Consider the following 57,671-nt stretch of genomic DNA (forward strand, 5'->3'; position numbering starts at 1 on the left):
CGACGAGGTGATCCGGGCCGCCGCCCGCCGTCACCCCGGCCTGATCGCCCCGCTCGCCGAGCTGGAGGCGCGGACCGGGCGGTGGAGCGACCCCGAGCGCTACCGGCTCGCCCTGGCCAACACCCTCGCCGTCGTCGACGCCCTCTCGCACCACAGCGTGGCGGGCGGCCTGGAAGCGATCGTCACCACCGGTCTGCGGATCCCCCTCACCGGCACCGGCCGCTTCGGCCGCTCGCACCGCTACCTGTGGATCGACGGCCGTCTCACCGACCGCCGCTACGAAGGCACCCAGAACGACCTGATCCTGCGCGGCGGTTCCCCCGGCACCGAGCGCCTCGACGGCTCGCAGAGCGTCAGCCGCACCCTGGAGACCGGCTTCGACGCAGGCCTCGCACTGCGCGACAAGGGCCGCGACGGGCTCGGCGCCCCGAAGAACCTCGGCAACCTCACGGCCGGACCCCGCTGGGCGTGGCAGAAGGGCCGCAAGACCGGCTACGGCTCCACGGCGTCGTACGAAGGGCTCGCGGTCAGCGCGTCCCCCTCCCATCTGCACAGCTACCAGCTGGAGTTGACGGCGAAGAGCGGCGGCCACTGGCGGCCGCGCACCCTGTGGCGCGGGCTGCCCTCCTTCGGGCTGCTCGGCACCGGGCTGTTCGTGCGCGGGGAGGCGGAGACCGACCTGGTCGGCGGCGGGGCGGGCGCGGCGGTGCGGGGGCGGGTGCTGCTGTCGGTGCCGGACGAGCACACCCCGGTGTCCGGCACCCCGGCCCCGCGGACCGCCCCGGACATCGAGGAGTTGACGGCGTCGGAGGCCGCCGAGCTCGCCGCCGGGAGCGCGCCGCACGAGGATCCGTTCGGGGACCAGCCGTACCAGACGGTGAGCGTCGGCGGGCACAGGAGGCTGGGTGCGCTCGCCGAGGAGGTCATGGGCGCCGCGTCCGGCGGCTCCTGGCACTTCGCCCGCCCCGGCGCCCCCGCGCACGACGCGATGCTGCGGCCCTTCCAACCCCAGTACCTGACAGCCGAGTTCGACCAGACCTCGGGCCCCGGCGGCTCCCTCACCGGCGGGCTGTTCGGCAAGGGCCCCTACCTCAACCGGCTCGGCGACCTCGTGCACCGCACCCGCGTGGTCCGCCCGGTCGTCGTGTCCAAGCCGGTCAAGGTGGAGACCGAACAGACCCTGGGCAGCGACACCCAGTCCTCCGGGGCGGTCACCACGAGCACGTCCTTCACCGTCACGGGCAGCGGCGGTTACGGCACCACCCACCCCGCCGGTCCGTCCCTCGCCGGGTCCTACGGCCTCCTCGGCCGCTGGGGCCGCTCACGGGGCACCACGCACACCGTCACCCGGACCGTGACCTCCGAACTCGACCGGGACGACGAGAACTTCAAGGTGCTGGTGTCCGGCGACACCCGGCACGAGATCCTCGCCTCCTCCCGCGCCGACGGCGTGCTCTCCCCGGCCCACGACCTCGCGACCCGCTTCCGGAGCGCCTGGACCGGAAAGCGCGTCACGTTCGCCGCGGACTGGCTGGGCCACCTGCCCGAGAAGGCCGCCCACCGGCTGGGTCTGCTCAGGGACAAGCTGGGCGAGGTCCCCCGGTACACCGCGCGGAGGTGGTCGAGGCCCAACTGGCTGCGCGACAACCCGTTCGGCTCCTACCCGGTCAACGCCCTCGACACCACGGCCGTGCTGACCGACTTCGACACCCAGTTGCTCGCGCTGAACGCCGACGACGCGAGCCGCGCCCGGGTGCGCTCCCTGCTCACCCCGCGGGCCGTCCGTGCGCTGCGGGACCGTATGGCATCCCCCTCGGGGGCCGCCGCACCGGCCCGGATCGGCCGCCTCAACCTGGGCAAGGTGCACTTCGGCGGGCGCACCGGCGCGCTCAGGGTCGAACTGATCCAGGGCGACGAGGAGTTCGACGGACTCGACCACAGCACGACCCTCCAGGACACCCGGGTCGCCGCGGAGACCGTGGAGCACGGCACGGTGTCGGGGCGCGGCTGGGGCGCTGGGCTGGCGGTCGGCGAGGGCATCCGCACCGGGGCGGGCGGGGCACCCGCGTCCGGACCGGCGCTCACCACGTCGGGCGCGGTGGACCGGACGGCGGGCACCGCGCGGTCGACGACGCGCTGGAAGTCGTACGTCTTCTACCCGAACGAGCCGCACGCGGAGTTCGTGACGCCCTACCGGATGCGGCTCACGCTGACGTTCGACGACGGGCGGGTGGCGGAGAGCACGAAGGAGGTCGGACGGCTGCGGGAGCAGGTGCCGTTGAGTCTGACGGTCCCGGTGCGGACGGCCGGCCCGGCGGACACCGGGGCGCCGGCCTCCGATCCCCTCGCGCCCCCGGACCTGTCCCCCGGCACCCCGGAGGTCACCGTCTGGCGCTCCGGCGCGGTGACACCCGAGGCGGTCGACGCGTGGCGGGCCGCCGGGCCGGGGTTCTCGCTGCCCTCCAACGGCTTCCAGGTGCGCCGGCTGGTCGGCCGGGACACCGTGCACGCCGTCGCGGAGATGGCGGTGGCGAAGGCGTACGGCACGGAGGGCGCCGTCGGCTCCGGGCGGCTGTCCGGCGACGGCCTGACCGACGCCCGTACGGCCGCCCGCCGCACCCCGCTGACCCGCCCCGGCAGCGCCTCCGCCCTGGCCCTGGACGGCGGCACCGCGGACGCCTCCCTGGCCGCGTTCTTCGGCGACGCGCTCACCCCGGACGGGCACCAGGTCGCCGGGCTCGTGGACCCGTCGCTCGCCGGAGCGCACGGCGAGTTCCGGCTGTACGCCCGGCCCGACTTCACCGGGGCGACGCTGCTGACGGTGGCGCCCGAGAGCACGATGGAGAGCGCCGAGCGGGAGACCGACGCCTCCGACGTGTCGGCGGGCCGCACCGAGGTCCACGACTCGGCTTTGAGCGGGCAGGCCGTGGTGACCGCGGGCGCCGCGGGAGGCGTGATCCCCGGTGCCACGGGGACGCTGGGCAACGCGGCGGACACCGACACGGCGAAGGCCGCGGGCGCCGACGGCGTCCAGTCCAACGTCAAGCCGAGGACGGGGCGTTCGTTCCTGTTCGCGATCCCGACGGACTGGCTCGGGGTAGCCGAGGTCGAGCACGACATGAAGGACAGCGCCGTGGGGACGCTGGTGGGCCGGGCACTGGGTCCCTTCGGGCGGGTCCGGCCGGGGCCGCGGGCCGTCGAGACCCGGGGCCAGGTGCTCGCCTGGGTGCGCGAGGACGTGGCCCGGCAACTCGGCCTGATCACCGACGACACCTTCCCGGAGAAGGTCTCCGACGCCTGGTCCCGGGTCGCCGCCGCCGGAACCGCCTGGGCCGACGCCGACAAGGCGTACTGGACGACCCGGCGGACGCTGGGGGAGGTCCGGGAACGGCATGCGGCCGCGCGGGCGCGGTTCAGGTCCGCCCGGCGGGCGTTGGCGGAGGCACGCGCCGGGGAGGGGCGTTCCCTGGAGCCGCTGCGGGACGACGTGCGGCGGGCGCGGGCCGAACTGCGGGCGGCCGTCCAGGAGATGCGTGTGCTGTGGGCCGACCTGGCGCCGCGGCGGGCGGCGGCCGAGGAGGCCGCGGCGGCCTTCCACGGGGTGCGGGCGGCCACGGATCGGCTGACGCGGTGGCATCGGCTGCCCGTGGAGGGGGCCGTCGACTCTACGGAACCGGGCGGCAGTGGAGCCGAGTTGCGGGGTGGGGTCGCGGAACCCGCCGCACCTGTCCTCGACCCGCCCGCGGCCGAGACGAAGGCCGGACCCGACCGCTACACCGAGGCCGAGGACGGCACGCTCACCTCCCCCTCCGGCACCCCGTACACCCTCCTCGACGTACCGGAGGACGGCGACGGCTTCTACCACGCGCTCGCCGAGGGCCTGCACCGCACGGACGCCGGTCTGCCCGGTCGTCTCCCCCTGACCGATCGCGCCGGCCTCGTCACCGCGCTGCGCGAGGATCTCGCCGGTGCCCTGGAGTCCGGTGCCCACCCGGAGCTGGCCGCGCTCACCGTTCCCGACCGGCAGGACACCTTCACCGACGCCGAACTCGCCTCCGCCGGGGTCGACTTCGGGTCGGACACACCCGAGTCCCGTGAACTGGCCGACACCCAGGGACGGCTGCCCCTGCACGGGACCCTGTCCGAGGCCGGGCGCCTCGCCCTCGCCGCCGCGCAGATCCGCCGTCCCGGCACGCCCGAGTCCGCCACCGGGTGGGACCACGGCGCCGCCGACCTCCTCCCGGCCCTGGCCGCACGGCACTTCGGGGTCACGGTCACGGTCGTGCGGGAGGACGGGGAGTTCCAGGACTTCCCGCCGACGCCGGGAGAGACGGACGGCGCCGACCGTGTCGTACTGCACCTGAGGGACCGTCACTACCGGGTGGCCGTCGCGGAGTCCGGCGCCGACCGGACTCCGTTGCCCGCTCCGGAAGCCGCCCCGCACCGCCGTACGGCCCCCGAGGAGACGTCCCGCACGAACGCCCGCCCCGCGCACACCACCGCACCCTGGACCGCGCGTCCCGGGTCCACCGGCTGGCGCCGCGATCCGGCCGCCGGTCCCGGTACGCTCACCGCCCCCGACGGCACGGTCCACGACCTCGTGGAGCCGACCGGTGACGGCAACAACTTCTGGGCCGCGCTGACCGCCGAGGACCCGCGCGCCGCCGGCGCGTGGGCCCGCCCGCTGCCGTCCGGCGCGGCCCTCGACCGCACGGCGCCCTTCACCGCGGCCGAACTCTCCGACGCCGGGGAGAGCCTGGGCCACGACGGGCGGCCGGTGGTCCGGTTCCACGCCACGGCGGGCCGGATCCCGGACGACGTCCCGCTCACCCCGGAGCAGGAGAGCGAGTTGATCCGCACCCAGGTGCGCACCGCCCGCCGCTGGAACACCGCGACCACGGGCACCGCCGCCCGGATGGCGGCCGACGCCACCGGGGCCACGGTGCGGATCGTCGCCGAGGACGGTTCGACCCGTTCCTTCCCGCCGGCCGGGCGCCCGTCCGGCGACCGCACGGTCACCCTCCATCAACGCGGCGGGGACTTCCTCCTGGCCCGCCCCCGGCCGCCCGCGCCCCCTGTCGGGATCGGCCCGGAAGACCCGGACTTCCAGTCGCTCGAAGTCACCCCCGAGGACACGAAGGGGCTGGCGGTGGGCGGCGCGGCCACCACGACCTGGGCCCTGACCCCGGACACCCCGCTCCCGGTCCGCGAACTGGGCCTCGCCCAGGAGGACTTGGGCAGGCTGTTCCAGCGGGTCGGGCACCGACTCAGCCGTGAACGACACCGCGCGCCCGGTCCATTGCACCCCCGCGCCGGACTCCATGACGACCCATCACCCAGCAGGAACAGCAGGAGCAGTACGTGATCAGCAACGAGGAAGAGCGGGCCTCCCAACTCCCGCCGAACGCACCGCCGTTGCCGGACGACGTCCGGGAGGCTGCCCGGCTCGCCCCCGACCACTGGCTCGGCGTCGTCGACCCCGGCTGGCGGGGCGAGGGGCCGCCGCCGCACTGGGCGGTGGTCGGCGAGTGGCGGTCCGGGCTCTCGGGCGAGGTCGAGGAGTGGCAGCCGAACGAGGAGTACCGCCCCTCCCCCGCCTCGCTCGGCTGGCCCGAGCCCACGGACCCGGTGGACGCGGCCGTCCAGGCGGCGGTCACGGGGTACGGCCCGCTCGTGGAGGCCGTGCGCGCCCTGGCCGGTGCGGAGATCAGCTTCCTCCGCACCCGGGACGGCGTACCCCAGCAGCTCACCTCCCCCGACGGCACGCCGACCGTCCCGGTGTTCACGTCCGCCGCACACCAGCCCTTCGCCCTCTCCCTGACGCACGCCACCCTGCCCGCCACCGCGCTGGCCACCCACGGCGTGACCCTCACGGTGAATCCGGCGGGGCCGGCGTGTTTGGTGGTCACGGCGGAGGAGGTGCTGGAAGCGGCAGCCACGGCTGAGGCGGCTTCTGGCTCAGGCTCGGCATACGGCTCCGCCGTGGGAGGTGCCGAATGACGGAGTCGTTCCCCGAAGCCGCCGCCGAGACCGCGGCGGAGTCCGCCACCATCCCGTCGCTCCCGCGCCGTCAGCGGGGGCCGTCGGCGATCGCCGAAGCCTCCGCCGCCGTTGCGCGCACCCAGGCCGAGGAGTCGTCCGGCGCCTCCGAGACGCATGCCGACACGGCCGAGACCGCACCCTCGCTCTCGCCGGCTGCTGCCGAGTTCGCGGCGCTCACCGCCGCGGACCCGACGCCGGAACCGGCACAGGCCGCCGCTCGGAACACACGCACGAGCGCCTGGTCCGCCACCACGACCACCACCGCCCCGCAGACCACCCCACGCACCCCCGGCCGCCCCCGCAAGGCCCTCCTCGCCGGCGCCGCCCTCCTCGGGGCGCTGCTGATCGCCGTACCGTTCCTGGTGACCGGTGACGACGGCGACGAGAGCTCCACCCGGGTCGACAGCACCGGCGACACAGCCCTGGGCGACCACTGGACCGGCGACGGCACCGGCACCTTCGGCACCGCCAGTCCCTCCGGTGGCTCCCCCACCCCGCACTCCACGACGAACCAGGCCACCGGTCAGGTCGTGGAGACCGGGAAGCCGGACAAGGGCGCCGCGACGGCCACCGGTACGACGAGCAGCGCGCCCGGACAGCAGACGGCTCCCTCCGCGTCGGCCTCGAAGCCCGCCGCCGGCGTCCGCATCCGCGGCAGTGCGTCCGGCCGCTGCGTCGACGTCACCGACGGCAGCACCGCCGAGCGCACCCCGCTCCAGATCTGGGACTGCTCGGGCGCCGCCCGGCAGAGCTGGCGGTTCGCCTCCGACGGCACCGTCCGCGCGCTGGGCAAGTGCATGGACGTCGACGGCGGCTCACGCGACGACGGCGCCGCCGTCCAGCTGGTCACCTGCAACGGCACCGGCGCCCAGCGGTTCCGTCTCAACGCGGCCCACGACCTGGTCAACGTCCAGGCCGACAAGTGCGTCGACGTCAAGGACGTGGCCACCGGCAACGGGGCCCGGCTCCAGCTGTGGTCGTGCAACGGCGGCGGCAACCAGAAGTGGAGCACCGCATGACCACCGATCCGACCCGGAGGGACCCGATGACGGCCGCTTCTCCCGAGCCGACGGCCACCGCTACCGCTGCCGCGAACGCCGCCGAGCCGGACGTGGTGGTCGTGGCGGAGCCGACGCCTGAACCGCCGGTCGGCGCGCTCACCGAACCCGACAACTCCGAGTCCGCATCCGAGACGCAGACGGACCCGGATACGGAAACCTCGCCCGACACCGACTCGTCCGCCGACACCTCCACCTCCACCGACACGGACGTCGACACCCACCCCGACGAGGAGGAACGCCCCGACACCGCCACCGAAACCGACCCCGCCCGCCCCCGCAAAGCGCTCCTCGCCGGTGCCGCCATGGCAGGTGCGCTGCTGATCGCCGCGCCCTTCCTCGTGAGCACCGACGGCGGGGAGGAGCACCGCGCCGGCCGGGCCGACACCCTCGCCGACACGGTCCTCGGCGGTCCCGGAGACCAGGAGATCCCGGGCGTCTTCGGCACCGCCAGCCCCTCCCCCGGCGGGCACGCGTCGGCGGGCGTGAAGGACAACGGCGTGCAGAGCAAGGGGGGTTCGAAGGGTGCGGCGAACCCCGGCGCGGGCGCGGCCCCGGCGGCCGGACAGGCCGGGGCGGCGACCGGTTCCGGCGGCGGAACGTCCACCGGAAAGAAGCCGCCGTCCTCCCCACACAAGTCCAGCTCCTCCTCCACCGGTTCGGGCAGCAAGTCGAACTCCGGCTCCTCAGGCACGACTACGGGCAAGGGCGGGGGCGGCACGTCCACGGCCACCGTCACCGCCGTGGCAATCCGCGGCTACGCCTCCGGCCGCTGCATCGACGTCACCGGCGGCTCCGGCAAGGACGGCACCCCCTTGCAGATCTGGGACTGCACGGGTGCGTCCTGGCAGCAGTGGAAGTTCATGCCGGACGGCACGGTCCGTTCCATGGGCAAGTGCATGGACGTGTCGTGGGGTTCGACGGCGAACGGGGCGGCGATCCAGCTGGCGAACTGCAGCGGCAACCAGGCGCAGCAGTTCCGCCTCAACGCGGCTCACGACCTGGTGAGCGTCAAGGCCGACAAGTGCGTGGACGTCAAGGACCAGCTGACGGCGAACGGTTCCGCTCTCCAGCTCTGGTCGTGCGGGGGCACCTCCAACCAGAAGTGGGGCAAGGCGTGACCCGCTGACTGCCGCCGGAGGACAGGCTCCCGTCCTACCGGTTCCGCTCCTCACGCGCGGCGGCGGCCCAGTGCTTCGCGCCCCACCGCCGCGCGACCGTCTCCGCCCGTTCGAAGGAGCGCACGGCCGCCTCCTCGTCGCCGGTCAGCCGGTGCAGCAGGCCGAGGTAGTGCGCCACCGGGCGCATCGCGAACACGGTGTAGGCGGCGCCGGACAACTGGTCGCGCACGGGGTGGAGTTGGCGGATCAGTTCGGGTGCCTCGGCCCGCAGCCCGAGCAGCGCGGCCAGCTCCGCCCGGATGCCGGTGTTGCGGGTGTGGTGGTGGTCGTGGCGCAGGGGGGCTCGCCGGATCGCACGGGCCTCGGCGACCCGGCCCTGCCGGGCCAGCACCAGCGCGTAGGTGTCCCCGTCGATGGGTCCGTTGCGTTCGTAGCGCTCGCGGGCCAGCTCCGCGGCCTCCGCGCCCGGTTCCAGGCCGGGCCCCCTGCCCAACCCCACGGTGATCAGGCCGAGTTCGTGGAAGTTCTGGGCGTGCATCATGCCGTGCCGGTGCATCAGGGCGCCGACCTCGTCGTAGCCGCGTACGGCCTCGTCGAAGTCGCCGCGGACGTGCGCCAGCATGGCGAGGCTGGCCTGGTGCACGGCCTCCGGCTCGACGAGCCGGTAGCGGCGGGCGAGGTCGAGGCCGGCCTCGGCGTGCCGCCGCAGCGCGTGGGGGTCGCCCAGCGCGCCCGCGACGCTGCCGTCGATGAATTCGCACACCCACCGGTAGACCGGCAGGTCGAGCCGCTCGGCGAGGGGGCGCAGCTCGGCGGAGGTGCGGGCCCGGAAGGCGACGGCCCGTTCGTAGGAGCGGCATTTGGCCGCCGAGGCCAGTGCCAGGGCAAGGAGCGCCGGGTCGTCGGACCGCCGGGCCACGGCGACCAGTTCCCGGGCGGCCGTCACCACCCGCCTGGCGTCGTCCTCTCCGGCCAGTTCGGCGACGAGGGTGTCGAGGAGGAGGCAGCGGGTGCCCGGGGCGGCGCGGTCGGCGGCGAGGAGCCGCTCCAGGGCGGTGACGAGGGGCCGGTCGACGAAGCCGTAGGGGCGTGTCTGCCAGGGGGTGGGCACCTGCCATCCGGTGAGCGCTGCGGTCAACAGGTCCTCCCGCCCGGCCTGTTCGGCGATCTCGATCGCCTGTCCCCTGGTCCGCCGCGCGGCGAGGGTGGTGCCCGCCCGCACCTGCGCCCGCAGCAGTTTCCCGAGCAGCTCGACCCGCCGGGCGTCCCGGTCGCCGCCGGGTGCGGGTATCCGCTCGTAGGACTCGACGACCTGCTCCAGCATCCGTACGGCGGCGTCGTGGGCGTAGCGCCGCTCGGCCAACTCGGCGGCGCGCAGTCCGTGTTCGACGGCGAGGGGGGCCAGGGCTGCCGTACCGGAGCGGGCGCAGTGGTGGGCGAGGGCGGTGGACCCGGCGGGGCGCAGCTCGCCCAGGGCCTCGGCGATCCGGGCGTGGGTGCGTCCGCGCCGGAGCCGGGTCAGATCGGTGTAGAGGGTGTCCCGGACGAGCGCGTGCGCGAACCGGACCCGGCCCGGCCCGGGTTCGACGAGCAGCCCGGCCGCGACCGCTTCCTCCAGTCCTTCCAGGACGGCCTCCTCGCCGGCCTCGGAGGCGCGCACCAGCACCTCCACCTCGGCCTCCCGGCCCACCACGGCGGTCAGCCGCAGCACCTCGAAGGCGTACGCGGGCAGGCGCGCCAGGCGCCGGCGCAGCACGTCCCGGACGCCCTGCGGCACCTCGGACAGCGCCACCAGGGAACCCTCGCTGGCCAGCAGCCGGGCGCTTTCGCGGACGTAGAAGGGGTTGCCGCCGGTGCGCTCGGTGAGCGCGGCGAGTGTGTGCCGGTCGACGGGTGCGGCGCAGACGGCGGCCACCAGGGCCCGTACGTCGTCGTCGGCGAGGCCCCCGAGGGCGATGCGGTGCGGTGACCGGGCGGCGAGCTGGGCGAGTGTGCCGGTGAGCCGCCGGGCGGCCTCGGTCGGGCGGTGGGCCGTGAGCACCAGCAGGGGCGGCCCGTCGGCCGCGGTGAGGTGTTCCAGCAGGGCGAGGGTCTCGGCGTCGGCGCGGTGGAGGTCGTCGAGGACGACGGCCAGGGGGCCCGCCTCGGTGACGGCCCGTGCCGTCCAGGCCGCCACGGCCCGGTGCAGCGAGAACCGTCCGGCCACGGCGTCGGCAGGGCCACCCGGACCGTCCGCTCCCTCGCCGACGAGCGCGGCCACCGCCTCCGGGTCGTGCGGCGGCACCCGCCGGGCCAGGTCCCGCAGCGCCTCGACCCAGGCCCAGGCGGGCGGGGCCCCGTCGAACTCGGGGCAGCGGCCCACGACGACCTGCCATCCCTCGCTCCGCAGCCACTGGACCGCCCGTCCGAGCAGCCGGGTCTTGCCGACGCCGGGCTCGCCCGTGATCTGCACGACGCCTCCGGTCAGGCGCCCTTCCCGGGCGGCGCGTTCGATCGTCCTCAGCTCGTCGTCCCGGCCCACGAAGAGCTCGTCGGCGCGGGGCGCCGGGTGATCCGTGAGGGACGGGGCGGGCAGGGCGTCGGCATCGCGTGCCGCCCGAGGGGCCGGGCCGGAGGGGTGGCGGGTGCCGTCCGTGCCCGGGGCGGGCGCGCCGGTGGGCTGCTTCCTCTCCGGGGCGGGTCCCGGCTGCTTCCACGCCGACGCAGGCCCCGGCGGTTTCCTCGCGTGGACCGGCGCCGGAGACGTGTCCCGCCGTGCCGTCCGGTCGTCGGGCCGGGGTGTCCGCTGCGCCGGGCGGTCCCCCCGCCGCCCGAGGGGACGGTCATCCCGCTGCCCGAGGCGACGGCCCTCCGGCCGCCCGAGAGGATGGTCCTCCGGCCGCCCGAGGATCGCCCGCTCCAGTTCGGCCAGGGCGGGTCCGGGTGCCAGGCGGAGTTCCTCGTGCAGTATGCGGCGACTGCGCCGGAGCGCGTCCAGCGCGTCGCCCCGCCGCCCCGCGCCCCACAGCGCCGTGGCCAGCAGCCGCCAGCCCTCCTCGCGCAGCGGGTACTCCCGGGTCAGCACCTCGGCGGACGCCACCGCCTCGCTCCACCGCCCGTCACGGACCAGCGCGTCGATCAGCAACTCCTGTGCGCTCAGGCGCAGTTCGTCGAGGCGCGCGACCTCGGCGAGGGCCCACTCGGCGTCGGCGACCTCCGCGTAGGCAGGTCCGCGCCACCAGCCCAGCGCCTCCTCGATCAGTTCCCGGGTCTCACGCGCGGAGGTTGTCTCGCGCGCCCGGCACACCGCGCTCTCGAACCGCCAGGCGTCCACCGCCTCGTCCGGTACCCGCACGGCGTAGCCGGTCGCGTCGCTGACCAGGACCTCGGCACGGGCCCGGGGCGCCCGACCCGGTTCCAGGATCCGCCGCAGATTCGACACGTACGCCTGCAAGGAGGCGAGGGCACGCTTCGGGGGCCTGCCCTCCCACACCTGCTCGATCATCCGGTCCGCGGACAGCACCCTGCCGCGTGCGCAGAGCAGCAGCGCGAGCACGGCACGCTGTCGTGGTCCTCCCAGCCCTGCCCGCACGCCGTTCACATCGGCCTCGACGGACCCGAGCACTCTCAACCGCAGCATGGTGAGCAAATCGTAAGGGCCTCACCCGCCTCGCCGGTTTCGGGAGCGTCTCGCGATGGCTCGATCGGGCCGGTGCGTCCCTACGCCCCGCTCCTGACTCCGGCTCCTAACTCCGGCTCTTGCCGAAGTACCGTGCGCGGGCCCGGTCCAGGAGGATCGCGACGCCGAGGACCGCTCCCTGGACGACCTGCTGGTCGTAGGGGCTGACCTTGAGTGCGAGCAGGCCGTTGGTGATGAACTCCAGCAGGATGGCGCCCGCCGCGATGCCGGCGATACGGCCCTCGCCGCCGGACAGGGACATCCCGCCGACCACCGCCGCGGCAATCGCGGTCAGTTCCCAGCCCGCGCCGACCGAGGGGTCGGCCACGTTCATACGGCCGATCACCAGGACGCCGACCAGACCGGCGAGGGCGGAGCTGGCGACGTAGGTGGAGGTGATCCGGTGGCCCGTCGGGATGCCGGCGAGCCGGGCGGCCTCCTTGTTGCCGCCGACCGCGTAGATCTGGCGGCCCACGTAGGTGCGCTCCAGGACGAACCAGGCGACGGCGGCTGCACCGACGAAGAACAGCGCAGGGACCGGGACTTGGCCTATGTAGTACTGGCTGAGGTTGCTGAACAGCGGGTCGAGGTTGTTGATGGGCGAGCCGCTGGTGATGGCGAGCGCGGTGCCCTGGGCGACGGTGTAGGTGACCAGGGTGATCACGAAGGGCGGCACGTTGAGGCGGGTGACCATGACGCCGTGCCAGAGTCCGACGCCCGCGGTGATGATCAGGGTGAGCAGGATGGCGAGGGGGGCCGGCAGGCCCTCGTTGACGTTCATCCAGCCGGCCAGGATGCCGGCCAGACCGGCGAGGGCGCCCACCGACAGGTCGATGCCCCCGGTGAGGATGACCAGGGACTCGCCGATCGCGAGGATGCCGACCTGGGACAGGTCGCGGCCCATCACCTGGAGGTTGCCGACCGCCGTGTACGTCTCGGCGTTGGCGGCGATGGCCACGAACACCACCGCGCAGGCGATGATGACGCCGGCCTCCGGCGAGGCGGCGAGTCTGCGGGCGAGGGTCGACGCGGCCGAACGGCGCGGCGGCGCGACCTCGTTCGGGGCGAGCGTGCTCTGCGCGCTCATGCTGTGGCTCCGTTCGTCACGTGACGGTTGTCGAGAGAGGCGGTTCCGGCCGCGGCCGTCATGATCCGTTCCTTGGTGGCGTCGGCCCGGTCGATGACCTCGACCACCCGGCCGTGGTTCATCACCGCGATGCGGTGGCAGATCCACAGCAGTTCCTCCAGTTCGGAGGAGGCGACCACGATCCCCATGCCCTGCTCGGCGGCCTGGTCGATGAGCTTGTAGATCTCCGCCTTGGCTCCCACGTCCACCCCGCGGGTGGGCTCGTCGAGGAGCAGCAGGCGCGGTTCCGCGGCGAACGCCCGGCCGAAGATGGCGCGTTGCTGGTTGCCGCCGGACAGCGAGCCGATGGGCTGCTCCACCGACTGCATCCGTACGTTGACGTTCTCGGTGATCTTCCGTGCCTCGGCGCGTTCGCGGCCCGGTCCGAGCAGGCCCCGGGTGCTGATCCGCTTGAGCACCGAGACGACGACGTTGGCCTGGATCGACGCGAACAGGACGAGCGACTGTTCCTTGCGGTCCTCGGGGATCAGTGCGATCCCGGCCGCCACCCCGTCCCCGGCGCCGCGCGGCCGGTAGGGCTCGCCGCCCAGCAGCATGCGGCCGCCGGTGGCGGGCTGGGCGCCGGCGATGGTGTGGACCAGGCGGCTGCGGCCGGAGCCCATCAGCCCGGCCACGCCCAGGATCTCGCCCTCGCGCACGTCGAGGTCGACCGGTCCGAGGCCGTCCGCGGTCAGGCCCTCGACCCGGAGCAGGACCGGGCTGGTGGCGGGCGGTGCCTTCGGTTCGCCCTGGGCGACCTCACCGCCGACCATCTCCCGGATCAGCCGTTCCTCGGTGGCCTCGGCCGGTTCGAGGTCGGCGACGAGTCTGCCGTTGCGGAGCACCAGGACGCGGTCGCTGATCTCCCGCACCTCGTCGAGCCGGTGCCCGATGAACAGCACCGTGCCGCCGCGGTCCGCGAGTTGGCGGGCCAGGCCCAGCACCATGCCGGCCTCGACCGGGCCCAGCGAGGACGTCGGCTCGTCCAGGATCAGCAGCTTGGGTTCGCGGCCCCAGGCCTTGGCGATCTCGATCATCTGCCGGGTCGGCACGGGAAGGGTGCGGACCTCCCGGTGCACCGGGATCGTCTCCGCGGACAGCCCGATCTCCGCGAGCATCGCCTCCGCCTCGGCCCGCTGTGCCGTACGGTCCACCAGGAGCCGTCGCTTCGACTCGCGCGGGCGGCGGCCGAGGAGCAGGTTCTCGGCCACCGAGAGCTGTCCGACCAGCGGGAACTCCTGGGAGACCATGGCGATGCCGAGCTGTCCCGCGGCCTCGGTGGACCCCGGGGCCAGTGGCTCCCCGTCGACGAGGATCTCGCCGCCGTCCCGGTGCACGGAGCCGGCCAGGGTGCCCATGAGGGTGGACTTCCCGGCCCCGTTCTCGCCGACCACGCCGATCACCTGCCCGGCGTAGAGGTCGAGTTCGGGCAGATCGAGGACGCGCACCGGGCCGTACGACTTGTGGACGCCCCGCAGCCGCGCGGTGACCGCGCGGTCCGGGGTTTCTTCGGTGGCCGTCATGCTCAGCCGATCCCGAGCTGCGACTCGAGGGACTGATAGGCGCCGAGGTCGGACTTGGTGACCAGGCCGACGCCGGAGCTGAGGGTCGAACCGTCCTTCTCCAGATAGGGCTTGACGAGCGCCATCGTCTTGTCCTTGCCCAGCACCTTCTCCGCGGCCAGGATGTACGCGCCGGTGTAGCCCTGCTGGTACGGCATCTGGACGACGGTCCCGGAGATCACCCCGGACTTGATGAACTTGAGCGTCTGGGCGTCGGAGTCGTCGGAGACGATGTGCACGGAGGCCGTCTTGCCGGCCGAGGTGACGGCCTGGGCCAGCGCGGGACCGTCGTAGGAGTAGACGCCGTAGAGGCCGTTGACGTCCGGGTTGTTGGCGAGGATGGTCTCGGCGTCCGAAGTCGCCGTGCTGGCCTGGAGGTTGTCGTTGACCTTCTGGGCGACCGTGATCTTCGTGCCCTTGAGGGCGGCCTCGAAGCCGGCGATGCGCTGGGTGGCGTTGGACGCGGTGAGCGAGCCGACCAGGATGGCCACCTTGCCCTTGCCGCCGAGGACCTGCTTCATCGCAGTGCCCGCCTGGAAGCCGGCGGTGTAGTTGGGGGTGCCGAGGTAGAGCGAGGCGGCGTCGGTGCCGGGCAGCGGGGAGTCGATCGCGAGGACGCTGATGCCCTTCTGGACGTCGGTGTGGATGGTCCCGGCGGCCGAGGTCGGGTCGATCGCGGAGATCGAGTAGCCGGTGACGCCCTGCGAACGCAGCGTCTCCAGCTCGGAGTTCTGCTCGGTGAGCTTGCCGTTCGGCGGGGCGAAGTAGGTGCACTTGCTCTTCGCGATCCCGAGGTCGGAGCAGCCCTTGAGGAAGCCGACCTGGCCCGCTTTCCAGTAGTCGGCGGCCACGTTCACGACCATCGCGATGTCGACCTTGGACAGGTCCTTGCCGGCCAGTGCGGACTTCAGCGCCGCGTCGAGCTTGGCGAGGTTGGCCTGGTTGAAGGTGACCGAACCGGCCAGGGTGATCGGGGCGGCGGCCTTGGTGCCGCTGCCTGAACCGGCGGTGTCGGAACCGCCCGCGCTCTTGGAGCAGCCGGTGGCGGCGAGGGAGAGCAGCACGGCGGTCGCGGTGGCCAGGGTGCGGGACCTTCTGGTGCGGAGCATGACGAATCAACGCCTTTCTGGAGGCGGGTACTTGGTGGATGGGTGAGGCGGGGCGCAGCCTGACGCACGGCATGCCCGCGTCGGGAGACCGGTGTGGGTGGGGAGGCGTGCCTGACTTGATGTCAGGGCCGTTGGGGCGCCGACCGCTTGGCGCGGTGGGGGCCGAGGTCGAGCTTCAGGCTCCGTGCTTCACGCTTCGTGAGGGGCGCGCTCGCAACAGGCTTTGCAGGCGCGGGACTTACTGAACCGATGACTGCTTGACGTCTGTCATGTCGGGCTCTCTGTTCGGTGTCGTGGGCGGGTCGCCGAGGCCCGCACGACAAGGCTGGGCGGTATCACGATGTGAGGTCTGCGGCCGGACGCCGGGATCCCGGAGTCCGGATCACCGACGATCTCGATGAGCGCGTGCAGGGCACGGCGGCCGAGTTCGTCGAAGTCCTGGCGGACGGTGGTCAGGGAGGGGCCGAAGTAGTCGGTCTCCGCCATGTCGTCGAAACCGACGACGCTGATGTCCTCCGGCACCCGGCGCCCGGCCTGCTGGAGGGCCCGCAGCAGCCCGAGGGCCATGTGGTCGTTGGCGCAGAACACCGCGGTGACCTCGGGGTCGTCGGCGATCCTGCGACCGTGCTCGTATCCGGTACGGGCCGTCCAGTCGGCACCGGCCAGGGGTTCGGGCACCGGAGCGCCCCGCTTCTCCAGGGCGGCCCGCCAGCCGGCCTCGCGTTCCTGGGCGTCGAGCCAGGTGCGCGGTCCGAGCAGGTGGTGCACGGTGCGATGGCCGAGGTCGAGGAGGTAGGAGGTGGCGAGTTCGGCACCGGCCTCGTTGTCCACGGCGACCGAGACCAGCGCGGTGTGGGCTCCGCAGCCGACCGCGACGAGGGGCACGTCCTTCGGCACGTTGGCCAGTGCCCCGACCGCCGCGGTCTGCGGTGCGATGACGACGATCCCGGCGACGCCCTGGTTCCGCAGCCGGTCGACGGCGTCGAGGACGGAACGCCGGTCGAGGGTGCCGACCGCGGCCACGGTGACGAAGTAGTCGTACTCCCTCGCGGCCTGCTCGATGCCGTAGAGCATGCAGGCCGGGCCGTAGAGCGTGGTGTTGAAGCTGATGACACCCAGGGTGCGGGTGCGGCGGGTCGCCAGGGTGCGGGCGGCGGCGTTGGGCCGGTAGCCGAGTTCGCGTACGGCGGCGAGGACCCGCTCCCGGGTGCGGTCCCGTACGTTCGGGTGGTCGTTGAGGACCCGGGAGACGGTCTGGTGCGAGACACCCGCGATCCGGGCCACGTCGGCCATCACCGGTGCGCGCTCTGTGTCCACGTCCTGCCTCCTCACACACCGTCGTGCCGGCTACGTCGTGACGAATTGTTAGCGCACACATTCTTGGAGGGTCAAGGCGATCCGGGGGCCGTAAGGGCGGAAATCGCCGACTGTGCGGAATTCGTCAAGTCCATCCTGACCAGGGGCTATTGACGCCCTGAAGATCGCCGACGGCTTGTCTGTGAACCCGGGTAAACAGACGGCACAGCTTTTGTTTCCGCACTCTTGACTGTTCAACCGTGTTGACCCGGTATTCATACGGCCGTAAAAAGACGGAGCCGCGAGAGCGGACGCCCGGTCCTGGCCGACCGCACGGGTACGGCGTGTGCCCAGGTCAGCTCTCCCTCGCCCCCTTTCCCCCACCCTCCCCCGCGCCCGGATGGACTGACCCTTCATGGGGGCCTCGAATTGTTAGCGCCCACATCCCAGTCCCCGGAACCCATGGCACGCACGCACGACGGAAGAGGTTCACCGTGAATGGTCGAGCGACAGCCCGCCGACGTCCGAGAGGACTCCTGCTGACGGTGGGCGCGGCCCTCACCCTCCTCGCCGGCATCCTGGCCGCAGTGGTGGGCACGGCCGGCACAGCAGCAGCCGCCTCGTCCCTCCCCTGTGACATCTACGCCTCGGCCGGGACCCCCTGCGCCGCGGCCCACAGCACCACCCGGGCGCTCTACGCCTCGTACAGCGGCTCGCTCTACCAGGTGAAGCGCGCCTCGGACGGCGCGACCACCAACGTCGGCGTGCTCAGCACGGGCGGGTACGCCAACGCGGCGGCCCAGGACTCCTTCTGCTCCGGCACGACCTGCACGATCACCGAGATCTACGACCAGAGCCCGAACCACAACAACCTGACCATCGAGGGCCCCGGCGGCAACGGCGGCCAGGACGTGGGCGCGATCGCCGACGCCCTCCCGGTCACGGTGGGCGGACACGCGGCGTACGGCGTCTTCGTGTCGGCCGGCGTCGGCTACCGCGACAACGGCACCACGGGCATCGCGACCGGCAGCTCCCCCGAGGGCGCGTACATGGTGACCAGCGGCCATCACGTGAACAACCGCTGCTGCTTCGACTACGGCAACGCCGAGACGTCCGGCAACGACACCGGCAACGGTCACATGGACGCGATCAACTTCGGTACGGAGTGCTGGTTCTCGTGCACCGGTTCCGGGCCCTGGGTCGAAGCGGACCTGGAGAACGGCCTGTTCTTCGGGGCGAACGGCGCCTACTCCGGCAACACGGGCATCTCCAGCGAGTACGTCACCGCGATGGAGAAGAACAACGGCACGACGACGTACGCGATCAAGGGAGGCAACGCGCAGTCGGGGTCGTTGAACACCTTCTACAACGGGGCGCTCCCCACGACCAGCGGTTACGCCCCGATGCACAAGGAGGGCGCCATCGTCCTCGGCACCGGCGGCGACAACAGCAACGGCTCGGACGGCTCCTTCTTCGAGGGCGTGATGACCGCGGGCTACCCGACGGACGCCGCCGACAACGCCGTACAGGCCGACATCACATCGGTCGGCTACACCACCCCGACCCCGGCCTTCCCGGTCACCGGCACCGCCTACCGCCTCACCAACACCAACTCCGGCAAGGTGCTGGACGCGGTGAACTGCGGTACGGGCAACGGCACTTCGGTCGACCTGTGGGCCTCGCTCGGCAACACCTGCCAGCAGTGGAAGTTCGCGAGCGCGGGCAACGGCCACTACACCATCACCAACGTCAACAGCGGCACGGTCCTGGACGACAAGAACTGCGGCCAGTCCAACGGTACGGCCGTCCAGTTGTGGGCGTCGCTCGGCAACACCTGCCAGCAGTGGGACGTCACGAGGGTCGGCAGCCACTACACGATCTCCAACGTCAACACCGGTATGACGCTGGACGTGACGAACTGCGGGACGGCCAACGGGACGGTCGTACGGCAGTGGCAGCAGCTGGACAACACGTGCCAGCAGTGGAACATCGCGCCGTAACCCCTCACCCCACCTCACCCCTCATTCGATGTCACGAACAAAGGAGCCGCGCATGCCCTCAGAATCCGGGCCGTCCCGCAGAACCGTCCTGACCGCCATCGGTGTCGCGTCCCTGGCCGGAACGATGGCCGGAGCTGTGGCCGCTCCCGCAGCCGCGGCCACCCCCGTCACCCTCCCCACCCCTTCGGCGCACTGGACCTTCGACGAGGGCTCCGGCACCACGGCCGCCGACACGTCCGGCAACGCCCACACGGCGACCCTCCAGGGCGCGGCGGGCTGGGGCACCGGCAAGGTGGGCGCCCACAGCCTGAACCTGGCGGCGGGCGGCAACGCGACGGCCCCCGTCGCGGTGGTGGACACCTCGGCGGCGTTCTCGGTGTCCGCGTGGGTCAACCTGGCCCAACTGGGCGGCTACCAGACGGCCGTGAGTATCGACGGCAAAGTGGTCAGCGCCTTCTACCTGGGCCTGCGCGACGACACGGGCACGTTCGCCTTCGCCCGCCTGGCGTCCGACGCGACGCAGGGTGCGGCGGTGGCGGCGGCCGCGTCCGCCCCGACGGTGGGCACCTGGACCCACCTGGTCGGCGTGAGCGATTCTTCGGCAGGTGTCACCCGCCTGTACGTGAACGGCGTACTGGAAGGGGAGACGGCGTATGCGGCGGGCTGGGCCGGCACGGGGGCCACGGCGATCGGCCGTGCCCTGTACGGCGGCGGCCAGGTGGACCAGTTCCACGGCCAGGTCGACGACGTACAGCTCTTCCCCACGGCCCTCACCTCGGACCAGGTGGCGACGCTGGCGGGCGTCCCGGTGGACTCCACGACCCCCCTGCTGAGCGTGGACGTGTCGACCCCCGCGCACGCGGTCTCCCCCATCCTCCCTGGCCTGATGTTCGAGGACATCAACCACTCGGGCGAGGGCGGCATCTACGCCGAACTGGTCCAGAACCGCTCGATGATGGCGAGCGACACGTCACCGGTGCACTGGTCGGCGGTGGGTGGGTCGACCCTCTCCCTGGACACTTCGACGCCGCTGAACGAGGCGCTGAACCGCTCGCTGAAGGTGGCGCTGCCGAGCGGCACGGGCGCCGGGAGCCGGGCGGGCGTCTCGAACGACGGCTTCTGGGGCATCCCGGTGCGCCCCAGAACGACGTACACGGCCCGCCTGTTCGCGAAGGCGTCGCGCAGGCTGGGCCCGCTGACGGTGTCGATCGAGTCGGCGGACGGGGGGACGGTATACGCGTCGGCCCGCGTGTCCCATGTCGGCACAACCTTCCCGGAACGCCCGTACGAACTGACCCTGCGAACGGGTGCGGGCGCCCCGGTGACGGGCGACGCCCGCCTGACGGTGACGACGTCCGACCCTTCCGCGTCCGGCGAGACCCTGTGGCTCCAGCACGTCTCCCTCTTCCCGCCCACGCACAAGAACCGCCCGAACGGTCTCCGGGTGGACCTGATGGACAAGTTGATCGCCCTGAAGCCGAAGTTCCTGCGCTTCCCGGGCGGCAACTTCCTGGAGGGCAACACGATCGCGACCCGCTTCAACTGGAAGAACACGATCGGCCCGGTCTGGGAACGCCCCGGCCACATGGACGACGCGTGGGGCTACTGGTCGACGGACGGACTGGGCCTGCTGGAGTACCTGGAGTGGGTGGAGGACATGAAGGCCCAGCCGGTCCTGGCGGTCTTCGCGGGCTACACCCTGAGGGGCGACCACGTCACGGGCGACGCCCTCCAGCCCTTCGTCCAGGACGCGTTGGACGAGATCGAGTACGTGACGGGTCCGGTGACGAGCACGTGGGGCGCTCGCCGGGCGGCGGACGGCCACCCGAAGCCGTTCCCGCTGGAGTACGTGGAGATAGGCAACGAGGACTGGTTCGACGGCTCGGGCTCGTACGACGCGCGCTTCACCGCGTTCTACGACGCGATCAAGGCGAAGTACCCGCACCTGAAGCTGATAGCGACGACAACGGTGACGAGCCGCGAGCCGGACCTGATAGACGAGCACTACTACCTGGCCCCGTCGGCGGCCCAGGCGGCCACGCACAAGTACGACAACAGGGACCGGTCGTCGACGAAGGTCTTCGTGGGCGAGTGGGCGGCACAAGAAGGCCGCCCCACACCGGACTTGAACGCGGCACTGGGCGACGCGTCCTGGCTGGCGGGCCTGATCCGCAACTCCGACCAGGTGCTGATGGAGTGCTACGCCCCGCTCTTCTCCAACGTCAACAACAACGTCTGGGCGACGAACCTGATCGCCTACGACAACCTGACGAGCTACGTGTCGCCGAGCTATTGGGCCCAACAAATGCTGACAAGCAAGCTGGGCGAGCTGGTCCTGCCGGCGACGGCACGGGCATTGCCGAGCTTGGCGACGGTGGTGACGCGCACGGGTAAGCACGTGTATTTGGCGGCGGTGAACTACGGGACGGCGAAGCTGGAGGTACCGATCGAGTTGAGGGGTTTGGCGAGGGGGGTCAAGAAGTCAGCGACGGCCACGGTCCTGACGGGCCCGTCGGGGACGGCAACGAACACGTTGACGGAGCCGACGACGCTGGTGCCGAGGAGTAGGGGGGTGACGGGAGCGGCGCCGACCTTCACGACGACTCTGCCACCGCTGTCGGTGACGGTCTTGGAGCTCACGCTGACGTGATGTCAGTGATCTCTGCCGAAAGCTCAGTGCTCGCCGAAGCGGTGCTGATGAGAGACGGTCTGTAGCTCAGACTGGTCTGGTTCGTCAGCTCCGCGGTCTGGATGACCGGCCCGGACTCGTCACCGTGGATCTCGTAGGTGATCTCGTAGACGGCGTCCGGGTCGAGGTCCGAGCTGCTGCCGAGGTAGGTGAGCTCCGGCTCGACAGTCACATTGCAGCCGGCCGATCCGAAGCACTGACGCTGGGTGGTGCGCAGGTCGATGGAGAAGCTGTCGGCGTCGACTTGGGGGTACGTCGGTCCGGGGTCCGGTTCGGCGAAGGGGGCGACAGGGTCGTCGTCCGTGACGCTGGATGCGGCGGCGGTGGTGGACGGTTTGCCGTCGTCGTCGGTGGACCCGTGGGTGGCTCCCACGACGACGATGCCCGTGGTGACGATCGCGGCGATCACGGCGGCGGCCGAGCCGATGATGACGGCGTTGGCGCGACGCTTCTTGGACGGGAGGGGTGGCGCCTCGGCAGGCCAGGGCGGCGGGAAGGCGGGCGGCGGTGCCGCGGGAGGTCGCGAGACGTCCTCGTCCATCGTCAGCTCCACCCTCCCAGCAGACCGGCACTGAGCTGGGCACTACAGATGTTGTAGTCACCGGCCGCGTGCCCCTTGTCGGTCTTCCCACCGACGGTGACGGAGCAGTGGATGTCCCCGGACCCTTGAAGCTGCGCGGTAACGTCGAAGTACAGGGCGTCCTCGTCGATGGGCAGGGTGGCCTTGAACTCACCGTCCTTGAAGGTGCCGTCGCGGTTGTCGGAGTCGGACCCGTAGGTGATGTTGAGCGGTCCGAGGGCACCGGCGGGGGCAGTGCCCCACACCTTGAAGACGACGACCTTCTTTCCGGCCTTCTTGTCACTGCCTCCCGAGGTGTCGGCTGCATTGTCACCCTTCGACGTGGAGCGGCGGGCCTTGCTGTCGTCGGCGCTCTTGGACCCGTTGGAGCTGGAGCCACCACCCACGACGGCACCGACGAGAGCGATCAGAACAAACAACCCGACAAGCCCGAGACACCCCAGCCCGATGACCTTTCCCGCCCCGCCCTTCTTGGGCGGCGGTGGCGCGAACGGCGTTTGCCCGAAGGGCTGTTGGGGTCCACCCCATCCGGGCTGCTGCGGCGGAAACTGTTGCTGGCTCATGGTCCCCCTGGGGCGTGTGTAGTGCAGTGCAAGGGGTGTGACACGCACACCTCTCACGCGGTTTCGCAAACCGGGTGGATTCACCCGATCGTGGCGCACTCAGCGGGAAGCCCTATGGTCGTCTCAACGCGGCACAAAGCCATCAACTGTCAAGGGGGGCCAGGTTGCAGGCCAAAGAGACGTTGTTCGCCGACCTTGTGCAGGGGAAAGCCCAGCAGTTTCAGGTGCCGCTCTACCAGCGGACGTACTCCTGGGAGGAGAAGCATCTCAAACAGCTGTGGAGCGACATCCTGGAGCAGGCCGAGCTGATCGAGCGTGGGGAGAAGGCGAACACGCATTTCCTGGGGTCCGTCGTCCTTGCGCCGTCGCCACAGAACGACGTGACGTTCGCCCGCTGGCTTGTCGTGGACGGCCAACAGAGGCTGACCACACTCTCCCTCGCCCTGGCCGCGATCCGCGATCACATCAGGGACGCCAGTCCGCGCGACGCCGAGCGCATCGACGAGCAGTACCTGATCAACAAGTGGCAGACCGGTAGTGACCACCTCCGACTGCTGCCGACCCAGGCGGACCGTCCGCAGTTCGCGGCACATGTGCGAGGCCCGCTCACGGAACAGGCCGCCGGCAGCGGTGTCGGCGCTGCCTACACCTTCTTCCGCCACAAGTTGGTGGAGGCGACCGACCCCGCCGCCCCGCAGGACGTGATCCGCATCGAGCAGGCCGTCACCTCTCGCCTGACGCTGGTGGCGGTGACCGCCGACCGCGGTGACAACGTGCACCGCATCTTCGAGTCGTTGAACAACACTGGACGCCAGCTCAGCCAGGCGGACCTGCTGCGCAACTACCTGTTCATGAAGCTGCCCGCCCGCGGTGAACACATCTACGAGACCTACTGGCTGCCGCTGCAAGGCAGCTTGAGCAACGAAGAGCTGGAACAGCTCATGTGGCTGCAACTGGTTCTCGACGGTGACGACAGGGTGCGCCGTCAGGACCTCTACGCAGCGCAGCAGCAGCGCTTCGAGCGCGCCAAGGCGACCGAGGAGGACATCGAGGCCTACATCAGGGAGTTGCACCGGACCGCCGTTCTCTTCCGCCGCCTGCTCCACCCGGAGGAGGAGCCGGACGCGTCAGTCCGCGCTCAACTGCACCGCCTGAACACCTGGCAGGCCCAGGTCACCTACCCCGCGCTGATGCTGCTCCTCGACCGGCGCGAACGGGGCGCCCTCGACTCCTCGGGCACAGCCCGTGCGATGTCATACATCGAGAGCTTCCTGGTACGCCGGATGATCTGCCGGGTGCCGCCCAACAGCCTCAGCAGGATCTTCCAGGCCGTGCCCGGGCAGCTCCCTCGCGACGTGCCGGTCGCAGACGGACTGCGCCAACTGCTCTCCGCCGACAACCGGTTCTGGCCCTCCGACGACGAACTGCGCGACAAGATCCGGAAGGCCCCCTTCTACCAGTTCGGACGCCCACAGCAGCGCAAGATGGTGCTCCAGCGGCTGGAGGAGAGCTACGAGCATCCGGAGCCGGTGGACTTCGCCGCCGCGCAGCTCACCATCGAGCACGTCATGCCACAGTCCCCCGGTGACGAGTGGCTCCGGATGCTGGGCGAGGATGTGCTCGACGGAGAAGGTGTGGAGGACCTGCACTCCCGACTGCAGCACACCCTCGGCAACCTGACGCTCACCGCGGTCAACTCGGAGCTTTCGAACCACCCCTTCGAGCGCAAACAGGGCTTCCTCCAAGGCAGCCACCTGGAGATGAACCGCCGCATCGCCGCCACAGAGCGGTGGGGCGCGAAGGAGATCCTCGCCCGCGCCGACGAACTCGCGGACCGCGCCGTCACGTTGTGGCCGGCCCCACTGCACGGAGTCGGCCGTGCGGAGCGCAGTCGGGACTGGCACCTGGCGCACCATGTGCTCGCGGCACTCCCCCCACGGCACATGGACGTCGTACGGGGATCTGGCCGCATTTCTCGGCTCCGGAGCCCAGGCCGTGGGCAACCACCTGGCAGCAACACCGGGGGTGGCCAACGCGCACCGGGTGCTCACCTCCGAAGGCAGGGTCTCCGAGGGGTTCCGCTGGCCGTCTGAGGACGAGGGCGGCGATGTCCGTTCCCGGCTGACCGCCGACGGCATCCGCTTCACGGTGGCCGGTTCCGCCGATCCGGTTCAGCGCCTCACCGCCGACGACCTCGCGCTACTGGTCGCCGAGGACGACGACCGGACAGAGGGCGAGGACCCGGCACAACGGACGCCGAGCAGCAGCCAGGGCGAGGAGACACGCTCCGACCGATTCTTCCGCCAGCTCACGGCAGACGACTCCCCCGAGACAGTCGAGGCGGTCCGCGCACTCTTCGCCCACTGGGAGAAGCTCGGCGGCTGGATCGGACACGGGGCGGGCCAGGTCACGACGAGCGCGTTCCTCATGCTCGGGGAGGCGGGCGCGCCAGGCCGCGGTATCTGGCCGATGACGCTCTACCCGGGCGGTGGGCGGGGCGGCACGGCGGAGGTGGTGTTCCAGTACATGGCCGCACGCGAACCGTTCACCGACCGAGCTCTACGCACCGAACTCCTCACCCGTCTCAACGAATTGGAGGGCGTCGACATCCCGGAGGGCAAATTGGACCTGCGCCCCAACATCCGCCTGTCAGTGCTGGAGAAGAACCACAACCGCGAACTGTTCTCCGAGACACTGACGTGGTTCCGGGCCCGCTGGGAGGAGAGAGGAACGGTGTGACCGACCGCTCCCCCGCCCCCTCCCTGTGATCGACTCGCTCACCTAGGATGGCGAACACCATCTCAGCGGCCCGACGGGCTTCCTGATCCGCCTGCACGGCGGACATCGGAGGACATGCCCCCACCCGCACGAGTCTTCTTCGTGCTGCCTGGGGGCATTTTCTTGCTGTTCCGTGAGTCCGCGGCGTCCGTGGCCGCCCGCATCCTCGAAGGGTCGCTGGCGCTGCATCTGACCGAGAACTTTCGCCATCAGCACGGCCGGAGACCCGCACAGGCGGAGATACGGTCATGGGAACGCAGCCTCCCCGCCCTCGTCAACGCGCTCGTCGAGGCCGGTCTCGACGACGTGGAAGTCCTTGTCGAGTACAGCCTGCCCCTCACGAGCAAGCGCGCGGACGCAGTACTCGCCGGTGTGCACCCGACCACCGGCGAGCCGTCGTACGTCGTCGTGGAACTCAAGCAGTGGAGCGCGGCCTATCCTGAGGAGGACGAGCCGCTGCTGTGCCGTATCGACTCCTACGCGCAGCCCGTCCTCAACCCGATCGAGCAGGTGCGGGGCTACTGCGAGTACCTGCGGTCGTTCAACGGCGCGTTGGAGCGGATGCCCAACTCACTGGCCGGCGTGGCATTCCTGCACAACGCGACCGAGTTCCAGATCGCTGGGCTGAGGAGTGTCGAGGAGGACCAGTTCGGTCGGATGTACACCGGGGAGCAGCGCGGTGCCTTCCTCGACTTCCTGCGCTCGCGGCTCGCCGCCAAGCCCGGCGCACACGTGGCCGATGTACTGCTCGACGCCAAGGTACGGCCGTCGAAGCAGCTGATGTCGGTGGCGGCAGCCGAGATCCGTGACCGCGAGCAGTTCGTGCTCATCGCCGAGCAGCGGGTCGCCTACGAGAAGGTGATGTCCGCCGTCCGCAAGGCCAAGCGCGGCAACCACAAGCAGGTGATCGTGGTGACCGGCGGTCCCGGATCCGGCAAGAGCGTCATCGCGCTGTCGGTCCTGGGTGAGCTGTACCGCCGCGGAGTACCCGCGCTGCACGCGACCGGGTCGGCGTCGTTCACCAAGACGATGCGCAGGGTCGCGGGTCACAAGAAGCGTGAAGTGCAGCAGTTGTTCATGTACTTCAACAGCTTCATGGAAGCCGAGCCCAACGACCTCGACGTGCTGATCTGCGACGAGGCCCACCGCCTGCGCAAGACCTCAGCCAACCGCTACACCAAGGCGGCACTCCGCACCGGGCGCCCTCAGGTGGCGGAACTGATCGACGCGGCCCGCGTCCCCGTCTTCCTGCTCGACCAGCACCAGGTGGTGCGGCCCGGCGAGATGGGGACGAGGCAGGAGATCGAACGGGCCGCCGCCGCGGAGGGCCTCGGCTGCACGGTGGTGGAACTGGACGGTCAGTTCAGGTGCGGGGGAAGCGACGCGTACGAGAAGTGGGTGATCGACCTTCTGGGCTTGGATGGCGGTACCCCCAGCCAGTGGGAACCCGACGGCAAGCTGCAGCTACTGACCGCCGAAACCCCGCAAGAGCTGGAGGATTTCCTCGTCGCACGCCGGGAGGAGGGTTACGGCGCCCGCATCTCGGCCGGCTACTGCTGGAAATGGACCACGAAGATCACACCCGACATGACGACGCTCCCCGAGGACGTCGTGATCGGCCAGTGGTCCCGCCCCTGGAATCTCTACGGCGACCGCTCCGCCCTCGGCGCACCACCCGCCCCCCTCTGGGCCACCGACCCGGCCGGCTTCGGCCAGGTCGGCTGCGTCTACACCGCACAGGGCTTCGAGTACGACTGGTCAGGCGTGATCATCGGCCCCGACCTGGTCTGGCGAACGGACCGCTGGGTCGTGGACCGCTCTGCGTCGAAGGACCCGTCTTTCACGAAGGCCACCCCGGACGACGATGTCGACCGGCTCATCCGCAACACGTACAAAGTGCTCCTGACGCGAGGAATGGTCGGCACGATCCTCTACTCGACGGACGCGGAGACGCGGGGGAAGCTGCGGTCGCTTATTCATCCGGCGTCTCGGGCCGAGGTACCGACGCTCGTGTAGTTCAGTGGGCGCGAGACGTGGTCATCTCTTCTGCACTGGCTGTGCAGTGCAGGGGGTGTGGCCCCCGCCACGCTGCTCGTGAAGGATGGCCCCCCGTTGCGCGCACGCAATGGCCGATCTGGTGACAAACGCTGGCGGGGTCAGCCACCGGGAGCTCTGCGCATACGCTGGGTTGAAAACGCATGCTCTCGGCAAAGAGTACGTTGATCAACCGTTGCTCTGGGCATGACGCAACTACACGAGGGGACCAGCTACTCATCATGGGCGCATAACGAAGCGCACAGGTTCGGAGAGCACCTGCGCTGCCGACTGCAGATCCGCCAGCCGTCTCGCCAGCGTCGATTCGGCGAGCTTGGGTGGCAATGCGTCCGCGAACTTCAGTCCCTTGACCGCCCGCTCGTCGACCTCCGGCAGGCACAGGTGGTCTGCGGCAGCGGCCGAGGCCCCTCTCCAATCATCCTGGCTGAGGTCCTCACGCAGTCGGATCCAGCAGTCGTTGATCTGTTGGGCAGGTACGGCGACTTCGGAAAGCGTCGCTGCGAGCGTGGCGTTCGCCCGATGGCCGGCCCATGTCCACCACCTCACGTATCCACCCGAGCCACGAATGATCACCGTGCCTCCTGGATGCACCTCTTCCATGAAGTGCTCCCGTGCTTCGGCCAGGTACTTCTCCGCACGCGCCGTGAGGTCCACCGGCGGGTGCGCCCCGAGGAGCACTTCTCGTACTGCGCGGCTGAGTTCGAAGGAGATGCCGAAGTCGAGTCCGGCGCCGCTCCACTTCGCTTTGCCGCCGCCGTCCACGGGTTCGACGAAGCACCGCTTGCGCTTCCAGTCGATGTAGGTCACCTGCCAGCTCCTCCCGGCCAGGAGCAACCGCCGTGGTCCATCAATCCGTTCGGTGAGCAGGCTCGGATCCGTCCTCCCGATCTCCTTGCGGCCTTGGAGCACGGTGAACTGCGGAGGTGCGGTGAACACGGCCGTGAGGTTCATGAAGTGCCGGTGCCCGAAGCGCCGTTCGGCCTCGGGGCCGATGAACAGGAGTCCGCCGTCCTGGTCCAGGTAGCCGTTGTCGACCAGGTGACGGACGATCGGCTCGGCGGACTGGCCGAACGGGCCGAGGCCGTTCCACCACTCCTGCCAGAGGCGGTCCCCGACCCGCGGTTCCTGCAGGCACAGCGCGAGAAGCTGCTGGGCCACAATGTGCCGCGGCTCCGGCGGGGCGATGACGGACTCCACCCAGCCGCGCGACCACTGCGTGAGAAGAGCCGCCGCTCCGAGCAGTCCGTCGCGATCCAGCGCCAGAAACAGGCAGTTGCGTGACGTCCCGGGCCTGCGTCCAGTGCGGCCCAGCCGTTGCAAGAAGGAGGCGACGGTGAGCGGAGCGTCGATCTGGATGACCCGGTCCAGGTCCCCGACGTCGATGCCGAGTTCGAGGGTGCTCGTGGAGACGATGACGCAGTCACGGGCCTCGGCGAAGGCCTGTTCCGCGCGACGGCGTTCGTCGACGGAGAGAGAGGCATGGGAGAGGAAGGTGGTCACGCCCTTGGCGCGCAGTTTCTCGCCCAGTTCCTCGACGAGCCTGCGGGCCTCGCAGAAGACGAGCCGTTTCTCGCCGCGATGCAGGGCCGCGATCATGGTGGCGGCATTGTCGACGGATCCCACGTAGTCCAGCTGGATGTCCGCCGGGGCCGGCGACGCCGCTGCCGATGTCTCCGACTTCGGATCGGCGAGGTGCGGTGCCACCACCGCGGACGGCTGCTTGCCCGCTCCGGATCCCTGCAGCCACAGCAGCAGCTCGTCCGGGTTTCCCACCGTCGCGGACAGCCCGACTCGTTGAATGGGATGTCTGACGACACGCTGTAGCCGTTCCAGGACGGCCAGCAGATGCCAGCCCCGGTCGTCCCCGGCGAAGGCGTGCACCTCGTCGACAACCACGGTGCGCAATCCGGAGAAGAAGGAGGTGTGGTCGACGTTGGCGCTCACCAGCATCGCCTCCAGCGACTCCGGCGTGGTCAGCAGGACGTCGGGCCGCGCGGCCAAGATCCGCTTCCTCGCGCCGGAGGTGACGTCCCCGTGCCACAGGGCGGCCGTGCGCCCGAGCCATGAGGTGTACGTCTCTAGTCGGGGCAGCAGGTTGTTCAGCAGCGCCTTGAGCGGACACACGTAGAGGACGGACGTCCCCGACCACTTCTGCTGCACCATCTTCGACAGCAGTGGGAACGACGCGGCCTCCGTCTTGCCTCCGGCGGTGGGCGCGAGAAGGATCGCGTCGTCGCCCGCGAGCAGCGGCCCGATCGCCTCTTCCTGGAGGGGGCGCAGTCCGGGCCAGCCGAGCGTGTTGACGACGTGGTGGACCAGTGCGGGTTCGAGGTCGTCGATACCGCTCACGGCATCTCCAGGTCGATGTCTTCCGCACGTGCGGCCGCCGCGTTGCGTTCCACTTCGGTCAGCTCGCCGTCCGTGATGGTGAGCGCGTAGTGCTTGCGTGGATCGAAGTCCTGGAACTCGTCCACCCGGTCGAGCACATCGGCGACGAGTTTGCGCAGGAAGACACGGGGTGCGACCCCGACCTTGCCCCCGAGTCCGCCGGTCACGGCTGTGGCGAGTTCCATGAGATACACATCGTCCACCTGCTGCTCGACCCGTTCCGGATGCCGGGCGGCGCCCGCGTACAGGTCGCGCACGCGCCTGCCCAACTCGCCGAGTCGTTCCAGGTCGAAGCCCGCAAGTCGCAGTTGGACGGCTCTCGGGGAGTCGAAGCGCGGGTCGGTGGTGAAGTCGGTCGCCAGCCGCTGCGCGAGCGGCGGAAGCCGCTGCGCGCCCTGCTGACCGTCGTAGAAGGCCGGTGTCCCCGTGATGACGAGGAACAGCCCTGGGAAGCGCCCCGCGTCGATCTCGTCGAGAAGCTGCCGCAGTGCGTTGAGCCCCTTCTCCCGTACGTCACCGCGCACCCGCTGAAGGGTCTCGATCTCGTCGAGGACGAGCAGCAGACCTGGGTGGCCGCAGTCCCGCAGCACGGTGAGCAGACCCTGGAGGAAGCCAAGTGCCGCGAAGTGGTCGAGGTCACCCCGCACCCCGGCGGCCCGGCGTGCTGATGCGGCGACGGACCTCTGACCGCCGAGCCAGGCGATGAGGGCTTCCGCAGTCGCCGCGTCGTCGGCCGCGACCGCGCGCCGGTATCCGCGTAGGGCCGCGGCGAACGCCGGTGTGGTGCGGGCCACTTCGGCGAGCCGACGCTCCATCAGCTCGTCGACCGCTTCACCCAGCGCCGCTTCGTCCTCCTCGTCCACGTCCCCGTTGTCGAGGACCTCCTCCTCCAAGGTGTAGAACCAGGAGTCGACGACCGCGCGCAGCGCACTTGGCTGGTGGGTCGCCGTGGACAGCCGCTCGGTGAGCCGTCGGTACACCGTCTCCAGCCGGTGCAGAGGTGTCTCCGTCTCGGAGATCTGGACCTCAGCCGTGGCGAGCCCGGCGCGCTTAGCCCGTTCGGCGAGCCAGCGTGCGAAGAAGGTTTTGCCGGATCCGTACTCGCCACGGATGGCGTGGAAGGCGGCTCCGCCCCGCGCCACCGTGGCCACATCCTCGTCGAGGGCACTGGTGAACCGGTCGAGGCCGACCGCGAAGAGGTCGAGCCCTGAGTGCGGCACGGTGCCCCGGCGCAGGGCGTCGACGACTTCCCGCCGCCGGACCGCGCTCACGTCGGGCGACGACGTCACGTTTTCTCCTTCGGGAAGAACTGGTCGCGCAGCAGGGTCAGATCGAGTTTCACCGTGTGCCCGGCGTCGATGAAGCCGAGGACGGGGTAGCCCTCGATGTTGAGCAGTCTCTGCAGGGTGGCGATGAACCCGTCGATGTTGCGCCGCACCCGCCCGGTCGCCGAGATGGCCCCGGCGAGGGCGGCCGGTGACATGGTTCCGCCCGCCCCGGCCAGCGCGTCGATGACGGCCGCCACGACCTTGCTCTCGGGGGCCTTGCGTACGTACTCCTTCTGCGCCTCGTACACCTCGCTGGCGACCACGCGTTCGCCCAGGGTGGCGGGGGCGGCTCCGTCCGCGGCAGGTGCCAGAAGGTCGTCGGCCGCGAAGAGCCCCTCGCCGGCCGGCTGCTCCTTCGGCTTCCCTCGCTTCGGCTTCCGCGGTGCCTCTTGCATGGCAACGTCATCGGGCCGCCCGCCCTTGCGAGGAGCCCACCATTGCGGGACGGCCTGCTCCCGAGGCAAGGCCTCCCACCCTCTGGGCACCAGGTCGCGGTCCGGCACCAGGACGAGCAGCGGCACGGTGACCTCCGCGAGCGAGGCTCCACCGTGGTAACCGGCCCGGCGGCCGGTGTAGCGGATGTCCTCCCGCCAGGGCGCGACGATGGTGCCGCCGCCCTCCAGTACACGGGGCCCGGACAGCTGAACCTCGCCGTCCTTCGCCGCGCCCGTACGCCATCGGGCCGAGCCGGGCCCCTCGCCTTCGTCCCCCACGGGTCCTTCACTCGCACCGCGTTCCAGCACATGCCCGTGATCCGCGACGAGCACGACCGGGCGCCCGTACCCCTTGGCCGCCGACAGCAGTTCCCGCAGGTATGTGACGTCACCCAGACTCCACTGGGTACGCCGCCCCTGCTGTCCCTTGTCCAGGGCGTCGTCGATGGTGTTCAGCACGACGCCGACCACTGCCTCCGAGGCCAGCGCGGCCATGATCTCCTCGGAGAGGAACCTGCCCGCCCCTCCCTCTATCCCGGCCTTGTGGAAAAGCAGAGCATCGAGTCGCCGCTGCCTCCAGAAGGCAGCGAAGCCCGAACTCTCCTTCGTCTGCCCGCCCTTGACGGCCGTACCGGTGAGCAGGGACGCGCGGCTGACCTCCGTGACCGAGGGGAGCATGGACACCGCGGCCCTCCGCTGCGGCGCGTCCGCCGAGCCCGCCTCGCTGGGCACGACCTCGGTCCAGCCCTCGCGCTCGACCTCCTCGCCGATCTGGGCCGCGACCGCACAGCTCATGCCGTCCAGTATCAGGACGAGCGGAACCGTGTCGCCGGCCAGCGGCCTGACAGCTTCGGCCAGCACGTTCTCGACGACCAGGCAGCCGCCGGGATGGAGAGCGGTGGCATTCGGCGTCCATGACACCAGCCGCCGCGCGAACTCCTCGTCCAGCCGCTCGCGCCGCTCTCGGGCTGCCTCGTACAGAGCACTGAGGTCCTCGCCTGTGACGGCGTCCCCCTCGGGGTCTCCCGCCCACAGCACCGCGAGCGCCCGGTCCGCCCAGCCCCAGTCCCCAGCCTGGTCCCGTACTCCGGCCGCCACCGACACAACGGCCGGGCGCGGAAGAGCCAGCCAGCGGGCGATCCGTACGGCCATCTCGGCCACGCCGACGCGTTCAGGGTTCAGCCGGGCCAGCATGTGCGCGTTCAGCTCGGCAAGGGCGGCTTCACCCGCTGCCGGGGAGGTGCGGGCCGCTGCCGCCACGTGCCGTAGTTGGGCCGTGAAGCTGGACGGCAGGAAGCGGTTGGATTCGACGGCTGTGGTGAGTCCGGCGCCCTCGGCGAGCTGGTCGGCGCGGTCGAGGACGGCAAAGACTCGCGTCCGGGCTTCAGCGTTGTGCCGGGCCTCTCCGATCCAGCGGATGAGGGCGCCTTCAACGGCCTCGGTGAAGGACTGCAGCTCGGTCCGGCGAGGCCTCACCTGCCCGAACAGCCCGCCCACGGCGAGCACCACGTCCGGGCTAACTGCCGGATCGCGCAGGACCGCTCCCAACAGACCGAGCGGCATCGCGTCCTGTCCGCGCCCGGTCTCCACCAGGGACATCAGAACCGGTGCCGCCGGGCCGGCTGTCTCACCGAGCCACTTCTTCAGCTCGTCCCGTTCGGTCTTGTCCAGCTCCGCGAAGCGCAGGGGCCCCGCGGGTGTACGGGACCACGTGAGAAGTGCGTCCAGATCGACGACAGCCTCCGCCGCCGGGCCCGCCTCGCCATCGCCCTTGCCCAGCCCGAGTCGCGCCACGACCAGCGCGCGCAGGGCCGCGTCCCGCGTCAGGACAGAGCCCGCACGCTTCCAGCCCTGCGAGGGTTCGGCGTCGAGCAGCGCCTCCAGCAGCCACCCCTCGTCGTACATGCGTGGGTCGAGTCCGGCGGCGCCGAAGCGCTGCATGACGATCTCGGCGTTCTCCACCGTGAGCGTCTGCCGCCGTACCGCCTGCCCGCGCAGGTCCCAGCCGATCTGACCGTCGTCGACACCGGTGGTGACGACGAGCAGGTCCGCACCGGCCGCCTCTTCCCGGTGCTTCGTCCACTCCTCCAGGATGCCCAGGACGGACGCCTGGTGACTGACGCGAACTCGCCGCGTCTCCTCGCCCGTCCGCACGGTGAACTCCTCGGGCGCGCCGGCCGTGTAGCGCCCGTGCACCAGGACGAGCCGCCGGTCTCCGAGCCCGGAGGCGTGCGTGGCGAGCAGGGCCTCGATGGTGCGGCGGCCCACCTGGGGCAGAGCGGCCATCAGTGACCGGCCTCTTGGCCGTCCGCGGGCACAGGATGCCAGGTGACCTGGATGCGCGTGCCCGGATGGGCGACGAGGTACGACCTGATCTCCTCCTCCACATCGGCGACTGTGGCGGCGAGAGTTGCTTCGAGCCGAGTGGGCTCGACGACATGCGGAGCGCCCGGTCGTACGTCCTGAGCAGGTACGTCGACAGTCCGTTCGCCACCGTCGGACCGCTGGGGCGCGCCCTCCGTCACGACAGGCCCCGACTGGACGGCCGGCTGCCCGTGTTCCGTGAGGCTTACGTCGTCTGCGGTCGGCTGCGGTAGCGGTGCCACCGGCTGGGCCACCTGCGCCAGGCGTGCCACGTCGTTGATGAGGGCCAGCGCCCGGTCCTGGAGCTGGTCGAGCACCGGGACGAGCGAACGGGCCTGCTCATGGTCGTTGGCTGTCTCCTCGACGACGCGGATCAGCCGCGCTGCCCGGTCCCCCACGCTGTCGTCCCGCCCTGCGAAGCCGCGCACGCTGTCGAGGAGCTTCCAGTTGGTGTCGTCGAGCGCGCCCAGCACTTCTGGCGCCTGCTTGAGGGCTGCCCCGATCTCCGGGTCGGTCACGTCGTAGGCCACCGCCGCGAGCTCGCGTACCACCACGGCCGTATCGTCACTGCGGGCGAGCCGGGCCACCAGGTCGGCCGCGGCCTTCATGGACTTCATCCGTGGAGCGTCCGCTCCCTGCGGACCTCGCAGTCCCAGCTCCTCGGCCCGCCTCTGCAGCACGGACCGAACGCCGCTCACGGCGTCCCGGTGCCTTTCGGCCACTTCCTTTACGCCGGTGGCGAGTTTGGCAACGTTCAGCGCGATGAGCGCAGGCGGCACGGCAACCCCGAAGATCCTGCCAGCCCGTTCACGCGCGGTCGCGAACTCCTCGCCGGTCGGCTTCTCGACGGCACGCAGACCATAGCCGGGGCCGATCCGCTCCAGCTCCGGCGCCTGCTGCAGTGGCGAGGTCTGGTACACCCACGTCCGGTCGTCGAGCAGCGCGTACGTCGCGATGATCAGGTTGCTGACGTTCTTCTCCAGGCCGGTGAACCCAAGCTGACCGATCCACTTGCGGATGTCCTCGACAGACAGGTCCGTCCCGGCGTGGCCGTCGGCGGCCTTCTGGTTAATCCGCAGCCGCCAGTCGCGGCTGACGTTCAGCGGACCGTCGTGTACCTCGCCCAGCCCAAGCGGGTGCACGATCTTCTTCACCATGGCCAGCTGGTGGCTGTCGACGACGACCCGGCGCTCGCCGCTCTCCATCGCCCGGCCGATCCATTCGAGCGCCGTCTTGAGCTCGCGCAGGGTGACTGGCTTGCGGGTGAGGGCGGGGTCGAAGTCAGGGTGCTTCGGGTAGAGCACGGCGAACATCTCGTCGGCGAGGGCGTAGAGGTTCTTCTCGAAGCCGACCCCCGGCTCGGGCTTCTTCCGTGTGAAACCGGGGCGCAGCGACCACAGGTGCTGATCCGCCGGGACCTCGGCTCCGACGTTGGCGGCCTCCGCCTTACTGATCCCGTACAACTGCTCCAGAACGGCGGAGAGTTGAGTGGTGAGGTTGTCGCTCTGCGCCTTGAGCTGGTGGCGGATCTGGATCCGTTCCTCGGTCGAGCGGGTGGCCGTAACGTCGTCGAGCCGGTCCCGTTCCAGCAAATAGTTGATCTTCAGGAGCCGTCCGAGCTGCCGGGCCCGCTGCTCGGAGAAGAAGTCGGGCAACCAGACGATGGTGCTCCCGGTCCGCCCCGACCGCTTCAGGTTTTCGATCCGCTGAACGTCCTCAATGGGCGAGCGCTGGGGCTCGTCGAAGGGATAGTCCAGTACGAAACGGATGTTGCCGTCCATCTGCGGTTCGAACTGCTCGTCGGGCAGATGCGGATCGCGTACGTTCCCGAAGACGAACTCGGCGGTCCGCTTGGTACCCCGCCAGACGATCTCGCGCTCGCACACGAAGGCCTGGGTGTCCCGGATGCCGAAGGCCTCCCACAGCTGGTCCTTGACCCATTGCCGCCGCTGCCCGACCTTGTCCGCGACCCCTTGGACCTCTTCGAGCAGCGGCTCGACGTCCAGGTCGGACAGGTGCAGATGGAACACCGGGTCGGCGTCGCCCTCGCTCCTCAACTCCCCGAACCCCTGGGCCTGGAGGTCGCGCAGCGCCTTCACCGCGATCGATCCGGCCGACCCCACCCGCGCCCGGATCGTGCCGTGGTTGAGCGCGGCGAGCCGTCCACCGGTCAGCCGTGCCAGAGCCGGCACATTGGGCGCGAGCGCGCCGAGCAAGAGCGTTTTGACGAGCCGGTCGTCCCGCCGGTAGCGCGGATCGTCAACGGACCCGTACTTCTCCAGCAGGTGGGCTCGCACGCGCGCGTGGAAGCGGTGCGCGATCTCGGACTCCCGGCGCAGCTTGGCGGTGAACGCCTCGCCGGTCCCCGACGCTATGACGTCCCACAGGTCGCCGATCGGGATCAGCTCCCCCATCTTCAGGTCATCGCGACGGCGCCGAAGCAGCTCCTGGACGAGCTTCAGACCGGTGCGTTCGCGCTGCAGCGCTCCGGAGAGGTCCACGAGGACGTTGAGCAGCGCGGGCGACAGCGGATACAGGGTACGAAAGTCGTCCCAGCTCGCCGAGGTCCGCCCATGCGCGTCAAGCAGCACCTGCCGGACCTCGTCCTTGGACGACTCGACGAGCGTGAAGGCCTCGTCGCGGGCCGACTCCATCCCGGGTTTCGGCTCCAGCACACGGCGCTTGATGATCTCGACGAGGTTGCTGTCCTCCAGGTTGACGACGTCGACGCGCCCGGCCAGGTACTCGATCTGCTGCTCCAGGTTCTGCACCTCGGCGCCGGCCACGTCGGAGCCGATGAGCTGCGACAGGTCACGCTGACGCGAGATGAAGGACACAATCGGCACGGGCCGGTCGGTGTCCCCGGACTCGATCAGCTTGACCAGCCGCTGCACCTGGTCGCGCACGAAGTCCTGCTCGCCCATGTGCGCCTGGAGCCAGAGGATCAGCTCGTCGAGGAATAGGACGATGCCGTCGTAGCCGAGGAACTTGGCGTGCCGCGAGATAACGGACAGCCCGTTCTCCAGCGGCACAAAGGCGTCCTTGTCGCCGCGGGCGCCCTGCGCGTACGCAGCCATGGGCCCAGAGAGCAGCGCGGACACGAGTGCCTCGCGGTACGGGTCTCCGGCGGGCGCGTCGAAGGCGCGGTTCAGGTCGGCGGAGGTCCAGCTGCCCGCGGCCGGAGCCGCGTCGTCCGCGTCGAGCAGGTCGAGGTCGTCATCATCGCTGTCCACGCCGCCGGCACCACCGCCCGGCGACACCGCAGCGGCACCGTCCCCGAGCCACTGCACGAACTTCGCGTCGTCGGCGAGGAACTCCCGCTGCCTGCGCGCATCCACGAGCGCGGAGTCGGCCCGGTAGACAGCGGGGGTCGGCTTGTCCGAGTGCTGAGAGCGCACCGCGTGCACATACCCGCCGAGGATGGCCGAGTCGAGGTCCGTGGAGCCCACGAGGTGGTACGGCACCATGAGGAACCGGCTGTCGCGCAGCCAGTCGTCGTGCTCGGCGATGACCTCCTGCAGCCGGGGCTTGGAGCGGGCCGCAGCGTTGTTGTTCAGGACGGCGTGCAGCACGGTCAGGAAGTGGCTCTTACCGGCACCGAACGATCCGTGCAGGTAGGCGGCGTGCGAGTTCCCCGACCTGACCGCCGCCCCGACCAGCCCGAGCGCGCTCCGGAAGGCCCCCTGTAGCTGCTCGGTGACCACGTACTCGGCGACGCGGGCATCGGTTTCGGTGAACCCACCGGACAGCTCGACCTTGAAATCGCCGGCATGGACGTCTTCCTTGATGTCGATGACATCCTTCAGGAAGAGCTCACTGGTGGGCATCCGGCTCTCGTTCCCTCGCTCGGCAGCAGTCGGAGCGCGCTGATCTCACGCGCGACATCCAATCTTGCCAGTCTTGCGATGCCTTGTGCCTGGCCAGACGCAAGTTCCGTGACGCGAGTGTCACGTTGAGCGACTCATGCGGGCGAAATCGTCGCGGAGCGCAACAGATGAGCACCTCACTGTGACATTCGCCTGGCTGTGGCCCTGTTGACGGCCTGGCCGAGAACCGCTTACGCCCACATGTGACCGTCTTGCGCTCCTTTTCGACGGGCTCCGACACTCATGACCAGCGGGACGTGTTTCATGACCGTGAGGGGGACCCCATGGGGGGCGACGGGATCGAGGGCTTACTGCGCGACCGGTTACTGATCATGGTGAACGACAGGTCGGCGATCGGCCTGCTGCCGCACATCGACGGAAACGCCGGCGGCCTGCTTCTCACCGGTGTCGACGCGGCGTCGCGGTGCCGGAACATACGCAACAGCTACCCGGACACGGTCGTGGCCGTCGACTACGGCGGCCACGAGCACCGGGTCGCGACCGCCGACCGGCCCTTCGGCTATCAGGCGGCCGACGGCTGGCACTCGCTGGACTTCTCCGGCCTGGAGGAGGTCCTGAACGGCCAACTGGCCAACAAGGCAGCGTTCGTGGTGACCCCGACCTGCTTCATACCTCCGGACGAGGACGGCGACGCCCGCGTCCTGCGTGCGGTGATCACCCAGGCCAACCGGCTGCAGCGGACAGACACGGTCGTCCTGCTGCCGTGCAGCTACCGCTGGCTGCGGGACGAGTCGCTGCTGCACCTGGTGGAGGCGGTACGAGCCAGTCGACATCCCGTGGCGCTGATCATGCAGCACCACAAAGACCCGTTGGAACGCGTGGGCGTGGCCGAAGGCCTGCGCGTGCTGTGCCGGTCGTGCTCGCGTCTGCTCCTGTGGCGCACGGACCTGGCGGCTTTCGACGCGCTGGCGCACGGGGCGCTGGGCACGGCGGTGGGGGTCACCGCCATGCTCCGCCACGGCACAGACCCGCGCCGCAAGGGCCGGGGCTGGCGGCCGTATCCGGTGGTGCTCGTGCGTGAGCTGCTGAAGTACCACCGGGTGGAGATGCTCCAGAACTGGTTCACGCGCGTGGATCCGTGGACGTGCGGATGCGCGGTGTGCGAGGGCGCCGAGTTGTCGCGATTCAGCGAGAGCAACGCCGATGTGCGGGAGTCTCAGCGGCACAACACGTGTGAGTTGTACGCGCTGCACGACGAGTTGATCTCGGCTGATGCGGGCCGGGACCGGCTGGAGTGTTGGCGGCAGATCGTCGACGACGCGGTCGCCCGGCATCACCTGCTGACCTCCGATCTCGGAGAGGAGGTCGCGCATCCTCCGGTGCTGCACTACTGGCAGCGGGCGAGCCCGCCGGCGGTTCCGATGCCGTGAAAGTTAATGGTGGTGGCTCAGCTTCGGCGGAGGTCGATCTCGACCCAGACGATCTTGCCGGGCCCGGGGCGGTCGGTGACACCCCAACGGGAGGCGAGGGCGTCGACGATGACGAGGCCACGGCCGTGGTCGTGGTCGGCCGTCATGTCTGTGGTCGTCGGCGATGCGGCGACAGGGCTGCGGTCGCCTCGGGCGTCGGCGACCTCGATGCGGAGCGCGTCCGTGCGGTGCTCAAGGCGGAGGGCGAAGTCGCGGCCCAGTACGCGTGCGTGGAGTACGGCGTTGGAGGCCAGCTCGGCAACGACGAGGGCGACGGTGTCGGAGAGGGCCGAGCCGAACGGGATGCCCCAGGCGTCGAGTTGATGCGTGGCGAGGTGGCGGGCGAGGCGGGCGCCGCGCCGGGTGGCGCTGAGCTGCCGGTAGAACATACGTACAGTGACGGCTGGTTGGGCCTGAGGTGCGGTCATGCGGTCCAGCGTTGCGGGAGGGAGAGCGCCTCAACAGGCACGACACTGGTACAGCCGCGGCTGGGTGGGTTCACTGAGTGGACAGGGTGGGTGACGCCCCGTAATCATGGATGGCTCGATGTCCCGGTGGGGTACGTGGGAGGTGGGCCGGGCGTGTTGAACGGCGTCGCGAGCAGTGAACCGGAAGTGTCGGACGGCCTCAAGAGCTTCGGCGCGGTCCTGAAGGCGTTGCGAGAGGAAGCGGGCCTGACGCAGGAGGAATTCGCACCACTGGTGCGGTACTCGGTGCATGCAGTGGCCAAGCTGGAGCAGGGTAAACGGTTCCCGTCGGTGAGGTTCATCGAGCGGGCTGGGGCGGTGCTTGAGGCGCCGAGGGTGCTCAAGGCGGCGCGGCATTTGACGCGGAGGCAGGGGCTGGCGTCGTGGTTCATGCAATGGGCGGGGATCGAGGAGGAGGCGATCTCGCTCTATGCGTATGAGTGCCGGGCCATTCCTGGGTTGTTGCAGCCAGAGGCCTACATCCGAGCGATCTTTGATCGGAGGTTGCCGCCGGTCACCGAGGAGCAACTGGAACGTGAGACTGCGGCCCGGCTTGAGCGACAGCAGCTCCTGACGCAGAAGCCGAACACGGCCTTCAGCTTCGTCATCGAACAGGCGCTGTTGGAACGGCGGGTGGGGGGAGCGGGAGTAACGAGTGCCCTCATCGACCATCTCCTAGAGGTCGGGAAGCTACGCAACGTGGAGATCCAGCTCATGCCCCTCCGACAGGAGGACCACGTGGGCGTTGACGGCCAGATGTACCTGGCAGAGACTCCCGACAACCAGTGGATCGGCTACACCGAGGGTCAGCGTTCGAGCACTCTGATCACGGCATCGAAGGACGTGAGCGTCCTGCTCCAGCGCTATGGCAAGCTGCGTGCGCAGGCCCTCGATTGCAGGGCCACGGTGAGCCTGCTGGAACACATGCGAGGAGCGCTATGACCACCACCGAAGCGGCGTGGTTCAAGAGCAGCTACAGCGGTAGCGAGGGGGACAACTGCGTCGAGGTCGCTGACTGCCCTGAGGCCGTCCGTGTGCGGGACTCCAAGGACAAGGAGGGCGGACAGCTCGCCCTCTCCCGCACTACATGGTCGACCTTCGTCGCGTACGCGGCAGACGCCCCAGTCTGACACCCGCCAAACGCCCGTGGGCCTGCCAGAGCCTTGACTCCGTCAGCCCCACTGCCACGTTCCACCTACTCGACGTCGAGGGCGGGCTGTTCCGGGGCGCTCGCCTTCTTCGAGGCGGCAGCCTTACGTCCCCGCGCCCGCTTCACTGGCCGCCAGGCCTTGAGATCAGCCGCGCTGAGCCGATGCTTGCCTAGCTGCTCGTCGAGGAAGGCATCGCAGTCTTCGGCCGGCACGGACTCCCACTCTGCGTCGTACTCACCGTGCCACTGCCGCACCCAAGGCATGACCTCGTGCAGCCCGGCAAGCAACGGGGTTAGCCGCTCGGTGTCCCAACCGCTCTGCTCCGTACGGTCCTCGATGAGGTTGATGAGCGCCTGAGCCTGGTCCTTGCGATCCCACCCGGCCCACCCGAGCAGCATGGTCGGGTCGGCATCGGGCCCGGCCTCCAGGTAGGAGATGAACCGCTCTTTGGGTACGTCGAGCTTGCCGCGATTGGACCAGTAGGAGGTCTTGAGGAAGTCGGCGGACGCGTACTTGGGCGGTACGGGGATGTTGAGCTGCCGCCCGGTCCGGTCCTCCTCCCGCTGCTGCTCCCAGACCTCTTCCCACTGCTCACGTTTGCGCAGGCCGGGGTCTTTGTAACGCATGGCGGCGAGGTACGGCACGTGTTCGTCGGCGACGACATCGGCGAGCACTTGCCCGAGGGGAAGGTCAGGCTTGTTGAGGTGATCGGAAGCGTATAGCGCGGCGACGGAGTTGAAGTCAGCATCGGAACTCAACGCATCCGCAAGCTGGTTGACCGTGAGCGTACGAGGCTGCTTCACACCCTCGCGCAGGCTGAACCACAGCGCGGGATCCTCACACCGGTCGAGCAACCAGGTGCGAAGGGCAGCCTTCTCCTTCTTCTCCCAGGGCTCGACGGACCAACGCCGCTTACACTCGGGCCGCTCGATGAGCGCGATATCCTTGCGCCGCTCGATGATGTCGATACGGGCCTGCACGATGTCCCGATACCACTCGGGCCAGTGCCGTGGAATCTCGGTGACGGGCGTCGACCCGTGCCGCTCGAACCAGGCGGTGTCGACCTCACCGCTCGCCCGCTTGCGAGCCAGCACAATCTCGAACGCCCGCTCCCCAAGGCACACTTCGGGAATAGTGTCCGGATGGGGCGAGAGTGCGGCCGTCCGTGCCACGTCAACCTCGGACAGTAGCCCGTAGAGTCCGTAGACCTGCCAGTCCAACTCTTCTTGCAGCCCGATCATGAGCTGCCGGAGACCGGTATATTCGGCGAGAGCGTCGTTCAGGACGGCACGATTCGGCAGCCCCACCTGACAAGTTGCAAGCGGCTCAAACTTGGCCAATTTCTGGGCCAGGGCGTCCATTAGATGCCCCATAGCGAGAGGCATCCGATACGGCAACGGAAATTCGCTAACGCGAGTCCCGTTGTACTGATAGAAGCGCTCCCACTCCTGAGACTTAAAGCCCTCGTTGATTCCCTGGCCGCCCTTGTTGTGACAAGTCTGCTTCAGCCAGAAGCACGCCGTCGATGAGTTGAGTACTCCAAGGAGTTCAAGATGCTCCTCCTCTGTCACCTCCTCCGGCAATTTGATCACTGGCGCCGTACGGTTGAACACTCTTCCCCCTCGATCTAGAACGAAGTGGTTGTGTGTCGCCACATCAGCAAAGGTGATCGCCAATGGCGTTCGGAACTTACTTCGCGTCAAACGTCCAAATTCAGACCACTTAAGGCCACCCTGAACCTTGGTCTGCTGACCGAAGAGAATATTATTAGAAATAGTTGTACGGAAAGGCCACATATAGCGAAGCAGCGAAGGATCGTCCTCCACAACCACTGCTTCAAGCTCTTCCGTGTAGGGAAATACTACATAGTCAAGCTCACCGACTGCCCAATCTCGAACCGCATCACCCGTAACCATCGGCCTCGACCTATCGGCACGGATGTCATGGCGGTTTGCACTGCGCTCAGGCAGCAAGTACATGCTGTCTTCTAGCGTAAAGCTCGTAATGCCAAGCGATTCAACTCGCGCTGCTAGTTTCATCTGCGCAGCGCCCTCAATACGCTCCAACAAAACGCCTGCTCCGCCACCGCTGAGGGACCATGGATGTGAAGCAAAGCTGTGTGCAGGCGCATCCTCAACCGACACCCACTCCGACTCGCTCCCTGGCTTGCCCACCTGTCCGACAATCGCCCGCCAGACAGACGCCTCCGCTGCATTTTCGGGCTGCGAAGGCTCCCCTTGGACACCGAGCACTGCCCGCACAGTCCGCTCAGGATTCGGCACTCGGTTGCGCCCAACCAGGATCACGGTCGGGGTCCCATGCCCAGGAATGAAGGCCCCTGACGTGTCAATCACATGAGACAGTTCCGCCTTCTCGCGGAAGACCACCTCAATGAGCTTCTTTCCGAACTCCCGCTTCATGAAGGAGTTCGTAGTGATCTGCCCCACGAAACCACCGCCGCCCTTCCTGCCGCCCGCGCCCTTGAGAGCTAGCTCAAAGAACCTCTGCGCAAACGGTGCAGACAAGGCGTACTTTCCGGCGCAAGAATCCTTGTATGCGGCCCGATAGTTCTCGTTCTCTTGCTTGTCTTTAACCGTGATATACGGCGGATTCCCCACTACCACGTGATACGACCCCCGCCCCAGCAGGTCAACATTCCGGGCGAACTCCCCCACATCCTCCGTAGAGTAAACAAAGGCCCCCTCGCCCCCAGAGTCGCCTCCCTCCATCTCCGCAAACAACGTACCCAAATCCGTCTGAATACCCGCCGCATCCCGCCCATGCAGCAACGAGTCCCCCACGGCCACATTGATGGGAAACACCGGCGCATCCGCCAACCGCTCAGCACCCGCAGCCCTCATAGCCGCAACCAGCAACCGGAACCGAGCGATACTCACCGCAAACGGATTCTTGTCGCACCCATGAACGGACTCCAGAGCCCTCCGCACCACCACCCACTCATCCGCACCGGGCTCCAGCTCTCGCCACTTCTCCACGAGCCGCTCGAAGATGCCCAGCAGGAAGTGCCCGGACCCACACGCGGGGTCGATCGTCCGCAGCCCCCGCCGCTCCGCGCCCCCCGACCCCTCCACCACAGGATCCAGCCCGAACTCCGCAACGGCCGGCTCCAGCGTCAGATCGAGAATGAACTCCTCAACGAACTCAGGCGTCTGCAACAGCGCGTACGTCTTCCGCGCATGGTCACTCAGGTCCTGATAAAGGTCACCGAGGAACCGCGTATCCCACTCCAGATACGAGAAGTCGTAAACGATCCGCCCGTCCGCATCCCACCGCCGCCAGAACCGCAACAACTCCGTCGCGGCCTCATAGCTCGGCATCAACTCCCAGAGCGGATTGTGCGCCCGGTCGAACAGACCGGCCACCGTGTCATGGGCCCCCGCAAGATGCTCGAACGCCGCAATCAACCAGTCCCGGTCGTTGTGATCGGGATACTCCCGGAAGTACGCCTCATGCCGCTCTTCCGCCTCAACCAACCGCTCCCCGGGCCCAGCGATGAACGGCGCCTCAATCAGCCTGTGATCCTCACAGAACCGTACGAAGACACAGGCCAGCACCCAAGCCACCGCAGCCTGAGTCACCCGCTCGTCCCGCCACGCGCCATACGTCGCCGCCGTACGCTGCGCCTCCCGGGCCCGCCGGTACTCGGACTCCAGCCGCACGCGGTACTCGTCCTCTGACTCACTACGCGCACGCAGATCGTCCTCCAGGACAACGACCTGCCGCCGCAGATCCTTCAGCAGCGCCGCCTGGTCCAGCCCCGCCCGCGCTTCCTGGCCCGTGACCGTCACTCTTCGCATCCCTCTCGCAGCACCACGTCACCCACCGCACATCGCCATACGGTTTCGCATCCCAATCCTGCCAGGACCGTCGACTGAAGCAGATCCCGCAGGAGTCATCGCAAAGTACTCTCATCTGCCATGATCACGCCGCTAAGGTGATCACCGTGACGGCTCAGACACCTCCTCCGGTCCCGGCGGCCTCCACCACACCCGCGTCCCCGGCACCCGCGCCGACACCCGCACCCGCCCACCCACACTCTTTCTTGGAAGCGGGCCACTGCCACTACAACGCGGCAACGCAGCTCGCCAAGTCATCGCAGCACTTCGGCCCCGCTGACCATCTGGCTGGTATCGCCGCCGAGTGCGCCATCAAGGCGATGCTCCTCGACTTCTTCGGTTCCGTACAGGACACCCCGGACGGGATTCCGTACAGCCCGACGATCAGGAACAACCCAGCGGCGCCGAGCAACACCCAGATCCAGAGGGCGCGGAAGGCCTCCGAGCACGGTCACCTGCCGCACGTATGGGAGCAACTCCTCCTTCTCGCCCACGGCCACCGTGGCGCCACCGTCCTCGCGCAGGTTTCCCAGCAGAACCCCTTCCGGGAATCCGCGGACGAGTGGAACGTGGCGCACCGCTACCGTGACAGCGGCCAGATATCCGAGCAGCGCGTGAAACGTCACCTCGCCGCCGCCCGTACCGTTATCGCCGCCTACCAACAGGCGAAGTAGCCCAACTAGAAGTAGAAGACGCAGCCGAAGTGGAAAAGCAGGCGCCCACCCCATGAACCCCACCCGATTCGACGCCGCGTGGACCGCTGCCCTGGGCCACGCCCACCGAGCCGCCGAAACCGGCAGGGACACCGTCCTCGTACGCGACCTGTTCGGACGCGCGTCGCTCCTCCTCGACGACGAGGACGAGCCGATGTCAGCCGAGGAACTGGCGTCGCTCGCGGAGGAGTTCCGGCACGACACCCAGGCCTTCGCAGGCGCCCAACCCGTCCAGGCCGCGTCCACGATGTTCGCACCCGAGATGTTCTTCGCCTCGTCCGAACTCATCGTGCAGGACAAGGGCGAGCCGGGAAGCCGCGGCCGGGTCGCCGTGCTCGAACGGACCGTCGTGGGCGCCGACTGGGCCCGGGAGACCGCACCGGGCGCTTCGCCGCAGCCCGAGGTGCGAGAGCGACGCGTCGCCTTGTACGGGTTTAAGGGCGGCGTCGGGCGCTCCACCGCCACGGCCGTCCTCGCCCGACACTTCGCCGAAAAGGGCCACTGCGTCCTCGTCGTCGACCTCGACCTGGAGTCCCCGGGAGTCTCCTCGCTCCTGCACAGCTTCGACGAACTGCCCGAGCATGGCATCGTCGACCACCTGGTCGAAGCGGGCGTCGGCAACGCCGAAGGGCTGGAACTCGTCACCCAGAGCTCTTTCTTCGTGCCCTCCCAGGGCAATGGCGAGATCTGGCTGGCGCCCGCCGGAGGCCGCCCCCGCGAGGACTACGACTACCTCGCGAAGCTGAACCGCATCTACAGCGACCTACCGCCCGCGGAACCGGGCGGCGCACCCAAGCCGTTCTGCGTACGGCTGGAGGAGGCCATCGCCGCCTGCGAGGCGCAGGTGGCCGGGATCTCGCGGCAGCCGGACGTGGTCCTGCTCGACAGCCGCGCCGGCATTCACGACATCGCCGCCGTCACCCTCACCCAGCTCAGCGGGCTCTCCCTGCTCTTCGCGGTCGACAACCCGTCCACCTGGTACGGCTACGGCATGCTCCTCTCCCAGTGGAAGCAGCACCCGGACCGAGCCGTCGACCTGCGCGAGCGCCTCCGTATCGTGGCCGCCATGTTCCGGTCCGCCGGGGACATACAGCGCCTGCACAAGCTCCGCGACAACGCCCAGAAGATGTTCGCCGACACGCTCTACGACGACGCGGAGGGTGCGGACCTGGAGGCGTACCACCCGGCCCTGGAGGACGACCAGGCCCCGCACACGCCCATCCCGATCCTCTTCAGCCACGACCTGATCGGCCTCGACCCGCTCCAGGACCGCGACTGGCCCGAACTGCCCTTCGTGGAGGCCGCGTACAAGTGGTTCCTCAAAGAGGTCGAACAACTCGTCTTCCCGAGCGAGGAGCTGTCATGACGGACGCGCTGTCCACCGACGAGTACCGGACACTGCTCGCCACCGCCCCCGGCAGCGCCTTCGACGCCGACACCGTGAGCCCCGACGTCACACGGCTGTTCACTCCGTCGAGCCACCGGCGCGCGCTGGACCCCGACGTGACAGTGGTGCGCGGCGCACGCGGTTCCGGTAAGACCGTGTGGACCAAGGTTCTGAGCGACGACCGGATGCGCGAGATCGCGGCGGCCTCGTACATGATGCCCCGGCTGGAACGGATGACGGTCGCCACGGGTCACGCGAAGGGCGGCGAGCCCAACTTGCACCACCCCAGCAAGAACGTCATCATCAGGCTGCTGGCGGATCCCCGAGTCACACCTCAGCACCTCTGGTCCGCCGTCGTCCTGACGGGACTCCAGGCCCCTGAGATCCTGCGCATCGAAGGCTGGGACAAGCGCGTCCGCTGGGTCGCCGACCACATGGAGTCCTACGAACGCGCCCTGTGGACGATCGACCAGGAGGCCCGCAAGAGCGGCCGTACCCGCCTGTTGATCTTCGACGCCCTGGAGCACCTCCACAACGACCGACAGCTCGTCGACCGCCTGGTGTCCAGCCTCTTCGAGGTGGCACTCGACCTCCGCATGAGCACCAGCGCGATCCGGGCGAAGATCTTCGTCCGTCCGGACATGTACGAAAGCGCCCCCAAGCACTTCCCCGACGCCTCGAAACTCGGTGCCAACGCGACCGACCTGACCTGGACCACGGAGAACCTGTACGGCCTGCTCTACCACCAGCTCGGCAATCACCCGAGTCCCGAGGCGGAGAAGTTCCGGGCGTGGACCGGCAGTTGGAACAGGGAGGGCGAAGGCCGGTTCATCGCCCCCGTCGACGTCATCGCCACTCCGCAACGCCAGCACGAGCTGTTCGTCACGATGGCCGGCCAGTACATGGGCACGAGCCACCGCCGCGGCTACACGTACACCTGGCTTCCCAACCACCTTCAGGACGGCCGGGGCCAGGTGAGCCCGCGCACCCTGCTCCAGGCCGTCTCCACTGCGGCGACAATCACTCGGGACCGGCATCCCACGCACGAGCACGCCCTCCACTACGACGCCATCCGGGCATCCGTGAGCACCGCTTCCCAGATCCGCGTGGACGAGATCACGGAGGACATCCGCTGGGCCGCGGTCGCCGTCGAACAACTGCGGGGTGGCCAGGTGCCGATGCAGCCGTCCGTGGTCCTCGCCTACTGGCGGGACGCCTCCCTCTCCGGGAAACTGCGCGAGGTCCTGGCGAACGGCTCGCAAGGCAGCGGCCCCGAGGACGTCGACAACCACCGTGAGCTGATCGACGAGTTGGAAAGGCTCGGCGTGATGACACGGCGCGCGGCAGGCGCCAGCGACCTGCGCGACTACGCGGTCGACATCCCCGACGTCTACCGCCTGGCCTTCGGAATCGGCCGCAAGGGCGGCGTTTCCAGGCGCGCCCACTGACGACCGGCCGGGCCGCGCCCTCCGCCCTTGGCGGTGGGCGCGGGTCTAGGCGGCCGCCGCAGCCACCGCTGCCAGGAACTCGCCGTCGAGGTACGCCCGTTCCCCGTCCCCGCCGATCACCTCGACCGTCCGCCCGTCCAGATGCGGGACCTGCGTCCGCGTGTCCACGGGGCAGAGCAGCCACAGCCCGTGCGGGTCGTCGGCCGGTCGGCGGGCCGCCGTCTGCAGCCGGACCAGGAGGTCGTGGCCGCCCTCGTCCCAGTACCGGGCGAGCAGTCCCGCGTCATGCAGGAAGAGGACCTTACGCGGCGCCGCGGCCCGCTCCAGCAGGACGGCCTCCAGGCGCACCCACACCGCGCGTACGAACGAAGCCAGGCCTCGTTTGATCTGCCCCGGCGCGGAGCCCGCGTCGGCGCGCAGGACCTTCTCCCAGTCCTGCCCCTTCTCCGCCGCCAGCGCACGGAACTCGGCGAGGAACTCCCGCCCCAGGTCGACACGTTCGACGGGGAACGCCGCGGCCACCGCCTCGGCGGCACCCGGCAGTCGGCTGCCCTTCACCGTCAGCGCGAGGAATCCACCACGCTGCACGCTGGACGCGAGCCTGGCACGTGTGGCGGCATGCGGATCGCCGTCCACCTCCGCGACCGCCGGAACGCCGCGCCCGGGTGACAGGTAGCTGGTGCCCGTCCCGGTGGACGTCCACTGGCCGACCGCCTCCAGGGCCGGCGGGAAGAACCGCTCCAGCTTGGTGTCGTACCGAAGCTCGAAGCGCGCCTCCCTGAGGGGATCCTCCAGCTCTACGTACGTCGGCTCCCGCTCTCCGGAGAGCGCGTCCAGCACCGGGAAGCGAGCACGCAGCCTCGCCAGCAGCTCGGCGACGGTGATGCCACGATCCCGTCGTACCCCCGCCCCCGCCTGCGAGATCCGCAGGGCTCGGTCCAGGCTGAGGTCACGGGGATAGAGCTCAAGACGGGGACTGACCTCGGTCCCAACGGCTACAGCAGCTGCGAGGGCTACCAGCCGGGTGTCCGCCAGCGGGGCGAAGCCCTCCGGGGCGGGCACCGCACGCAGGTCGCGGACCACAGCGGCCCGTCCCGGCAGCGGCTCCTGACGCGCCAGACGCTCCGCCTCCGTCCCCAACTCGGCCGCATAGTCGGCCAGTTCGCGGGGGCTGGGGTCGTCTGTTCCGGGGAGCGATTCCCCCGCGATCAGTACGGTGTCGCCTCGCCGGTGCACGGCCAGCCGCGGCTCGTGCTGCTCCGCGCCCTCGCCGTCCCACAACTCGGCCTCAGTGGCGGCCCGTACAACGGCCAGCGCCCTCGCGAGCGTACGTTGAGGCGTGTCGTCGCCCGCGCCGTGCCGGACACGCAGTTCAGCGGCGGCCTCCTGGGCGGTCATGACTCGCCCGGCTGCCGTCACGATGTCGACGAGTTCGTCGCGCACCCGCCCCAGCCAGTCCGCTTCGGCCCACTGCTTGATCTCGATACGGTGATGACGGGAGACCGGCGGCTGCTTGATCTTGAGATGGTCGGCGATGCGTGCCTGGACCGGCCAGGGGCCCAACGGCGACAGCCCGCCCTCCTCGGGCGGCAGGCCCAGCGTGAGCCGGACCACGGGCGCACGGTGGGAACCCTTGCGACCGGTCTCAGGGGTGAGCCTGGCGGCCATGTCGTCTATCGACAGGACCAGCGGCCCGTCCGGATCGGAGTCGCCGTCCGCGCGCACTGGCGGCACAGCCGGGCGGGCGTCGGCCCCGGCGGGCTGCCGCAGCGCGACCGCCCACTGCTTGCGGCGCCGGTTGAGTTCCTTGCGTACGAGCGCACCGGCGCCCCGCGCCTTCGAGATCGCGTACGGCTGGACGTTGAGCAGCTCCCCCACCTTGGTGGCGCCCAGCCCATGCGCGACGGACACAGCCCGGGGCGACAGGCCCGCGGCCTCCAGCAGAGTCTCGGCGTCCGCGGCCTCCGCGGCGGCGTCGCGTGCCTCCTCGGCGTCCTCGGCCTGAGTACCGACCGTGGCGGGAGTGGTGGCCGGTTTGGTCGCGTCGGCCGCCCGGAACACCTCGCGCCACTCGTCGTGCATCTGCCGCAGCGTGTCGAAGCGGTGCTCGGTGTCGCGGTGCAGCGCACGTCGGAAGAAGGACGTGAGGCCGTCGCTGAGGGCAGGCTCGAACAGCTCTGACGCGACGTACAGTTCGGCGGACTCGTTGGTGAGCGGGTCAACCTGCCCGTCGCCCCACATGGGGCGCTCGCCGCCGGCCATCTCGTGCAGGGTGACGGCCGCGGCGTACCGCTCGGCGTGGTCGTCGTAGTACGGCCGCCGCAGGGAGCCGAGGAACGGGTCGAGGTAGCCGCGTGTGCCCGCCTTGATGTCACGCTCGGAGGCGTCGGCGAGGGAGAAGTCGAACAGCTTCAGACGCCAGATCCGGTCCTTGCTGTGGTGGATGCCGAAGTTGTCGGGCTTCAGGTCGCGGTGCAGGACTCCGTTGGCGGCCAGCTGGTCCATCGCCCTGAACAGGTCGTCGCCGAAGCGTTCCAGCTCGTGGTAGGTCAGCTTGCCCTTGCCGCGCAGCCGGGCGCCCAGGGACTGCTCACCGGCGTACTCGAGCTGCAGGACGGTCCGTCCAGCGATCTCGCGCAGTCCCTCGCCCCGCAGCTGCACGATCGCGCCGCCGCCGACGTCCTTGAGAACGCCTGCCTCGGCACGCAGCCGTTCCGCCTTCTGCTCGTCCAGGGCGACTTTGAAGACCCACTCGTCGATCTGTACGCCGCCGTCTTCGTCCTCGACCGCACGCTCCACGAGAAGGGCGCGGGCCGTGGCGCCGGTGCCGAGGACGCGGCGTACGGACCATTCCGCGTCGAGCGACTGGCCGGGCAGTGCCTCCAGTGGATCGACGCCGACGGCAGTGGGCGCCTCGGGCAGCACACTGGCGCGCTCTGCCCTGTCCAGCAGGTCGAGGAACTCTTCGGCTGAGCCGAGGCGTTCGTTGACGTCGGAGCGGGTCGCCTTGAAGACCAACTCGTCGAGCGCGTCCGAGAAGCCGTCGGCGACGGCGTACAGATGCAGGCCCGAGTCGGTGCGCAGGCGCTCGCTCAGGGCACTTCGCTGGGTGGCGGGAGGCTGGCCGGTGAGGATCAGATACGCGACGGCACCGAGCCCGAACATGTCCAGGTCGGCCGGATCGGCGTACGGCTGGTCGGTCTCGGGGGCGAGATAGAGGCGGGCTGCGTCCTCGATCAGAGCTGCGTCGAGCGCGGAACCGCCGATGGACCGGAAGAAGGTGGCGTTACTGTCGAAGTCTCGGGCCGCTGTCTGCCAGTCCGTGATGCGCAGTTCGGGGCGCGTCCCGTCGGAGCGGAAGGAAACGTAGACGGAACTGGCCGCCAGAGCCCGGTGGTAGAGGGCGCGATTGTGCGCGTAACGGACCGCTTCGGCGAGCTGCCGCACGAGATCGAGGCGGATCTCGGGGGTGAGCTTGCCGCCGTAGGTGGCCAGATACTGGTCGAGGCGGAGGTCCGTGTGCTTGTGCCGGAAGAGGATCGCCGGCCCGCCCTGGTGCTCCCGGATCTCGACGGCCTCGACGATCCCGCGGTGTGTGATGCCCTGCAGTACCTGGTACTCACGGCGGGCCGCGCGATCGGTCGACTTCTTCGCCGCCTCGGTGGCCATGTGGCCGACCAGGTAAATGCGGACGCGGCCCTCTTCCTGGACAAGTCCGTCGTCGCGCGTCGCCAGGCGGTCCTCCCAGGACTGCCCGCGGTCCAGTGGATGCGGCTGCAGTTTCCAGGCGTCGCCGAAACGGAGGTGAGCCGTGGACTGCTGCACGCCGATGGCCTTCAGCAGACGCGGCAGAGTGTCCCGGGAGAAGTCGGGCGTGATACGGCGGTCGGGGCGGTCCGGCGGCAGCCCGAGGAAGTCCTGCCAGATGCGCTTCAGACCGGTGGGGCGGTCGTCGCGCCCGTAGACCTTGACTCTCTGGACATCGTCAAGGTGGCTCTCGAGGTCCGGAGCCGAGAGGAAGATCGCCGGTTCCACGCGTGGCACGGAGCGCTCGGGGATGCCCAACTTGCGCGCCGCCCACAGGAGTCTGCTCTTGAGGTCCTTCGACTTGGCGTCGTTGAAGTGGAGGGGGTTGTTAATCGTCCTGGTGCGGTCGGAACCTCGGAAGGTCCAGGTGGATCCGTTGTTCTCCAGCCGCCCTGGGTGGCTCTTGATCTCGACCAGGTACAAGCCCGCGGGCACCGCGATCAGCAGGTCGCACTCGTTGATACGGCCCGACTGCGCGGTGAAGGAGAACGTGGCCCAGGCCCGATACGGCTCGGCGGCCGGCATCAGGCGGCGTACGTGGTCGAGAGCGTCCTGCTCCCAGGGGTACGGGGAGGGCCGGTCCTGGAACCACTGCTGCGCTGGACGCGGTGGTCCGGGCTTGGGCACCGGACGCGATCCTGCTGCCGTCACCGTCCGACCTCCGCTGTCCGCTTCTCGCCTTGTTCACGGCGAAATCCCCTGGTCGACCTTACCGTGCCCCACTGACAGGCCGGATCCGTGTTTTGTTTCCCGGCTCGGTCACGGCGAGGGCAGTGGGATGCTGCTGGGCGGGAATGACGTCCGTCGGCAGGGACGCCGTCTCGGAACAGCTCCGCCGCCGACAGGGCCGCCGCCCGTCCGACACCACGACCCGGCCCCGTCTACTTCGGTCGTGCCATGCCGCGTTCGACGGGCGCTCGTACCTGGGTGGCGGCGCGGTTGAGGGTGCACTGGGTGGGGGCGAGTTCACCGCCGGGTGGGCGTCTGAGGCCGGTGGTGACCCGGGGGCCGGCGCCCGTGAGGGCACGGTCAGCGAGGATCGGGCCGCGTTGTCGCTCGCAGATCCGGACGATGCGGTGGCTGCGGGTTGGGGGCTGCGGTCAGGTCGTGGGTGCGGCCCGGTAGTGCGGGCGAGATCCACAGCACCTCACCGGCGGGATCCGTGACGACCTGCACGTTCACGCCGTGCCCACGGTGCTTCGCCGAGTAGCCACCCCGGCTGTCGCCGGCCGGTCACACTCGACGAGGGTCACGTCCAACAGAACGAAGTCCAGATCCCGCTCACGCAGTACCTTCAGCAGACCCGGAGCCCGGTCGGCGGGCAGTTCGACGACGGCCGTGACGTAGGCGTGCGCGGTACTGACGGATATGCCGAAGCCTGCCGCCGCGATGCGGGAGAGAGTGTCATGACGGCGCAGGTACACGAGAGCGACGAGCGCACGCTGGTGCAGCGGGAGTTTGCGGTGTCGGTCACCCTCGTAGGTGACGAGGAGCTCGTGACCCACTCACCCAGGCCATAGGGAACCAATGAGGCTCCCGCACCGATGGGTTGAGACTTCGAACACCTCCCTCAACGGCACAGGACCCACGTGCGTTGTGGCCCCTATACCACCTCACCCGCGTCACGCAGTGGCCCACGCTGAAAAAGCTCACGGACTGACCGGTCTGGTGGATGATGGCCTCTCAACGCCGACTACGGGGGTAATGCGATGAGAGATGACGAATTCGCGGCCATGATGCAGTTCCTCTGGGCCCGTCTTCACGAGGACGAAACTGCGGCTCGCGCGATGAAGCCCAGCAAGAACCAGGATGTGGCAAATTTGCAGGCCCGGGTCCTCGCCGACGTCGAGGCGAAGCGCCGGCTCATGGACTGGGTGGAGGAGTTTCCGCGGAGGGTGGAGGACAACGAGGAGCGCGTCCTCTGGAAGAGGGCGGCCAAGAAGTTGTGCGCCGGACTCTCGCGGGACTTCCGTAGCCCTGTGATCCACGCACTCGTTGCGGCGTACGACGGCCATCGCGACTTCCACCCTGCGTGGCGGCTGGTCGAGGTCGAGGATGAGTACGAGGCACGTGAGGGCACTCCGATGGCTCGCACTGTGTGACCCGCAGGAGACCGAGGGCCCGTGACGATTCGTAGCGCCATGAGCCCGAGGTAGCGCCAGGAGGGGCTGGAACGGCACGCGTTGACGAGACCCCGACGGTCTCGACGCGACGTCAGGGGTTTCCAGCAGGACATGAAGAAGGCCTGGGGCTACGGCCTGGGGGAACGAGGAGACGGTCCAGATGCTTGCCCTGGATGCAAGATCGTCCGGATCTGCGAGCGACAAGGCGTCCCGATCCTTGCTCACCGTGCCCACCGGGCGCCGGCCCCCGGGTCACCACCGGCCTCAGACGCCCACCCGCCGGTGAACTCGCCCCCACCCAGCGCACCCTCAACCGCGCCGTCACCCAGGCACAAACGCCCGTCGAACGCGGCATGGCACGACTGAAGTCCTGGCAGATCTTCCGCAGATCCCGCATCGGCCCCAACCGCATGACCGTCATCACCAAGGCCGTCCTCACCTTGGAGAGGCAACGCTGAAAACGCTCGCCGAGAACCGTTTGTCCTCGAACGGCAGAAACCCTCACGCTTGCCACGTACTGGACCGCGCAGGTAGGCGTCGCCCGGCTCCTTGGGGGCACCGGCGAATCAAGTGGAAGGCGAAGGTCACCCACTCATGGGCCCTACTTTATCCCAGTCGGGACCAGGCTAGCCAGCATGGCCTGAGTCTCAGGATCGGTTGAGTAGAGTACGGTACCGACCATCCCCCGCGTGAGCAGCACTTTGTAGGTATTTCGAATAAGGCGACCGAAGGCTCCTGGCTCCGCCTTTTTCACGGCGCGGTCCTTGCTCTCTCCAGGAACAGCCAGCCATTCATTTCCGCGCCACACCAAGTCGGGACCGAAGATCATTCCGTTCCAGGCGTACTCAAATCCTTGGGCCGTGTAAATGCACCCGATCTGCCCGAATCCTGACGGATCAGTGGCCCACAGCGAGGAAACGGGTGCCCCTCCTACAGGTTGCTCACCTCTGAGGTTCCAGGGCCTGCGCCATTCCCCAATAGCCACGTCGTCCACGAGGCTGCCGTCAATCCGCGGATCGCTCCACCGCCAGCAGAATCCTGCCGTCATGCGAGAGGTGTAGCCCGATTCCTGTCGGCCGCGCAGGTAGCTCTCCAGACCTTGGGGCGATTCAGCGACGAGCAACTCGAAATCTTCCTCGGGCTGCCACTGAATCGGACCACCGGGCTCAAGGCCGAGGAGACGGAGGACCCAATGTTCGTAGGCACGGCTCCCGCCGCACCGGAACTGGTTGTTGAGATCGACATGGCGAACAATGCACCCGCGCGCCTGAGCAGCCTCGTCGATGGTCTCGACACTTCCCATCTCCCCGGGTCTCACGACCTGATGCTCGTCGATCAGGAAGACGGGGACCCTGGCTGCGTCGATGAGTTCCTCTACTTGGCTTCGACCGCTCCGATGCCCGGCGTACGCGCCCTGCCTCGACGATCGCCGGCGAATGCGGTGGGCTTCATCGCAGATCAAGACGTCCGGCCCGTTCCGTTCAGCATTTGTGAAATCGAAGAAATAACGGAAGAGCTTTGGAATTCGGCCGTTCTTAGTGCCGACGACATGCCGAAGAGTGGTAGTGAAGGACTTTGACCCGGTGGCGTGGACAACACTTCGCCCGTTCCTCCCGAGGTGTCCCATCAGGTGCAGCGCAATAATGCTCTTACCCGAACCAGGACCTCCGGATATCACTATGACTTCCTTTTGATCCGACTGTCGCGACAGGTCTGCCGCCCGCTTCACCAAACGCGCTGCCACCTCTTGCTCATCCATCAGGAGGAACTCACCGCCGTCGATTATCTCGGCAGCAGCGGCACGCATTAGTTGACGACCGGGGGCACGAGGGCTATCTAGGAGATAATCAGCCTCTACCGAACCATCCAAGGCAGAAAGGCGAGTCTGCAGGTACTTAATAAGTTCTCCGCGGGATGTGTCCGTAAAGAGTTGCGTCTTCGCGTCGGGCACCCTTAACAATTCACTGACATCTTGATCTGCCGCGTAGTGCAGATAGGCCACGCCCGCGACGGAATCCTCCTGATCATTCAGTACATTGGTGAAATCCTGCAGGTAGTCGCAGTAGCGGCGCACTTGGGCCACAGGATGTAGAGCCGGCCGATTACCCATTTTCGCTACTAGACATAAATTGTCTGCGCCAGGAACGAGGCGCGCTTCGCTCCACTGCTTAAGTTCGACGATGACGTAGGACGGTCTGCCCGTCGCGGGGTGGGAACCAGCAAGGATAACGTCTGCGCGAAGGCTGGTCAGGGGCAATCGGTGCTCTATCAGCACCTCGACGTCATCAAGCCCTGCATCGCACAGAACCTCTGCCAGGGCCGGGATGCTGTTCTCCCACGAGCGGCGTTCACTGGGCGACGGGCTCTCGAAGAGCACGGAGCGGTACTTCTGGGCGAGCCGCTTAGAGAGGGCTCCGTCACTGCACTGATCGAACAGTGCGCGTGCGGACATGCGAAGAAGAGGCACGGAAGGTCTCCGTAGGGGCAGTGGACTCGAAGGCAAGGGGGCTAGCGGGGGCTTGCTCCCGGAACCTCTGAAGGTGCATCTGGGCAGTCAGGCGAGCGGTAGGCGGTACTCGAAGCTCCTGGGCCTCAGGTCCTCCTCAGCCGGCGTCCAGTCATGGAGGTGCGACACCCTGCCGCCACTCGCTGTGTAGGTGTCGGTCAGCAAATCCACCTTGATGTCACTGACCACGAATAGGTCCACGATGTTCTGCGGGTCTCGGGCATGCTCAACCTCATTGATCGTCAGGTCGACGCTCGTGGCCGCTCCCGTTGTGCCCTTCACCTCTACGCGACGCTCTTCCGTGTCACGGGTGCAGTGGAGGTCGTACGGCTTGCCAAGGCGTTCGACCGTCCAGCCCTCCCTCTCGTAGTGAGCGACTGCCAGGTCCTCCGCGTACAGTTCGATGGCCTTGCGCTTCTTGGGGTCGGAGACGAAGCCCGCTCCATTGGAGAACCGCTTCGGTGGCTTGGGCGGCTTCACCTGCTCCGCGGTGAAGCCGGGCGTGCGGTTCAGAGCCACCGCCTGCTCTTCCAACCAGTTGGTTGGAATCCCAGCCGCATCGAACAACGGCTGCGGATCCATGTCGACGAGCATGCCTATGCCTCGTTGAGTCCCCGAAACACGTATGGCGTCACTGGCGGTCGTTCCGAGCGGCCCGCGCTCATCGAGACGGACGTCGTGGAGCACAGCCAAGGGCTCGATGCCGAAGCGCACCGGGTACTTGATGGCGTTCTCGGCTTCCTCATCCGGCCAGTGAGGGGCCTC

The 57,671-nt window shown here is 69.3% G+C and carries 31 protein-coding genes and 5 pseudogenes (2 of these 36 cut by a window edge); 19 read left to right on the forward strand and 17 right to left on the reverse strand.

Features of this window, described 5'->3' with window-relative positions:
- The 4 genes in view from H295_RS0134870 to H295_RS46900 are tightly spaced (each overlapping or abutting the next) and all read left to right on the forward strand, a layout consistent with a single transcriptional unit that may run on beyond the window.
- Nucleotides 1–5,365 carry the final stretch of a hypothetical protein gene (locus tag H295_RS0134870; RefSeq protein ID WP_028810022.1) on the forward strand. The gene continues 9,380 nt to the left of window position 1, outside the view, so the window shows 5,365 of its 14,745 coding nt (coding positions 9,381–14,745); the start codon falls outside the window, past its left edge; its stop codon occupies nucleotides 5,363–5,365.
- Nucleotides 5,362–6,000, forward strand: a complete 639-nt coding sequence (locus H295_RS0134875) for a type VII secretion system-associated protein (RefSeq protein WP_020139994.1) — start codon at nucleotides 5,362–5,364, stop codon at nucleotides 5,998–6,000. The genes H295_RS0134870 and H295_RS0134875 overlap by 4 nt, the downstream gene beginning before the upstream one ends.
- Entirely contained in the window at nucleotides 5,997–7,061 is a 1,065-nt protein-coding gene (locus H295_RS48485) for a ricin-type beta-trefoil lectin domain protein (protein WP_020139995.1), read from the forward strand. The genes H295_RS0134875 and H295_RS48485 overlap by 4 nt, the downstream gene beginning before the upstream one ends.
- On the forward strand, nucleotides 7,058–8,221 hold the full coding sequence (locus H295_RS46900; protein WP_020139996.1) for an RICIN domain-containing protein: 1,164 nt from the start codon (nucleotides 7,058–7,060) through the stop codon (nucleotides 8,219–8,221). Before H295_RS48485 ends, H295_RS46900 begins: the two co-directional genes overlap by 4 nt.
- 34 nt (nucleotides 8,222–8,255) lie before the next feature.
- On the opposite strand, the gene H295_RS48490 is transcribed toward H295_RS46900, so the two are convergent.
- The 5 genes from H295_RS48490 to H295_RS0134910 all read right to left on the reverse strand — a co-directional run bounded on the left by H295_RS48490 (nucleotide 8,256) and on the right by H295_RS0134910 (nucleotide 16,969).
- On the reverse strand, nucleotides 8,256–11,840 hold the full coding sequence (locus H295_RS48490; RefSeq protein WP_199788658.1) for a BTAD domain-containing putative transcriptional regulator: 3,585 nt from the start codon (nucleotides 11,838–11,840) through the stop codon (nucleotides 8,256–8,258).
- 106 nt (nucleotides 11,841–11,946) lie between these two features.
- Entirely contained in the window at nucleotides 11,947–12,966 is a 1,020-nt protein-coding gene (locus H295_RS0134895; protein ID WP_020139998.1) for an ABC transporter permease, read from the reverse strand.
- Nucleotides 12,963–14,528, reverse strand: a complete 1,566-nt coding sequence (locus tag H295_RS0134900; RefSeq protein ID WP_020139999.1) for a sugar ABC transporter ATP-binding protein — start codon at nucleotides 14,526–14,528, stop codon at nucleotides 12,963–12,965. Before H295_RS0134900 ends, H295_RS0134895 begins: the two co-directional genes overlap by 4 nt.
- A 2-nt stretch (nucleotides 14,529–14,530) precedes the next feature.
- Nucleotides 14,531–15,676 (reverse strand): substrate-binding domain-containing protein, encoded by a 1,146-nt coding sequence (locus H295_RS0134905; RefSeq protein ID WP_020140000.1) that lies wholly within the window; start codon nucleotides 15,674–15,676, stop codon nucleotides 14,531–14,533.
- Between the two features lie 267 nt (nucleotides 15,677–15,943).
- Nucleotides 15,944–16,969, reverse strand: a complete 1,026-nt coding sequence (locus H295_RS0134910; protein ID WP_020140001.1) for a substrate-binding domain-containing protein — start codon at nucleotides 16,967–16,969, stop codon at nucleotides 15,944–15,946.
- 497 nt (nucleotides 16,970–17,466) lie between these two features.
- Between H295_RS0134910 and H295_RS0134915 the strand changes: the two genes are divergently transcribed.
- Both H295_RS0134915 and H295_RS0134920 read left to right on the forward strand, forming a co-directional pair.
- Nucleotides 17,467–18,972, forward strand: coding sequence for an arabinofuranosidase catalytic domain-containing protein (locus tag H295_RS0134915; RefSeq protein ID WP_043218501.1), 1,506 nt, complete (start codon nucleotides 17,467–17,469; stop codon nucleotides 18,970–18,972).
- 52 nt (nucleotides 18,973–19,024) lie between these two features.
- Nucleotides 19,025–21,622 carry a LamG-like jellyroll fold domain-containing protein gene (locus H295_RS0134920; protein WP_020140003.1) on the forward strand — a complete coding sequence of 866 codons (2,598 nt, stop codon included), beginning with the start codon at nucleotides 19,025–19,027 and terminating at the stop codon, nucleotides 21,620–21,622.
- On the opposite strand, the gene H295_RS0134925 is transcribed toward H295_RS0134920, so the two are convergent.
- Nucleotides 21,609–22,202: a hypothetical protein gene (locus H295_RS0134925; RefSeq protein WP_020140004.1), complete on the reverse strand. Its 594-nt coding sequence runs from the start codon at nucleotides 22,200–22,202 to the stop codon at nucleotides 21,609–21,611. The two genes, H295_RS0134920 and H295_RS0134925, sit on opposite strands and share 14 nt — an antisense overlap.
- 2 nt (nucleotides 22,203–22,204) lie before the next feature.
- Nucleotides 22,205–22,660 carry a hypothetical protein gene (locus H295_RS48185; RefSeq protein WP_020140005.1) on the reverse strand — a complete coding sequence of 152 codons (456 nt, stop codon included), beginning with the start codon at nucleotides 22,658–22,660 and terminating at the stop codon, nucleotides 22,205–22,207.
- Nucleotides 22,661–23,028: 368 nt separating this feature from the next.
- Here H295_RS48185 and H295_RS48190 point away from each other — a divergent pair.
- From H295_RS48190 to H295_RS0134940, 4 genes and pseudogenes are all read left to right on the forward strand, one after another.
- Nucleotides 23,029–24,579 (forward strand): annotated as a pseudogene (locus H295_RS48190) (DUF262 domain-containing protein); the annotation flags it as partial.
- A 139-nt stretch (nucleotides 24,580–24,718) separates the two neighbouring features.
- A pseudogene (locus tag H295_RS48195) lies at nucleotides 24,719–24,820 on the forward strand (MGMT family protein); the annotation flags it as partial.
- A gap of 27 nt (nucleotides 24,821–24,847) precedes the next feature.
- Nucleotides 24,848–25,543: a hypothetical protein gene (locus tag H295_RS48200; RefSeq protein ID WP_234021757.1), complete on the forward strand. Its 696-nt coding sequence runs from the start codon at nucleotides 24,848–24,850 to the stop codon at nucleotides 25,541–25,543.
- A gap of 162 nt (nucleotides 25,544–25,705) precedes the next feature.
- On the forward strand, nucleotides 25,706–27,598 hold the full coding sequence (locus H295_RS0134940; RefSeq protein ID WP_020140006.1) for a DUF2075 domain-containing protein: 1,893 nt from the start codon (nucleotides 25,706–25,708) through the stop codon (nucleotides 27,596–27,598).
- A 258-nt stretch (nucleotides 27,599–27,856) separates the two neighbouring features.
- On the opposite strand, the gene H295_RS0134945 is transcribed toward H295_RS0134940, so the two are convergent.
- The 4 genes from H295_RS0134945 to H295_RS0134960 are packed head-to-tail and all read right to left on the reverse strand — an operon-like array spanning nucleotide 27,857 to nucleotide 37,978.
- Entirely contained in the window at nucleotides 27,857–29,986 is a 2,130-nt protein-coding gene (locus tag H295_RS0134945; protein WP_020140007.1) for a DEAD/DEAH box helicase, read from the reverse strand.
- Nucleotides 29,983–31,314, reverse strand: a complete 1,332-nt coding sequence (brxD, locus tag H295_RS0134950) for a BREX system ATP-binding protein BrxD (RefSeq protein WP_020140008.1) — start codon at nucleotides 31,312–31,314, stop codon at nucleotides 29,983–29,985. Before brxD ends, H295_RS0134945 begins: the two co-directional genes overlap by 4 nt.
- Nucleotides 31,311–34,073 (reverse strand): BREX-2 system phosphatase PglZ, encoded by a 2,763-nt coding sequence (gene pglZ, locus H295_RS0134955; protein ID WP_020140009.1) that lies wholly within the window; start codon nucleotides 34,071–34,073, stop codon nucleotides 31,311–31,313. Before pglZ ends, brxD begins: the two co-directional genes overlap by 4 nt.
- A complete protein-coding gene (locus H295_RS0134960; RefSeq protein ID WP_020140010.1) occupies nucleotides 34,073–37,978 on the reverse strand; it encodes a hypothetical protein in 3,906 nt (1,301 codons plus the stop codon). Before H295_RS0134960 ends, pglZ begins: the two co-directional genes overlap by 1 nt.
- A gap of 323 nt (nucleotides 37,979–38,301) precedes the next feature.
- Between H295_RS0134960 and H295_RS0134965 the strand changes: the two genes are divergently transcribed.
- A complete protein-coding gene (locus H295_RS0134965) occupies nucleotides 38,302–39,408 on the forward strand; it encodes a hypothetical protein (protein ID WP_020140011.1) in 1,107 nt (368 codons plus the stop codon).
- Nucleotides 39,409–39,425: 17 nt separating this feature from the next.
- On the opposite strand, the gene H295_RS0134970 is transcribed toward H295_RS0134965, so the two are convergent.
- Nucleotides 39,426–39,836, reverse strand: coding sequence for an ATP-binding protein (locus tag H295_RS0134970; protein WP_020140012.1), 411 nt, complete (start codon nucleotides 39,834–39,836; stop codon nucleotides 39,426–39,428).
- On the opposite strand from H295_RS0134970, the pseudogene H295_RS48800 reads away from it, so the two are divergent.
- The 3 genes and pseudogenes from H295_RS48800 to H295_RS0134980 form a co-directional block, all read left to right on the forward strand.
- Nucleotides 39,771–40,250 (forward strand): annotated as a pseudogene (locus H295_RS48800) (helix-turn-helix transcriptional regulator); the annotation flags it as partial. The gene H295_RS0134970 and the pseudogene H295_RS48800 overlap by 66 nt on opposite strands.
- Nucleotides 40,251–40,304: 54 nt before the next feature.
- Nucleotides 40,305–40,856: a DUF5753 domain-containing protein gene (locus tag H295_RS0134975; RefSeq protein WP_420706284.1), complete on the forward strand. Its 552-nt coding sequence runs from the start codon at nucleotides 40,305–40,307 to the stop codon at nucleotides 40,854–40,856.
- Nucleotides 40,853–41,044, forward strand: coding sequence for a DUF397 domain-containing protein (locus H295_RS0134980; RefSeq protein ID WP_020140014.1), 192 nt, complete (start codon nucleotides 40,853–40,855; stop codon nucleotides 41,042–41,044). Before H295_RS0134975 ends, H295_RS0134980 begins: the two co-directional genes overlap by 4 nt.
- A 65-nt stretch (nucleotides 41,045–41,109) precedes the next feature.
- Here the strand turns inward: H295_RS0134980 and pglX are convergent, their stop codons facing one another.
- Nucleotides 41,110–44,883, reverse strand: coding sequence for a BREX-2 system adenine-specific DNA-methyltransferase PglX (gene pglX / locus H295_RS0134985; RefSeq protein WP_051135665.1), 3,774 nt, complete (start codon nucleotides 44,881–44,883; stop codon nucleotides 41,110–41,112).
- A gap of 245 nt (nucleotides 44,884–45,128) precedes the next feature.
- On the opposite strand from pglX, the gene H295_RS0134990 reads away from it, so the two are divergent.
- Genes H295_RS0134990 through H295_RS0135000 form a run of 3 tightly spaced genes read left to right on the forward strand, consistent with a single transcriptional unit; the run spans nucleotide 45,129 to nucleotide 48,470 of the window.
- Entirely contained in the window at nucleotides 45,129–45,596 is a 468-nt protein-coding gene (locus H295_RS0134990; RefSeq protein ID WP_020140016.1) for a hypothetical protein, read from the forward strand.
- Nucleotides 45,597–45,648: 52 nt separating this feature from the next.
- Complete coding sequence (locus H295_RS0134995) at nucleotides 45,649–47,001, forward strand: KGGVGR-motif variant AAA ATPase (protein WP_020140017.1); 1,353 nt, start codon at nucleotides 45,649–45,651, stop codon at nucleotides 46,999–47,001.
- Nucleotides 46,998–48,470, forward strand: coding sequence for a hypothetical protein (locus H295_RS0135000; RefSeq protein ID WP_020140018.1), 1,473 nt, complete (start codon nucleotides 46,998–47,000; stop codon nucleotides 48,468–48,470). The genes H295_RS0134995 and H295_RS0135000 overlap by 4 nt, the downstream gene beginning before the upstream one ends.
- Before the next feature lie 45 nt (nucleotides 48,471–48,515).
- On the opposite strand, the gene pglW is transcribed toward H295_RS0135000, so the two are convergent.
- Together pglW and H295_RS44090 are read right to left on the reverse strand one after the other, a co-directional pair.
- Nucleotides 48,516–52,904, reverse strand: a complete 4,389-nt coding sequence (pglW, locus tag H295_RS0135005; RefSeq protein WP_020140019.1) for a BREX system serine/threonine kinase PglW — start codon at nucleotides 52,902–52,904, stop codon at nucleotides 48,516–48,518.
- Between the two features lie 257 nt (nucleotides 52,905–53,161).
- Nucleotides 53,162–53,823 (reverse strand): annotated as a pseudogene (locus tag H295_RS44090) (transposase family protein); the annotation flags it as partial.
- A gap of 163 nt (nucleotides 53,824–53,986) precedes the next feature.
- Between H295_RS44090 and H295_RS0135015 the strand changes: the two are divergent.
- Entirely contained in the window at nucleotides 53,987–54,379 is a 393-nt protein-coding gene (locus H295_RS0135015; protein ID WP_020140020.1) for a DUF6221 family protein, read from the forward strand.
- 198 nt (nucleotides 54,380–54,577) lie between these two features.
- Nucleotides 54,578–54,858 (forward strand): annotated as a pseudogene (locus tag H295_RS44095) (transposase family protein); the annotation flags it as partial.
- A 143-nt stretch (nucleotides 54,859–55,001) separates the two neighbouring features.
- Here H295_RS44095 and H295_RS46070 read toward each other — a convergent pair.
- Together H295_RS46070 and H295_RS0135035 are read right to left on the reverse strand one after the other, a co-directional pair.
- Nucleotides 55,002–56,852, reverse strand: coding sequence for a DUF2075 domain-containing protein (locus H295_RS46070; RefSeq protein ID WP_234021750.1), 1,851 nt, complete (start codon nucleotides 56,850–56,852; stop codon nucleotides 55,002–55,004).
- Between the two features lie 102 nt (nucleotides 56,853–56,954).
- Nucleotides 56,955–57,671, reverse strand: the 3' portion of a protein-coding gene (locus tag H295_RS0135035; RefSeq protein ID WP_020140024.1) for a protein NO VEIN domain-containing protein. Its footprint extends 300 nt past the window's final position; the window shows 717 of its 1,017 coding nt (coding positions 301–1,017); its start codon lies beyond the right edge, outside the window; the stop codon is at nucleotides 56,955–56,957.

Origin of the sequence: Streptomyces sp. 351MFTsu5.1 (assembly GCF_000383655.1) — a bacterium.
In the GTDB taxonomy this organism is placed as follows: domain Bacteria; phylum Actinomycetota; class Actinomycetes; order Streptomycetales; family Streptomycetaceae; genus Streptomyces; species Streptomyces griseorubiginosus.

What these genes read in the sequence shown, in the direction of transcription:
- H295_RS48485 (WP_020139995.1), top strand. Translation starts at nt 5,997, where the DNA reads ATGACGGAGTCGTTCCCCGAAGCCGCCGCCGAGACCGCGGCGGAGTCC.
- H295_RS46900 (WP_020139996.1), top strand. Translation starts at nt 7,058, where the DNA reads ATGACCACCGATCCGACCCGGAGGGACCCGATGACGGCCGCTTCTCCC.
- H295_RS48490 (WP_199788658.1), bottom strand. Translation starts at nt 11,840, where the DNA reads ATGCTGCGGTTGAGAGTGCTCGGGTCCGTCGAGGCCGATGTGAACGGC.
- H295_RS0134895 (WP_020139998.1), bottom strand. Translation starts at nt 12,966, where the DNA reads ATGAGCGCGCAGAGCACGCTCGCCCCGAACGAGGTCGCGCCGCCGCGC.
- H295_RS0134900 (WP_020139999.1), bottom strand. Translation starts at nt 14,528, where the DNA reads ATGACGGCCACCGAAGAAACCCCGGACCGCGCGGTCACCGCGCGGCTG.
- H295_RS0134905 (WP_020140000.1), bottom strand. Translation starts at nt 15,676, where the DNA reads ATGCTCCGCACCAGAAGGTCCCGCACCCTGGCCACCGCGACCGCCGTG.
- H295_RS0134910 (WP_020140001.1), bottom strand. Translation starts at nt 16,969, where the DNA reads ATGGCCGACGTGGCCCGGATCGCGGGTGTCTCGCACCAGACCGTCTCC.
- H295_RS0134920 (WP_020140003.1), top strand. Translation starts at nt 19,025, where the DNA reads ATGCCCTCAGAATCCGGGCCGTCCCGCAGAACCGTCCTGACCGCCATC.
- H295_RS0134925 (WP_020140004.1), bottom strand. Translation starts at nt 22,202, where the DNA reads ATGGACGAGGACGTCTCGCGACCTCCCGCGGCACCGCCGCCCGCCTTC.
- pglZ (WP_020140009.1), bottom strand. Translation starts at nt 34,073, where the DNA reads ATGGCCGCTCTGCCCCAGGTGGGCCGCCGCACCATCGAGGCCCTGCTC.
- H295_RS0134960 (WP_020140010.1), bottom strand. Translation starts at nt 37,978, where the DNA reads ATGCCCACCAGTGAGCTCTTCCTGAAGGATGTCATCGACATCAAGGAA.
- H295_RS0134965 (WP_020140011.1), top strand. Translation starts at nt 38,302, where the DNA reads ATGGGGGGCGACGGGATCGAGGGCTTACTGCGCGACCGGTTACTGATC.
- H295_RS0134970 (WP_020140012.1), bottom strand. Translation starts at nt 39,836, where the DNA reads ATGTTCTACCGGCAGCTCAGCGCCACCCGGCGCGGCGCCCGCCTCGCC.
- H295_RS0134975 (WP_420706284.1), top strand. Translation starts at nt 40,305, where the DNA reads ATGCAATGGGCGGGGATCGAGGAGGAGGCGATCTCGCTCTATGCGTAT.
- H295_RS0134980 (WP_020140014.1), top strand. Translation starts at nt 40,853, where the DNA reads ATGACCACCACCGAAGCGGCGTGGTTCAAGAGCAGCTACAGCGGTAGC.
- pglX (WP_051135665.1), bottom strand. Translation starts at nt 44,883, where the DNA reads ATGCGAAGAGTGACGGTCACGGGCCAGGAAGCGCGGGCGGGGCTGGAC.
- H295_RS0134995 (WP_020140017.1), top strand. Translation starts at nt 45,649, where the DNA reads ATGAACCCCACCCGATTCGACGCCGCGTGGACCGCTGCCCTGGGCCAC.
- H295_RS0135000 (WP_020140018.1), top strand. Translation starts at nt 46,998, where the DNA reads ATGACGGACGCGCTGTCCACCGACGAGTACCGGACACTGCTCGCCACC.
- H295_RS0135015 (WP_020140020.1), top strand. Translation starts at nt 53,987, where the DNA reads ATGAGAGATGACGAATTCGCGGCCATGATGCAGTTCCTCTGGGCCCGT.
- H295_RS46070 (WP_234021750.1), bottom strand. Translation starts at nt 56,852, where the DNA reads ATGTCCGCACGCGCACTGTTCGATCAGTGCAGTGACGGAGCCCTCTCT.